Source organism: Bacillota bacterium (assembly GCA_013178125.1).
Lineage (GTDB): Bacteria > Bacillota > SHA-98 > Ch115 > JABLXJ01 > JABLXL01.
This window is the reverse complement of record JABLXJ010000001.1, coordinates 57,672-115,342: the sequence shown is the minus strand read 5'-3', so window position 1 is coordinate 115,342 and position 57,671 is coordinate 57,672. Positions and strand designations below refer to the sequence as shown.

Genomic DNA, 57,671 nt, shown 5'->3' with positions numbered 1-57,671 from the left:
ATGAGTTGGGTGATAATCTGGCTCCTTTCCTTCTTGCCGGCGGATTTGTACTTGGTCGCAAATTCCCGTATTACGGCCTGCTTTTCGCATAAAGCGAGCGGCATATGTTGTTCACCCTTTCCTAACAGGTACTCTAGGGTTCTAGACATTTGTCACTCACTCCTTTCATGCACATTTTTGATATGAGGCAACGAATCGATTTCAAGCACATTTTTGATGAGGCAATTCGAAATCTTGACATTTTGGGCCGGGCAGAGTATTATTATAGTTGCAGTGCGCCCGTAGCTCAGTTGGATTAGAGCACCAGACTACGGATCTGGTTGTCGGGGGTTCGAGTCCCTCCGGGCGCGCCAAAATAAAATCAAGAAATTAGAGAGCCGCTAACACCGCGCGCATACCTTTTCTTTTAATTCCCTTAGTTTGATATGCCATCTCAACTGATCTGCATAGGAAATGCGGTTTAGTCCGCTTGGCGATGGGACAACAAAGATGTGCAAATTCGCGGTACACCCCCATTCCTTCATATCAGGCCATCTTGGGCCTTAACTCCTTGATTACGTTAATAAGGTGCTCTCTCCCTTTCTACCAACACCATTATAAAAAATTCTACGTATCTCTCAAATTGAACAATTCTTTGATTTTACCTTCGATGGCTAAGCAATTGAAAGGTGGGCTCACAAGCCTGATTTGGATTACACCCTGTTTCCGTACCTTAACCAGATAGCGGAGAACTTTGATTCACGAAAGATTAAGTTGATCACCCATCTCGCGCTGTATCAACCCCTGGTTGTTGTAGTAGGTAGCATGTCAACGGTATATGTGATAAAATAAAAAAAAACTGGTTACGAAGGCGATATAGGGACTCGGGCTATCATTTGGAAGCGCGTTCTTCTTTTTAAACCTCAATTAGCTAGACATATAGTATAAATTGTTGAAGCGGTTAGGTTAAGCTTTGTTTAGATTCAAGAGGGAGGCGATTGATGTATGTCTTCCAAGACAGGATCCTATTTGCGTGGTTCGGAACCTCTCCGCAAAGCGGAGATGACCATAAGGTTGTCAGAATTCGAGATCCCACCCATGCAGGACGCCTTACTTGTAGGGAAAAAGGCCCCCATCGGGCCCGAAGCCGTGCGCAGGATGGTAGACGCCCTCTCCCCAGAACAGTATGAAATCATCAGGATCGAGCACCACGTGTTTGAAGCTGCCGTATTGAAAAGATCTCTTTTGAAGTTGTTACCGGCGGAGAAGCTCCTGCCCATCCTCTTGGAGGAATGTGAACGCGTATCTGATGAACAGGCGGTTGTAAAGGCTCAGGTGAATATCGTAATTCAGGTAAACCGGGCGGTGGATTTGTAATGCAGACCGTAGGAGAGATCATGACTAAAGAGCTTGTAACGGTTAAGCCTGAGGATTCAGTGGCACGAGTAGCCAATCTTATGGAGAGGACCAAAATCGGAGGGCTTCCGGTTGTAGAAGGCAGGCGGCTTGTGGGGATTATAACCTCACGCGATATAAGACGTTGTCATCCCAATCGGCTTATAGCGGATGCGATGACTAAGGAAGTGGTGACTATACCCCACACGTGCTCGCTTTGGGAGGCAAAGGAGCTAGTTGAGCGACACTGTATCGAGCGACTCGTGGTGGTGGATGGAGACTATCCGGTTGGGGTAGTGACGAAATCACTCCTTTACGCTGAGCTCGGAAAGTACATAGATGCTCTTACGGGACTGCATAAAGCAGAGTTTATCCAGCGGAAAGCCCTGGAACTTCTGCAGGATGGGAAGGAGATTGCAATTATCTTTTTGGATCTGGACAACTTCGGTGCAGTTGACAAGGAACTGGGGCATGTGGTGGGCGATGAGATCCTGTGCAGGGTGGCGAAGGTTTTGGGTAGCCTAGTTGAAGAGGGCTTCGATTATCTATTTCGGTACGCAGGTGATGAATTTGTAGTTGTAACCGTGAAATCTCTAGAAGAAGCCAGGAAGCTCGCCTTGCGAATGGTAAATGCGATTTCTGAAGAAAAATGGCCCCTTGGAATTAAAGTGGCAGCTTCTGCAGGTGTGGCCGGGGGTCGGCGGGCTTCTCCTCGGCAGGGAGATTTTGAGCCATATACAGTCAGCGATCTGATCAACATGTCAAGCCTGGCTTCGACCAGGGCAAAGAAGGAAGGGAGGCAAGTAGTGATAGCAGGAGAGATAGGGTTGAGAGAGGCGGGCTGCATATAACTTGTCCGAAAACGAACAGGCCCGTTGCTCTTGTATCGAGCTGCGGCCCTACAACCCCATTATGTAGAGGACCAGAGATCGGCTTTCATCGCCAATGCCATGGGAACGAAGCTCTTCCACATGCTCACCTTTTCCCATGAACTCCTGCAAAAGCTATACAATGTTCCAACCCCGCAGATGGACCTAAAGTTCATGGACGTGCCGCGGGAGTCGGTTTTGGGTAAAGTGCTTTTCGAAGCCGATTATGCACTGAAGGCTATCTGCACCAGCCCGGACCGGAGGTCAAGGATCGGGTACAAAAGCATCTAACGCAGCAGGAATTCCTGTACGAGCAGTCAGTGCGGAAAGGTGTAGCTGTGCCAGCTAGTACGGAAGCTGAAGTCAGGCGCTTTCTCATACCAGCCAAAGTTGAAATGCAGGTATCCCCATCATCCACGGTGATCGCGTTCGGGAACGCGCAAATCCGCATAGCAGGGGAACTCCTTAAATCAAGCGGCGCCGGGCGGGGTGCCGAGAACGTCATTCGCGATTTTATCCAGAGGTATTGCGAGTTTCTGACTGGTGAGCACGACAAGTATGCTAAGGTTTTCACCCAACTACACCGGTTGCGGGAGATCACTTTAGACCCTTGGTTATGCGCCTGAAACTGGATCTCCCAGTATTGCTATAATAATTAAGTACCATCACCGCAACTAGAACGGCCCCCCATACAAATTCCTTGAAGAAATTGCTAAAGTGCAACATATTGAAACCGCTTGACAGAAATTGGAGGCAAAGCATTGCTAACACTAACCCTGAAACTGTTCCGAAACCTCCACTCGGATTTACTCCTCCTAACACAACAACGAGTATAGCCTGCAAGACATATGAAGTACCGTAATCGGCTTTAGCAGAATTAGTCCGGGCAATCATAACAATGCCAGCCATGGCAGACAGAAATCCACTCAGGATGTAAGTCCTAATTAACATCTGGGTATTATTAATTCCCGAAAAAACCGCCGCAACCGGATTGCTCCCCATCATGTATAGCTTGCGCCCGAACGTCGTTTTATTTAACATAATCGCAAACAAGGCCGATAATATTACAAAAATGATCAAAGGCATAGGAAAAATCCAAATATTTCCGTTGCCGACAAACGAGAATTGATCGGGAAAACCATAAATGGCGCTTCCCCTTGTAATAACTATAGCAATACCCGTAAAAATCTGCATGCTCCCCAATGTCGCCAGGATCGGCGTGATACCGATCTTTGAAATACATAACCCATTCAGCAAACCACATACTACCCCCATGATAGCAGACACAATAATTGCCAATAATATAATTGTAGCGATAGCACTATTACCGAAGGCTCCGGTAACAGAGTCTGATGTCAAAATCAACGCAGCAATGATACCCGATAGATTTGCTATCCCAACCGCTGAAAGATCAATTCCCCCAGTAAGCATCGTGACCATCATTGCCATTGCTAGAATGCCCAACTCTGGAAACTGAAATGACATTGAAGTGAAGTTCCGTAGGGTAAGAAATAACTTTGGACTAAGAACACTCATCGATATGAAAATGATAACTGTAATTAATAATAGTCGTCTAAGATTACCATCCCTCCTTGTCAAACTGAATATGTTAAACTGCCCAGGCAAACAATTGTCTTTCAAGAGATTTCTCGCTAAATATTTATTCATGGGTAAGCAATCCCCTCTATGATAATAAATAAACTTCAGTGGACTTCTATTCCGAGCCGGCTAGTACTTCTATTAAATTTATAAGCTGGAAGCGCTGTCCCTATAAGAATTAGTAGCCCAATAACTGCCTTCTGCCAATAAGAGGGCACCCCAAGCAGGATCAGACTATTATTGACTAAAACAACTAAAAATACCCCTAATACTGTTCCCAATACCGTACCATGGCCACCCGTGATCTTTGTTCCTCCTAGTACAACAGCAGCTATGACGTTTAGCTCATTCCCTACAAGATCAAAGGGGTTAGCCACTCTTGCAAAAGAAGAATGGATTATTCCCGCTATACCACATAGGAAGCCGACGAAGCCATAGATAAAGAACTCGATCGTCCTTACATTAAATCCCGCCCTTTCCGCGGCGGTACGATCACCTCCAAGAGCGTAAATGCCTCTTCCTAGCATAGTATAATCAAGTAATAACCAGCAGAGGAAAACGATAGATATCAGTAGAATTATAGCGATAGGCAAACCCATAATTCCACCGTTTGGCGTGGTAGCCTTAAGAATGTAGGTTTTAGAAAACCCGATTAATCCGGATGGAAGGTCCTGAATTAAGGTAGTCCCTATAAAGGCTAGCAAGAAACCTCTATATATACTTTGTGTACCAAGGGTGACGATCAGTGTAGGAATCTTATAAAGAGAAATGAATATCGCATTGAATATCCCTAGCAATGTTCCGATACCCGCTGAAATCAAAAAGGCTAATAGGATCGTTCCTTGATAATTTAGCCCAACGAGAACCTTATTAGTGACATATAGGGAAAATACAGCAATGGCAGTAAATGATACATCAATTCCCCCGGAGACGATGACAATAAATACACCAATGGCAAATATACCCATTATAACGCTGTTCTTTAGGAGGTCGAATAAGTTGGCCACCGTGAAAAATGCCCTATTGGATATCCCGATTGCCAATGAAACTCCAATTATTACTAGAGCAACGAGGAATTCATTCTCCATGAAAGCCTTCTTTACCATTATAACTTCCCCCGTGTTTTCACCGCCGCAAACGGCCTCTCATTCACTACTATGTAGTCACATCCTTTTAAGCGTCGAGAAGTTTTTGAGCTAGTTCGTTTTCGTTAACGCTACTTGCCGGGAACTCCTCAATAATGCGGCCCTTCCGCATTAATAGAACACGATTGCAATTCTGCAGAATCTCAGGAATGTCGTCTGAGATTATTAGAATACTTATACCCTGGTCAGCTAGCTGTTTGATAATATTATAGATCGCCTCCTTTGAACCCACATCAACCCCAACTGTTGGGCTGTTTAGAATAAGAATCTGGGGCGTGGTTGCAAGCCATTTGGCTAAAAGTACACGCTGTTGGTTGCCACCAGATAGGGTTTTGACGGGTAGATATGTAGAACGAGTTGAGATCCTTAACTTTTCTATCCATTTATGGATTTCAATATCCACCCTTCTCTCATCAATAAGCTTTAGCCTTGTCATCAGCTTATGAAGAATACAGACAATGATGTTTCTACCAATTGGCTGCTCAAGAAAAAGACCTTGCGTTAGCCGGTCTTCAGGGACATAGGCAATTCCACTGTTTATTGCGTCCTGAACGTTTTTAATTCTCTGGAGTCTACCATTAACATAGATATCCCCGGCATCGGCGGGCTGCAATCCAAATAACGCCATTGCAACCTCTGTGCGCCCGGAACCAAGGAGACCAGTAATTCCGACGATTTCGCCTGGCCACAACTCAAATGAAACATCGGCGAACCGACCTTTACTAGTAAGACCCTGCACCCTCAGTACACTGCCTTCCCTTTCCCGATCTTTTTTATATTCGTATGCAACCTCCCTTATCTGACGCCCGGTCATAAAGTATATAAGCTTAATCCTATCAAAATCCTGAGCCGCTCCATCAGCAACTTTAGTTCCATTTCTCAAGACGCATATTCGATCAGCGATCTCCAACACTTCGTTTAGTTTATGACTAACAAATAACACTGATACACCTGTTGTTTTCAAATTCTTGATAACTCTAAAAAGAGACTCTACCTCCCGTCGGGTTAAAGTGCTTGTAGGTTCATCCATTATGATGAGCTTAGCGTTCTGTGTGAGGGCCCTTGCGATGGCAATTAATTGTTTATCTGCAACCGAGAGATTTTCTACCCTTGCGACTGGATCTAGTTCAACATCTATTCTTTGAATGGCATTTTCTGAGATTCTGTAGACTTCTTTCCAATTGACGAAATGCTTATTTAACTCCAGCTCATGGCTTAATGCGATATTTTCAGCTACTGTGAGGTTGGGGAATAGGGAAAAATCTTGATAGATAACCTGGATGCCTTCTCGAATCGAATCGATAGGACGCAATTGCCTATACGATTTCCCATTAATTATGACTTCTCCATGATCCGGAGTCACCACGCCCGCAATTACTTTAATGAGAGTTGATTTACCAGAACCGTTCTCCCCTATCAAGCATTGAACTTCGCCCCGGTTTATTGTAAGACTGACCCCTTTTAGGGCTTCAACTCCAGAAAATGATTTGCATATGTCTCTAACTAATAAGAATTGTTCACTCATAACTCCCCTTATCCTTCCCCACTTCCCGGGTGCCTCCCTGGAGGGTCGGGGTAGGCAGTTAGGACGCTCTGTTGGTTCTCATCTTAACTACCTACCCGTGACTTATCTAGAAATTATACTCATTCATATTATCTTTAGTCACGTCTATCCAGGCTTGACCGTATATAACCTTCCCGTTCACCTTGACTTTGTTATATCCCGGAATGCCGAGATCATAACCATTAGTTACCTTCTTGCCCTCCAATACCATCACCGCGAGTTTATTCATAGCATAGCCAGCATCCGCTGGATCCCAGAAACTAATTAAATCCACCGCACCGCTTTTCAGATATTGCCTACAAATGGATACTAAGCTCGTTCCGACCACGGTGATCTTATCTTGTAACCCCATCTCCTCTACGGCAAGCCCAGCTCCCGGAGCATCATTTGAAGAACTACCCTGGACACCTCTTAGATTTGGATATGCTTTAATCAGTTCTTTCATCCTCGCATTAGCATTCTGTTGGTCTTCAAATGATTCAACCTTTCCCGTTGCAAGTTTCATTTGAGGGTACATCTTCTTTTGGCGCTCTATTGCGGCGTCGACCCACTCGTTATGCGTTTTCGCAGTTAGCCCCCCTACGAAGACAGCATATTCCCCTTTCTTGCCCATACGTAAGGCTAGCTGATCCATTAGGTGAGCACCATACGCAGCATTATCAAATGCCTCAATATCATAATCGATGTTTTTCAAGTCGGAAGCCTCATGGCTAATAACAACAATCCCATTCTCTCGAGCTTTTTTTAAGACTGGCTCCAAAGCTTCTGTAGAAACAGGAACGACACAGATTGCATCGACGCGTTGAGCAATTAGATCTTCAATTACTTGTACTTGTAAAGCGGCATCTGCCTTTTGCGGGCCGACCTGAAAAGCTCGGTGTCCCGTATCCTTAGCAAATCTTTTAACACCCATTTCCATGCGATCAAACCACTGAACACCGCTAAGCTTAACGACGGTGGCGATGGTATATTTTTTCTCAGCTAATCCGACCTGAACCACAGAAATCGCTAGTAAAGCCACAATGATCAGGATTGAAATCGACTTCTTCATAAATAACACTCCTTTCTGAATCCAACTGTCGTATGGATAGAGATCTTCTCTCCTCTGAAATCGGTCCCTAAACCACCTCACTTCCAGTTGGTTATGGTCTATTAGACCCTAGGAATATGCTCGATCCGTGGCAGCCCAGTGCAACAGGCCTACATGTAAGATTATGTTAAAGAGGTGATCAATAAGGGCTACTTAAGCAGCAGAAGGCCCTATATGGTGGGGCGACGATAGTCACCCAAACTCAACGTAACCGGTTCGTCAAGTTGGACAACAATGCAATCGTTGGAATATGTCCAAGGCGGTAAAATGACTATCCCAACGGCGGGCTCTCTCCCAGCCACAAATGGAGCGTGATGCCATACATGCCGCTTTAGCCGCACCCACCAACCAGTAGGCAATCGAAATGCTCTCAGATCTCTTGCTGATGGCTCTTTCCTATCGGGCGCACCTACGAAGAAATAGACGTCTTGCGCGAAACCCCCGAATACTTCTTCCGTGTTTTCATGAATTTCAGCAAGGGTTATTTCGAAAGGCCTAGGTTCTATAACCAGTGAGCTTATTGCGATATAGTTTGAGGGAACAAACTGCTGAACGATTCTGTCAGGATAAAACTTAATTGGTCCGAGCTGATCTCCAAGGGCTGGACCACAGTCGCCAGGGTTAAAAAATGTACCAAACTCTTCGAACGAACGCTCAGTTAGTTCCTCCACCTTTATCATTTGATTAATCCCCCCTCGTAAAGGTAATTGATAACCCTCACTCTTGTGCGTTTTCCTTGGTCTTCGCCACATACCTTGTTACGCTATGCATTAAGCCTTTTAGCTGTAAATAGGTTTGGACATACTGCTCATAGAAAAACTGATATTCCTCGTGTCTTTGGGCATCGGGATAAACCGTTCGAACGACTGTCACCATTTTGTCGGCAGCTTCAGTTGTACTTGGATATATCCCAGCCGCTACCGCTGCGAGCACAGCAGAACCAAGTGAAGCAGCCTCTTGAACACGGGTCAAGTGAATTGGCACGTTAGCCACATCAGCATGTATCTGCAGCCAGAGTGGACTTTGTGTAGCGCCACCGCAAGCGTAAACCTCTCCAATTTCAAAACCTGCTGTCCTCCACGTAGAGAGAATGTGGTGTGTCCCGTAAGCCACCCCTTCCATGATCGCCCTGTATAGGTTGGCCGGTTTATGCTTCAAGCTTAAACCCCAGAATACCCCTCTGGCCTCAGGATCAACCCATGGGGTACGATTGCCTTGCCAATAATCGAGAACGATTATCCCTTCTGACCCCGGCGGAAGTTGAGCCGCTTGTTCATCGAGCATTCTATATACAGAAATCCCCGCTGCTCGGGCTTCGGCCTCCTGCGCGCCTAGGAAATTCTGACGAAACCACTTTAGGATAGAACCTGACGAAATCTGCCCACCCTCTACTACTGAATAACCCGGAATAGTCGCATCTGGAAAGGCCCCAAAAATACCCTTATGATGCGACTGTTCTCTTGTCAGGCCTAGCTGCATATGTGAAGAGCCAGTGATAAGGGCCAGTCGTCCCGGCTGAACTATGTTAAGGCCCAACGTGGCCACATAGGCATCAGCCCCGCCTTCTGCCACCGGGATACCCGCTTTCAACCCTAGTTCTTCGGCCACTTCAGGAAGCAGCTCACCTACAGGTTCGCCCATATTAAGAATAACTCCAGGGAACCTATCTAAGGCGTCGAGCAGACCAATCTCCTCATAAAAATCCTCAGGCCAGCCTCCTTCCCTCCGGTTATAATACCAGCGAACAGTGGTATTATTGATACTAGCAGTTATTCTGCCGGTCAAGCGATAGATCATCCAGTCAAGGTATTCAAAGATAGTATCAGCTTGTGTATAGATGTCTGGCTCATTCTCCTTGACCCACAGTACCTTACACGGCATCCATTCGGGCGATACACCAGTCCAGCCATTATACTTGAGTGCCTGGTTACCGGTGGCGGCTATCCTTTTTGCTTGCTCGGTTGCTCTGACGTCCATCCAGATTAAAGACGGTCTCAGAACTCTTTTGCGCTTTGAATCCATAAAGACGACGCTACAACAAGTGGTATCAAGACCCAGCGCAGCTATATCTTCAGCTTTTAGCCCGCTCTTGTTTATTGCTCCCCTTACAGCCCAAACCATGGCCCGCCACCAGTCATCTGGGCTTTGCTCTGCCCAGCCAGGCCTAGGGAAATTAACCGGATACTCACTCACATGAAAAATAACAAGCTGTCCGGTTACATCAAATATCGATGCTCGAACACTCTCAGTACCTGCATCAACCGCCAGAACGAAAGGCCTTTCGAAATTATGCAACCTGCTCCCTCCCATAAATCTCCCGAACCAGCATCATCCTCAACCGCTTTCGTCCAGAATCTTAATACCTCTCAACCTGGACCCCATAGGCGTCATATATTTGTATTATAGTGATTTGAGCACTCCCTGAGGGAATCACCTCCTAGCGGTTAACTAATGCCGTAACAGGTAGGTCTAAACAAAAGATATGTATTCCAACACAATAGTAGGAATATCAGTCTTTCCCCAAACGCATTTCCTTGGCTGTCCTATACATAGATACGATATTTTCGGGTGGCGTATCCCCTTGGATATTATTGGCCGGGGCTAATATGTAGCCCCCACCACTTCCTAATGTGTTAATCGTTTCAGCAACAAACCGCCGAAGAACGGAGATGTCGCCCGGTAGAATTCTCTGGATATCAATGCCGCCGTGAAAACAAATACGATTGCCATAGCGTTTCTTTAGGTTGGCATGGTCCATTCCAGCTGCAAACGGTTGTACAGGATTAATGATATCGATTCCGACGTCTATGAAATCATCAATTAGATCAACAATTGAACCACAACTATGTAACAGCACCTTAGACTGGGGGGCCTTACTTTTGATGAAATCAACTACTCGGGCATCGCTCTTCTTGAATACCAGGCGATATAGCTTTGGGGAAATGAGCGGACCATTCTGGGTACCGTAGTCTTGCGACATTTCTACAATATCCACTTGAGGACCTGTCGATGAAAGAAGGATATCATAGAGAGCAATCTGTACCTCTACTACCTTTGAAACTATATATTCAACTATATCAAGATTGATCAACAGATCAATTAGGAATTGTTCGGTTCCCCTTAAGAAACAACCATAATCTAAGGCGCCTCCGGAAATCACATGTTTTGCTACCAGAGCATAATCCGTGTTCTGGCGTATCCAGTCTGCTCGTTCTTTTACACCCTCATCCCTGACATAACCATAGGCATCAGGCCATGGGTGTCTTATGACCTCATCAAAACTCGCATTTCCAAGTACTGCTCTAGCGATAGTTATGAAACCCTTAACATCCCGGCGCCATGGAATTCCCCATTCATCATAAACTGTCCCATCTGGATCGACTTGGGGGATGAAGTTCTTTGGTGAATGAAGCCACACATGACGGAAATCAATATCTAAGTAATCTAAAATTCGCTCATCGTAGTAATTGGCTGTTCTCCCCCGCCGGTATGGTTTAACAGGTTCTCCCAGTTTCAAAAACTCGATCAATCTAAAGTAAGCTGCATCATTAAGTAATGTCACCGAGCCGCCTAAGTCCATAGGTACTCGGTCAGGTCTTTTATGTTCAAGGGCATATAGAACTCTTTCACGGTGTGATAGGCCTTCCATGATTATCTTCCTCCATTCAATGCGGGGTGAAGACCAGCTCCCTCTATGTCTAAAACACTCTGAGCGGTTTGTTCATCAGTAATAAGTACGTCGATGAAACCACCCCGTAGGCCTCCTAGAATTGTCTCGATTTTATCTGGCCCGCCTGCCACGGCAGTCACGCACTTGATCTTTCGCAGATCCTCGAGATCCAATCCGATAATCCGGTCGTTGAGTTCGCTATCAACTGCGTTCCCATGGATATCAAAGTATCGTCCAAGCGTGTCTCCTACCGCACCGCGAGTCCGTAGAATATCTAACTGAAGTGAGTCAATAAACCCAGACTTCACCAGAGGGGACTCATTTGAAACCGTCCCTAACCCGACTAGAGCTACATCGACCGTACGTGCGAGGGCTAGTGTTCTTTGTACAGCACTCTCTTTTAGTAAAACTGCGCGCGTATCCGATGTGTCGGTAAGGAGTGGCGCCTGTAAATAGATACATTGTCCTCCGAGCGCATCGGCAATGTTCTTTGCGATATCGAAGGCATTAATTCCTATACCACTTTTGGCTAGACCCCCTACCATTTGAACTACTCGGAATTCTGGCCATTGCTTTAGCTCTAAATTTATACCTACCTCATATACCGTTGAACCCCAGGTCGTCCCTAAGCTCATATTTGGTTTTAGCAGTTTATCCAAATAAACGGCACCAGCAAGCCCAAGTGCTTTCCTGAGTCCATCACGTTCTTTGGGAGTAGGAACAACCATTACATCTTTCAAATTGAACACTTCTTTGACCTTACCTTCGATGGCTAGGCAATTGAAAAGTGGGCTCACAAGCCTGATTTGGATTACGCCCTGTCTCCGTGCCTTGGCCAGATAGCGGAGAACTTTGATTCGCGAAAGATTGAGTTGATCACCGATCTCCCGCTGTGTCAACCCCTGGTTATAGTACAACCAAGCGATGCGCATCATAAGCATGTCTTCTGTGAGTAAACTCTTCATTAATGTTACCTCATGGACTTTTGATCTTCTTATGAAACTTTAGTTCGACATCGATCCTAATATTCCTCCTTTCTATCCCGTTTTGTCAATTAAAAATTCCGTAGTCTATAGACTTAAGGAATGCATAAAAATAGCTGCTTAGCCGATCTGATGTCCACCCTGTTCACCGTTCTCTCGTCAGTTCTTCAATTCTAACTTTTGTCGCCTTGATGACTCGAAAGTTATTAGCCCATATTCCGCACGAGGAGGTACGCCTTGTGATCTGTAGGAACTTTGAGGAGGATGAATCCGAGGATGAACCGGTAGAAACCGGTAGAGGCACATGGTCCCCGAGGTCTTTCATGAAGCATTTAGGAGCAATTATAAGCAATATTGTGAACGTTGGATCCTTTGTTACATAATCTCCGGAATTGGGTGCTAACCCACTTCCCCCTTTCAGATAAAAGATTCTTGTTAGAGACAAAGATCGGTGAAAATACCTGATTTTTCATATACTAAATCCATCAAAACCTGCAGGAGTCGGATCTTCACCCGTTATAAGCGAGTATATCGTAATCGAGTCTAAAGTAGTCTCAATCTGGCGTTGAAGACGCACCCACGCCGGCCTACTCAGACACCCGCTTTTCCTCTTGCATCGACTCGCAGCGCTCTTTCCTGGAGGAAGGAGGCACCCGACAGGGGCGATGGGGCCGTCTAAGGCACGAATTACCGCGGCCACCGTTATCTCGGTGGGGCTCTTCGCTAACTTGAATCCACCGTTGAGCCCCCTTTCCGCCTCGACGAACCCGGATTTCCTGAGTTTGTGGAATATGAGGTTAAGGTAATCCTTTGATATGTTCTCTTGTTCCGAGAGGCGAGCCAACGAAACAGGGCTGCCGTCTTTGGACATGAGTGCCAGCGCACACAATGCACGGACGCCATATCTTGCCTTCGTAGAGAGTCTCATTATATGGCCTCCATATAATCGTTAGTAATTTGATTATATTTAGTTGCTTACATTATATCGCCAGCAAGGAATTGGAGTCAATGTGCATCTCTTTGGCCAAGGAGTCCCGACGTCCGCCCCTCTCCCCCTCTCCCCCTGGATTTTCTTCCAATTTCTGCGCGGTTTAAATTCCCCTTGGTGCGCATAGGTGGGGTTTGTCTGATCGCAGGTGCGAGATCACAAATAAAACCTCTTCAGCCTCTAGGGCATCCCTCTCCTCAAAGGGACGGATTCTTCCGTTTGCCCATGAAAGGCCGCGCTCTACCGTAACGCCCTTTGTCCTCGCCCAATCGAGAAAATCATTAACGGTAAAAAGATGTATATTGGGGGTATCATACCACTGGTACGGAAGGACCGGCGTTATCGGCATTCGACCGGTGTGCACAAGGGACTCCACGATGTCGCGGTGACCGAAATTGGGAAAACAGACTATACCGGCCCTTCCAACCCGCAGCATCTCCTCGAGGACGAAAAGCGGCTTATGGACCACTTGGAGGGTCTTCTCGAGAACTACATAGTCAAAAAACCCGTCCGGAAATCCCGCTAGGCCCTCATCGAGATCAGCGTGATATACGGGCACCCCCTTGACAACACATTCCATGACGCGCTCAACATCCTTTTCAACGCCTTGACCCTGCACGCCTTTATCATTAATGAGCCTGGAGAGAAGTTCCCCGTCTCCACACCCCAAATCGAGGACCGACGAGCCAGCGTGGATTATCTCGTAAATCACCTGGTGATCCCATCGGGTGCTGGTGCTCATCTTACCGCCTCCCCTCGAGAAAGCGCTGCACTAATGGTTCCAGCTTTTCAACTTCTAGGAGGAAGGCATCATGCCCGTATGATGAGGAGATGTTGACATAGGTTACTGGTTTTCTGTTACGACATAGGGCAAGGGCCAATTCCTTCATTTGTTCAGGGGTATAAAGCCAATCGGAGGAAAAGGATACCAGGAGGAACTTCGAATCTGCTCTACTGCATGCCTTGTCGAGATCCCCATCCCCCCATGTAGCGGCATCATAGTAATCCATGGCCCGGCTTAGATAGAGGTAACTGTTGGCGTCAAATCTCTCGACAAAAGCCTCTCCTTGGTGCTGGAGGTAGCTTTCCACCTCAAAGTCGATCCCCAGGTGGAACCCGGGTGTGTTGTTGCCGTTCCGGTATCGACGTCCGAACTTCTGGTGCATAGACACCTCCGAGAGGTAAGTTATATGGCCCAGCATGCGGGCTATGGCAAGCCCTCGATCTGGAGCTGGCCCTCCGTAATAGTCACCGCCATTGAAACTGGGATCGCTTATGATGGCATGCCGTCCTACCATATTGAAAGCAAGGCCCTGGTCGCTTAACCGTGCAGAGGACGCGAGGATTATGGCCAGTCTCGCCCTTCCAGGATATACGAGAGTCCATTCCAGAGCCTGCTGGCCACCGAGGGAGCCTCCGGCCACAGCAAACAGGCGCTCTATCCCTAGATAGGTAACCAGCCGCTCTTGAAGCCTGACCCAGTCTCCCACAGTAACGACTGGAAATCGGAGCCCATATGGGCGACCGGTCGCCGGATCTATTGAAGAAGGGCCGGTCGTCCCATAGCAGCTCCCCAGGACATTAGAACATATCACGCAATATTTTCGGGTATCAAAAGCCTTGCCAGGGCCGACCATTGAATCCCACCATCCTGGGCGGGTCTTACGCCACAGGCGGCTGTATTCCTCGGCCTTGGCATCCCAGCCTGCCGCATGAGCGTCTCCCGAAAGCGCATGTAGGATGAGTATCACATTATCACGATTCTCGTTCATCTCCCCGTAGATTTCGCATTCAACATCAACTGGGGCAATCGTCTCCCCACAGTCCAGAGGAAGTGGATTACCCTCATCGGCCAACCGAACCCTGAGGGGCTCGGTCCAGCCCACCGAGCGCGGGGAATCGGGGCCATCATACCGCTTAGGTTTCTTGCCGACAAGGGCGTTTAAGGGATCGCTCATTTGGCATCACCTCCGCTTCCTCTTATCTCTTACCCGTCTCTTACCCGTTATCTCTGACTCGCCGCCAAGGCCTGATCCAGGTCTGCGATAATGTCATCCACGCTCTCAAGACCTATAGAAAGCCGCACAAAATCGTCCGTTACCCCGGTAGAGAGCTGTTCCTCGGGGGTAAGCTGCTGGTGTGTTGTGGATGCCGGGTGGATGATGAGGCTCTTGGCGTCTCCTATATTAGCAAGATGGGAGAGGAGCTTGACCGAATTTATCAGTTTGATCCCCGCCTCACGCCCGCCTTTGATGCCAAACCCGATTATGGCGCCTTGACCTTTGGGGAGGTACCGCTTTGCACGCTCATAATCTGGATGGCTCGGAAGCCCAGGATAATTTACCCAGGAAACAGCAGGATGAGATTCAAGCCACTTGGCTACCTCGAGCGCATTTTGGCAATGTTGCTTCATGCGAAGGGGTAATGTCTCAAGGCCCTGGAGGAACAGGAAGGAATTAAATGGTGAAAGAGAAGGTCCGAGATCCCTGAGGAGCTGAACCCTGGCCTTGAGGATATAGGCTATCCCGGGTACGGCCGCCTTATCATGCAACCCAAAGGCGTCCCAATAGCTTAGCCCGTGATATGACGGATCCGGCTCGGTTATCTCCGGGAACTTCCCGTTATTCCAGTTAAATTTGCCTGAATCAACTATGGCCCCGCCTATCGATGTGCCATGACCCCCTATAAACTTGGTGAGGGAGTGCACAATAACGTCTGCTCCGTGTTCAAACGGGCGAAAGAGGCAGGGTGTAGTTACAGTATTATCTACAAAAAAGGGTATGCCGTGGTTATGCGCTATACGAGCTATCTCCTCAAAATCGTCCACGTTATTCTTGGGGTTGCCAACGGATTCGGTGTAGAGGAGACGCGTGTTCTCGTCAACAGCTCTCTCAAAGTTCCCCGGGTTCGATGAATCCACGAATCTGACCTCGATCCCGAGCCTGGCGAAGGTGTAGTGGAACAGGTTATACGTACCTCCGTAAAGATAGCTTGTAGAAACGATATTTTGGCCCGCCCTCGTTATGTTGAGAACAGCGAGAGTAATGGCAGCCTGGCCGGAAGCGACTGCAAGGGCGCCGGTACCGCCTTCAAGCGCGGCGAGCCGCTTCTCCAAGACGTCCGTTGTAGGGTTCATAATTCGCGAGTAAATGTTGCCGAATTCTTTCAACCCAAATAGGTTAGCGGCGTGTTCTACAGAATTGAAGACATATGAAGTTGTCTGGTAGATCGGTACGGCTCTCGCATTCGTGGCAGGATCGGGCACCTGACCTCCATGAAGTGCTATGGTCTCAAAGGCTATCTTCGTGTCTGTGCTCATTTTCTTTGGGGCCTCCTTTCGATATTTCCAATAGATATTACAGATCAGTCGATCACCTGTATACTCACCTATTAACATATAAGACTCGGCGGCACTAGCCTTACAAAAAGCCCTCTTCAGTTAAGAAGAGGGCTTAAACGAACCACCTCTTCTTATCTCTCCGGCGTTCTTGCCGGCAGGAATTGGCACCTTTTGGATCATGGATCCAAAGGTTGCCGAAGGTTCATCAGGCCTGTCCCTCCCCTTCTCTAGATAAGAAGACCTACTCCATTATCCAGCCTCATTTTTAGTCTCCGGCCGAGCCTATCTAAGCCAAGTCGTAATCCTCAGGTATGACCTGGTGAGATCTATTCGCTTTTCGATGATATACCATGCCTCATCCTCCGTGTCAGGCGTTGAATTGCTTGGACACCCTACCTCGCCACCTAGCCCTTGTCGAGAGTCCCAGCACACATCCGGCCCCCACAAATCATTAGCAATTTACTTATGTTTTATTTGAATGAATTCTACCACCCACAGAAGAATGCTGTCAATGCGGTCAAATCCGATTCTATGTGTAAATTCCCCTCTGGTAGCTGTCGCTTCCCAATCTACTGTGCTAAGCTGCTTCTAAGTGCATATCTTCCTCTCTTTTGACCTCTCCCTGTTTTGAAGGGCCTTGTCTTCATGCTCCATATTCGGTTACATCACGATATCGTCAAGGTATCTATCGGTGCCCCGTCGTCCACTCCTCTTCACCACGACCGGGTATTTCTTACCACATGTGTCGCGGCTAGCTCGGGGAAGGCCACCTGGCGAATGAATCCCTCAATGCACTATAAAGCGATGTATATATGTTGTAACATGATTCGTAAACCTCTACATTGCGGGGGATCGGATCCAGAGGTTCGCCCACTCTTACTACTGCTTGAGAGGCCTCATCTAAGGATCTATACATTCCGATCCCCACGCCCGCAAGCAGCGCAGCGCCAAGGGGAGAAGCATCTACGGTCTCAAGGGGAATCACGGGCGATGCGAAAACCTCGGCGAGAATCTGCCTCCAAAGTCTGCTCTTGATCCCGCCCCCTGCGACGCGAACTTGCGAGATGGAGAACCCCACATCCCGGAAAAGCTGTATTGAATCCCTAAGCCCATAAGCTATTCCCTCCATTATCGATCGAACCATCTCAGGCCGTCCGTGGCGAAGCGTGAGTCCAATAAACCCGCCCCGAGCTCTGGAATCAAGATAAGGGGTCCCCGTTCCGGCAAGATAGGGCATAAATATGAGGCCTTCCGATCCAGGTCTCGCTTGTGAGGCCTCTTTTGATAAAAGGTCATAAGCATCGAGGCCTGCAAATTCTGAAACCAGTTTCTCCCCAACCCCAAGGACATCCCTAAACCATCGCAGGCATATACCCCCAGAAAGCAGTGCCCCCAACACGAAGTACTTATCCGGAACGGCATGGCAGAAATGATATACCTTCCCGAAACCCTCTTCGCTGGGCACATCGGAGACCGCCATTATCTGGCCAGCAGTGCCGATAATTAAAGAGACAACGCCTGTATCAATCGCCCCGCTCCCGATCAGACCACACGCGAGATCTCCAGCGCCGACTACAACAGGGGTCCCGGCGGCAAGCCCCGTCTCAGCGGCAGCCCGATCGCTTACCCTGCCGGCAATGTTTAACGATTCCTTAATATCGGGCATATACTCGTATGGGATTCCCAGGGTATCAAGGATGTCGTGTGACCAGCAACGCTTTTGAATGTCAAACAATAGGCTGCCCGAGGCATCTGAATAATCCGTGGCCACATCGCCGGTGAGGTGCAAACGTACATAATCCTTGGAGAAAAGCACCTTATTAATACGCTCGAAGGTTGAATGCCAATTCTTTTTTATCCATAGGAGCTTAGGAGCTGTATATGCTGAGATCACAGGATTGCCAGTTATTCTCACGATATCCTGCCCCATAGTCTTAAGGATAAAATCCGATTCCTTTTCGCTCCTCGTGTCAAGCCATAAAACACAAGGGCACAGAGGCGCTCCTGACTCATCGATCAATGCAGGACCATGCATGTGACCGGAAAGCCCTATAGCTGCAATCGCGCTAGGGTCCTCCCCCGACTCACTTATTATCCCCCTTATAACTTGCACCAGCGCCCGCCACCAATCTTGGGGATCCTGCTCGGCCCAACCAGGATGAGGGGTAACCATACTGAAAGGTGCAAAATTCGAAGCCTTTATACGCCCGGAACCATCTATAAGCAAACCTTTGGCTCCCTGAGTGCCGAGATCTAACCCTAATAGCATTGACATCGAGGTCCCTTCCTTACAAATGCCTCATGCGTAATCTGTATTTCTTGAGAAGCTTCTCGTTGTGCTCATCCCCACCTGGAATATTCCCACTCATAAATATAGGCGGTGTGATCCCGCGAGCCATAAGCTCCTTGACAGCCAGGTACATAATACCATGAAGAATTGCGGCCCCTGTTATCGTTGAAGTTGGACCCACCTTCCCCGGGAAACCATCAATCTCCATAAGAGCGTCTCCGAAGACTCCACAATTATCTAAAATAACATCCGCTAAGTCAAACAACCGCTTACCGCTCGGATGGCTCGGTTCACTTTCGATTGATTGGGCCAGGGATGTTAAAGCTATTACCGTCAAACCCCTCTTTTTGGCCTCTAAAGCCATTTCCACCGGGACGGCATTTTTCCCTGAGTTTGAAACAATAATGATTGTATCTTCGTTTGATATATCATACTTGTCCATAATGATCTTGGCATAACCTTCTAGGCGCTCAATTCTACTACTTTGAAGTGCACCCGTGTGAAGCATGAGGGATTCTTCTAACATTGCATTCACTGGAACGATTCCCCCGGCACGATAGAAACATTCCTCCGCAAGGATGTGAGAGTGACCAGTACCAAAAATATGAACCATACCACCCGCAATAATCGTTTGAGTTATAAGCTCAGCAGCTCTTATCATGTTTTGTTCCTGGGTACGCGCTACCTTTTCTAATACGGCTGCGATTGATTCAAAATATCGGGTAAGTGAGGACACTCCTAATACCTCCAGTCTCTCCCGTGAGTGTGAAAATTGAAATATTGATGACATTGGGATTAGGCTATTTTAGAGAGCCAGCAGTGAGACCCTTAATAAAGTTGCGGCCCACCATAGCAAAGACTATTATAGGAGGAACAGCGGTTGCGATAGCTCCAGCAGTCAAAAGCCCCCAATCGACATTATATTGAGTTATAAATCGTGCCAACCCTACTGGTAGTGTCTTCTTCAGGTCATCAACTATCAGGATATTAGCAAATAGATACTCCGTCCATGAAGTAAGAAATGTATAAATAGCAACCGTCCCGATGCCCGGAGCAGCTAGCGGAAAGAAAATGCTGAACAAGACCCTCAATCTTCCAGCTCCATCAATGGTGGCCGCTTCCTCTATTTCCTGTGGTATCGTTCGAAAAAAGCTGCGAAGAAGCCAGACACTAAAGGGCGCTGTGAAGGTTACGTTTACTATAACGAGGCTTGCAAGGCTATTGACAAGATGAAAACTGGTCATCATCCTGTACAATGGAACTACGAGCAAAGCCCCGGGAAAGACATAGGAGATAAGGAGGCTCATCAAAATTAGATCCCTTCCGCGATACTTGCACCGGTACACGCTATACGCCGCCAGAGAAGCTAGGACAACGGTAATCATCATAGTACCGAGAGCAACATAAGTGCTATTTAGAAGATAACCAATATAATCAGAAGCAGCGAATAGATCCTGATAATGCGATAAGGTAAAAATCTCGGGGATAAATGTAGGCTTCGCCCTAATTAATTCCTCCGTAGGCTTAACTGACGATATAAAAATCCAGTAAAAAGGGGCGATAATCAGAACAAGGATGATTACGACCAGAGCATATTTAATGATCTCCCGGACAATTCGAGTTATATTAACCCCGTTCGCCATTATTTCTCACCTACCACCAAGCAGCTTCTTCTTTTCCCATTTTATTAATTCTGACATATAACAGAGAAAAGACAACAAGAAAGATAAACATTATCGCCGACGCCGTTGCCGCTTCGCCCATTGCGAAGGCTTTAAATCCTTTTTCGTAAATATAAACAGGAAGGGTTGTCGTCACACCCGATGGACCCCCTTGGGTAAGCATCCATATTATATCGAAAACGTTAATAGACCATAAGGTCCCGATCAGGCCCAAAACCGTCAACGTAGGTTTGAGAAATGGAAAGGTTATATAAAGGAATTTTTGAAGCGCTCCTGCACCATCGATGTCTGCGGCCTCATACTGATCTTCCGGAATAGTTTGGAGGGTTGCTAATATTATTATGGATAGAAATGGGAACCATCGCCACGAATTTATACCTATCAAAGTAACCATTGCGTATTTAATAGACCCAAGAAAATTAATAGGATCCGATACAAGACCAAAATTTTCAAGAATATAGTTTAGAACCCCAAAGGTTCCGCTTAAAACCCATCGCCAAATTATTGCAACCACAACGGTTGGAACTATCCACGATAATATAATCCACATCCTCGCAAATCCCTGACCTTTAAACCTCTGATTGAGAATAAGCGCTGTCATAAAGCCGAGGATAGTCTGGAGCAAAGCATTGCTCAGGGTCCAGACAATGCTTCTACTAAATGCAGACCAAAATCTCGTATCTTGAAAAACTCTCGCGTAATTGCGGATCCCTATAAAATCAGCACTAGCGCCTAAGAATCCCAAATTTGTAAAACTTGTATAAATAGCGCTAATAAGAGGGTAGCCTACCGTAGCAATCACCCAGAGGAGAATCGGAAGGACAAGAAGGTAACCGAAGACTGGATCAGAGGTAAGAGTCTTTATAAAGCCACGTCCCGCCATCTTTCTATTTTGGGGCATAAAAGTCACCTCTTCTCTGCAGCATAAAAACGCGAAATACCTATCTTCGCTATATCCAAAACAGCGCTATATCCAACAAAACAGCTAAACTCAAAAGTGCTCCCGTATGATGGACACGGAGGGAGATACCCCGGGGTCTCTCCCTCCGCAGGCTATAGGGTTATCCCATAGCAGTTATCTAGCACTAGCGTCTATTTATTATTGTCCTACTGCCGCCCTCATCTGGTCGGCTCCCCATTTCACCGCTTTATCAGGGCTCATCTTTTCAACTATCACCTTTTGGACTACTTGAGCTAAAATATTCTGCCCCGATATCTTCCCAATATTGGGATCAACTTTGTCACGTGTGAATCCAAATAGCCTCCCATAGCTGGACTGCTCGATCATCAACTTTACAAGCTTAGGGTATTTAGCAACGATCGCGTTCTTCCAGAAGGCTTTGGAGTCACTTGTTGCTTCAGTAACAGGAAGGAAAAGACCGGGTTCCATTCCCGTAAGCCACTCTCCATTGACCTCCGGCTCAAACAAGTAGCTGAGGAAACGCTTCACGGCTTCTACCTTAGCCTTGTTCTTGGTTAGCAGCATTACCCCATTAGAATAGAATATGCTCCCACGTTGTCCGTCGGCTGGCCACGGCACAGGGGCCCCACCTAAATTCTCCCAGGAAACACCGGATTCCTTCTCGAATGGGCCAAGGAATTGCCCCTTCTCTATGGCCATCGCGAGGGTGCCGTTATTGAATGCCAGCTGAGGCTCTGCCCAGCTCCAGCTGGTGCTATCAGGGGGAGAATATGCGGAGAGTTCTTTATAAAACTCGAACGTCTCCACAGTTCTAGGATTATCGAAAATAACCTTCCCATCCGGTCCGAATATATGCTCAGCTTTGTTAGTTATCATAAAGCTATATATAGCCTGATCTGTATACATATGTTTGCTGGCAGGAAGTCCAATGCCGTAAATCTTGCCCTTAGTTAATTTGGCAGCCGCAGCCTTTAAATCGTTCCATGTTTTCGGCGGGGAATTCGGATCAAGACCCGCCTTCTTAAACAGGTCCTTTCGGTACCACAACATATGAACCATTCCATAAGTTGGGACCGCCCAGTAGTGCCCATCATAGTGATAAGGATCCAAGGTTGCCTGGATAAAATGATACTTCTTGTTGAGTTCTTGGATGATATCATCAACGGGTTGAACAGCCCCGGACTGCTTAATAACTGTCGTGAAATCCGGGATAGTGAAAAGCAGCTCCGGTTGATTGCCGGACTGGATCGCTGCCATGGCTTTGGTGTAGGCCTCCATCCAGTCTATTACCTGTTGCCGGACAAAGATATCGGGATTTTCTTTGTTAAATCTGTCGATGGTTGCCTGGAACTGCTTGACCCTATGTGGGGGCTGCTCCATGTGCCAGATGGTGATCTCAACGGGCTTACTGGCGGCAAACCCTAAAGAGCTGGCGGCCCCCAACAGTAACACGCAAGCGACCACAACGGTAATTAGCCTTGTAAGGCTTTTCATTTTAGGCTTACCTCCCCGAATGTTATCTCCTTTTTAAATTAATTTAGTTGCAATAACCGAATTCACCGCCAAATTACCCTCCACTGATGCCATTCTCACCCCGCCTTCAATCCATATATCCCGTGCGGGAGAGCTTTTCTACGCAAAATACCTTTCCAAGAACTCCTTCGCCTCCACAGCTACCCGATCAAAATCCCCGAGGCCGTGCCCGGCCATGTCACCGACGCCTTCGAGCCCTCCTCTGAACCAACCCTCCCACTCTACACAAATATATCCATCATAGCCTATCGCTCTAAACGCATCAGCATATTCCTTAAAGTTGACCATTCCGCCACCAAACCAGCACATATTCCAACGTCCTATGACACCGGTAATATCCTTGGCGTGGACGTGGTTAATGAGCTTCCCGAATTTGGACAAAGCCTCGCGTATCGGCATATGTGGCTTCATCCCCAGCTCAAGCCCGCCAAAATCTATGGTGACTCTGATGTTATCGAGCCCTATCTGATCAATAATCTCAAGCGTAGCATCCGGTGTATTAATAAGGGTCTCCTGGTGCGGCTCAATGCTAAATGTGAGTCCGCGCTCACCTGCATACTCGGCACACTCCTTCACCATTTCCACAAATATGCGCGTCGCTTCTTTACGGGACATAAGCATATAAGTCGGTGGATTATAATACCCTGCTATGTAGGCAACGACGGTCTTTGCTCGAATCGACGCCGCAAGGTCTATGGCCCTTTTCACGGTTTGAATTCGCGGTTTCCTTTCCCATGCACGTGGACTTAAAACCAGATGGTGGGCGCCGATTGACGGGATTTCAAGACCTTTAGATGCCGCGAAATCCCCGAGCGTTTTGGATACCCTGTCGTACTCATCGGGTGGCAGCTCCAGGAACTTATCATAGAAGAAATCGACGCCCTTATAACCATATTCAGCGACCTTTGCGACGCACCATTCTATGGGCTTGTCCCCCCAAGAGTTAATCGGCACCCCCACTATTCCCATCTCAGCGTATGGATCATTGGGCCAAATCTCGAATGATAGCTTCATAAAGTAAACACCTCGCAAGTTGATAGATTAACAGTCTGATATACATTGGACATAAGTCTTCTTTTACGGCTTTACAACCCTGTTCCCCTGACAGTATGATAAGCCTACATGATAAGCCTACTTCATCTATTCGGGATATCCCATTAAATCTCACCTCGTATCTCAATGTTTTTGAGGCAGCCCTTTCAAGTACCCTCCATAATCTAGACTAGAGATAGAGAAAAATAATAACTCCCATAAGTTATTATCTAGACGGGTTCAGTGTCGGCCTTTCTAACATGACGTGGAATCTATATTTATCACCACGGTAGACTGATTTTGCGAATTCTACCCGCCGTCCATCTTTTAAGTAAGTGACACGCTCGATCAATAGCACGGCATCCCCTTTGGAGATTTGTAAAAGGCGGGCTTCCCGGGCCGTGGCGAGACCTGGCTCCAGGAATTGTTCAGCCCTGTAAAGGGTTAAACCGTATTTTTGTTCGAGCAAATTATAAACTGATTGGCTTTGCAAATCCTCGTCCAATAATCCCGGACACAGGTCGTATGGGAAGTATACAGTCTCAAGCGCTAACGGTTCGTTATTCGCAAGTCGGACACGCTCTATGCAAAGCAGCTTTCCACCTTCAAGCACACCGAGGTTTTTTACCAGCTCTGACGTTGCAGGAACTATTTGCTTGCTAAGCAACCGCGCGCCTGCCATCAAACCGCGTTGGGACATATCCTCGGTGAAGCTCGTCAACCTGAGGAGGTCCTGTTGAAATTTTCGACTCGCGACAAAGGTCCCGCGCCCCTGGTGACGGATCACTAGACCTTCGGATGCTAATGCATTTATGGCCTGTTTCACGGTTATGCGGCTTACCCCGTGTTGCTCGCATAAATCCTGCTCTGCAGGGAGTTGATCCCCGGGTTGCAACTCGCCACTCTCAATTCGCCTTTTCCAAAAATCCTTGATTTGAACGTATAACGGAATTGGATTATCCCTGTTTACATGCTGCAAGAATAACACCGCCCTATAGAAGCTCGACTAACTACACGCCTTGTATCTGTGTACATGCTTTACTGGCGACAGCAATCACGTTGATAGTAATTATATAGTTATACTCTGCATATTGATATATCTATATATTCTATATCAGTAGTAAATCTCCTGCCTTAATACTAACGAGTGTCCAAAAAAATTAATAGCGCCTCCCATAAAGTGCCAGGCTCCATTCTTAGTCAGGCACGCCTGTAAGGGTTAGGCCTCTTACGCGAAAAATGTCGTCGGAAATGCCGGAAGAAATGTCAGTAGTGGGAAGAAATAGCCCTGGCATTGAGTTGGGCCGGGGGTTTAGTAGCATCTCCTAGCTTGTCCTGGGGAAATTGGTAGGCGTCCGTTAAAGGACAAGCTCATCTATCACTCGCTCAAGTTAAGTAGGGGAGGACTATGGGCCCTCCCCACATGGGCTGGATCCATACCACCAATAACTGTTCAAAACCATCACAAACCAGGTGTAAGTCCAATGCTGCCAGACATCACTAAATCGAAAGGATTTCCGAGAGAAATTTCTTGGTTCTCTCATGTCGAGGGTGACTAAAGAATTCCTCTGGTGGGGCTTCCTCTAAAACATAACCCCCATCAACAAATACTATCCGGTCTGCCGCTTCCCGCGCAAATCCCATTTCATGAGTGACTACAATCATTGTTCTACCCTCTTCTGCAAGAGAAACCATAATATCCAATACCCCCTTGATCATCTCCGGGTCAAGGGCAGAGGTTGGCTCATCAAATAATATAAGATGTGGGTCCATTGCTAGAGCTCGTGCTATAGCGACACGCTGTTGTTGGCCACCCGATAAGGCCGCTGGGTAACAATTAGCCTTATCACTGAGACCGACTGTTTGCAAAAGCCCGATAGCCTTTTCGATAGCTTTATCTTTAGGCATTCGTAATACATGAACAGGACCCAAGGTAACGTTCTCAAGCGCCGTAAGATGAGGGAAAAGGTTAAAATGCTGGAATACCATACCTATACGTTGCCGGAGCTTATGTATATCTTGGTCTGAGGCGTAGATAGACATCCCCTCAAAAATAATCTCCCCTGAATCTATTCTCTCGATCCTGTTGATACACCTGAGAAGGGTGCTTTTACCGCCTCCGCTTGCTCCGCATATTACTACCGTTTCCCCCTCCTCCACGGTTAAGTTAATCCCTCGGAGCACTTGCAAATTACCGAATTTCTTAGTAACCTCTTTAAGTTCTAATACTGCCATCCTGATTCACACCTCGCGTAATGTCATACCCTGAGTTCCAGGGATAAATGGCCGATAATTGGTATTTCGTTAATTGAGGTTCCCAAAGCCCTTAGACAATAGCCGACGTTCCGCATAACTAGAATAAAGTCCAAGCGGATAACATACAATAAAGTAAAATATCGCAGTTAAAGCTAAAATCCCCAATGGTTGATAGATTGTCTGCATCATTTGCCGCGCAACCCGGGTTACTTCAGTGACCCCTATAAGTGATATAACCGAGGTATCTTTAACAAGAAGAATCAACTGGCCCGCTAGGGGAGGCAACATCACCCTCAACGCTTGCGGAAGGATAACAAGACGTAATCGCTGGTAGCTATTCATTCCAAGTGCCATGGCCGCTTCCCTTTGGCCCTTTGTAATAGACTGGATAGATCGACGGATAATTTCAGTGATATAACCCCCACTATGAAATACTAGACAAATTATAGCCGTCTGGATATTCGAAAGCTGTATCCCAAACGCTGGCAATACAAAATATACGGTAAAAAGAATCATTGGGAACGGCGTGGCCCGGGCTACATATACGTATGAAAACACCACACGTTCTAAAAACGGGACTTTCTCAGCCCTGATGATACCCCCAATTAATCCTACCAGCAAAGCGAATATTAAGGATATTATACTCAGCAAGACGGTATAGACAAAGCCATGACAGAGGGTCCAGCCTATACTCCTTATTAATTCAATCATTTTATCTATTCACCCACCTTATATTCCCGACAAAATGTTCTCCAACCTCCATGTATCCTCAGATTCTCGAGATAAGCATAGACTTCATTATCAATATCAATATCAATATCAATTTCAATTTCAGGTTTCAAAACCGAAACGTCTTTCAAGTCTTTGAAAGATTATGAGCAAAGTGATAATCAAGACCTCATAAAGGAATAAACTTGGTATAAAAGACTCTAGCGGTAAGAAACTAGTCGCCTGAAGGTTCGCAGATACTTGTGTCAATTCAACTAATGAGACTACGCCTAATATACTCGTATCCTTAATAAGATACGAGAATTGACCCACAAGAGGGGGGATAACATTCCGGGCTGCCTGTGGGATGATGACTAGTCGAACTTGCTGGAGTCGGTTCATCCCAAGACTCATAGCCGCCTCCCATTGTCCACGTTGTATCGATTCAATAGCTCCCCTTACAATCTCTGCTATGTATGCTCCGCTATTTAATGTAAGGGCTATAACGCTAGCCCAAAATGGCGTTAATATAATATGTAAAGAAGGAAGTCCATAGAAAATTATATAGAGCTGAACTAGAAGGGGGGTGGATCGAATGAACGCCACGTAACCCCCTGATAAGCTAGATAAGACCGGAATACGAAGAGCACGTACCGTACCTGCAAGTCCGCCTGTCACAAAAGCAAACCCCATACTGACGAGACTCACATATAATGTCACTTTAAGTCCCTCACCGAAATCCGGTAAGTGAGATATAATGAAATGCCAATTCACGCGATCCTCTCCTCTTACACCTGCAAATATAGCAAAGCATCGGGGCAGAGGTATGGCATCTTTACCCCCTGCCCCCAGTTGCTACACTTTAACGGGAATTACCATGGTCTCGGCTCTGGTTTCCAGCTCTCACCCATCCACTTCTTGTAAATAGCTGCATATCGACCATCTGCCTTTATTACATCGAAGAAAAGGTTCAACCATTGCCACATATGAACATCCTCCGGACGCAGAGTAAAGGCATAAAAGTCTGGCTTGATGATCTCGTTGATGAACCGAAGCCCTGGCTCCTTGCCATACGCCACCCCGATGAGCTGATCGGTCATGACTGCCTCTACGCGTTTAGCTTTAAGTGCCGCAAGGAAATCAGCGTCCGTTGGGAAGGTGACCAAGGTAGCCTTAGGTAAAAACTCCTTTACAACAGCGGCCCCCACGGAACCCGCGTTCGCCCCTATTGCAATACCGGGCTTGTTCAGATCGTACCAGTGTTTGTAGGGAGAATCCCTACGAACTACCGCACAAGTTCCCGTATAAAGCCACGGCTGACTAAATGTAACTTTGATGGCCCGTTGTAACGTGGCCGACATCTGAGCTGTGATGATGTCTACCTTGTCCGTAAGCAGAGCAGGTATTAAGCCTTGCCACTCATAGTCCTGGAATTCAATTTTTACGCCTAGTTCCTCAGCTATGAGCTTAGCCAGATCAACGGTAAAACCTGCAGGCGTACCATTAGGTTCCTTAAATGCCACAATTGGAGAAGTCAGTGAGACACCAACGATTAATTTCCCCCGCGTCATGATTTTATCTAGCAGATCTTGGGCCGTTGCCAGACTGCTTAAGCCTAGTATACAGGTCACAAGCAACATAATAACAACTAGGCGACCACGTGCATGAAGATGTTTTCTCATAGTATCTCCCTCCTAGAAATTTCTCCTAAATAATTTGCTTCCCAAAATCCATATTTGAACTTTATTAGGACTCGAGCTGATCACCCAAGAAAAACAGCCTTATAGGATTTCACCTCCCGTGGGGCATATTTGGCTTCCAAGTTGAAGATAACTGGCGATCTCAGTACTAGATAAGTCTCCACCTTACCGCACCGATCGACCGATCAGGATTCACTTGTGCGGTAGTCTTCTATCCCTTGACTCTTATTAACTGACCAATCCCATTTCTTTAAGAGCAACTCTCAGTTCATCAACTTCATCTTCGATCAGCCGGTCCATCGGGTCACGCGGATAACCTCCTGCCAACCCCACAAGATTCATTGCTTGTTTTGTTAAGGCAATGTAGATCGGTTGCTCGACCGGAGTAGTTGCCGGTGACAATATGGTGGGTAGAGGCCCCCGCCGTTTGCCTATCTTGACCATAAGCTCGTTGAATGGCATCAGTCTATCCACCGACTCTCTGAGCTTTTCAATATCCCCGGCTGCTCCCGCCTTGTAAACACTGAGCGCTAGTTCGGGAGAAAAGTTGGAAATCGTGCTACTGATAAAGCCACGGCACCCCCAAATCCACAGAAAGGAGTAATACAGTTCACTCAATCCAGTGACAATTATCATATCCTCGGGGGATACCTTCTTCAGCATGCTATAGAACTGTCCCATGTCAGTAGTGTTTTCCTTACAGGCCACAATGTTATCGATTTTGGATAGCATCTGCATCAAGTCAGGGTCTACCCAGAGTTTGCTGGTGAACGGGTTATCATAGATCATTATCCCGATATCAATGCTCTCCGCTACACGCTTGTAGTGGCGGTAAAGCCCTTCTCGTGAGGGAATATGATAGTATGGCAGAACTATCATTACCCCATCTGCCCCAATTTCCTGAGCGTACTTGCTCATTTCTATGGTAGGTTCCGTGCCCGCTCTGGCGGAACCCACAATTACGGGTAACTCGTGATTTACCTCTTCCACCACTATCTTAGCAACGGTCTTGCACTCTTCATCACTCATAGCATAGAACTCACTTGTGCTTCCAGTAGTTACTATTACTGCGTCTTCTCCCCTGAATCTCTCCACCAGGAACCGGGCATTTTTGCGCAACCCCTCTTTATCCAGACTCCCATCGGCGCTGAACGGGGTGGGCATTATGTTTATAACGCCCTTGATTTTTGATCTCAACTCTGCTGGTTTCATTACTCTTTCTCATCTCCTCAAATTGTGTTGGATTGCGTCCAGATTTATCTCAGCGTGAGTAGGTCTCAGAATTAAATAGCTATGGCGGTGCTGGAGAAAACCTCCTCCAACGCAGTGTAAGATAGATTATGTGCCTCGGCCACGCCCTTATGAACCACTTTACCATTAATCACATTAAGACCCCGAGCTAAAGCCCCGTCCTCTAAAGCTGCCTGTCTAAATCCTTTATTTGCGATATGTAATATGTATGGTAAGGTGGCATTTGTTAACGCATATGTAGACGTGCGGGCAACAGCCCCTGGAATATTTGAAACAGCATAATGAACAACATTGTATTTCATATATGTGGGTTCGCTATGTGTCGTGACCCGATCAATCGTCTCCACACATCCGCCCTGATCAACAGCTACATCAACTATAACCGAACCAGACTTCATAGTTTTCACTATCTCTTCTGAGACAACCCGTGGGGCCCTTGCCCCAGGAATCAGGACGGCACCAATAAGCAAATCGGCATTGGGGACTACCCTTTCGATGTTATATGAGTTTGATACCATGGTGACAACTTTCCCGAGAAAGATGTCATCTAAAAACCGCAACCTCTGAAGATTTTTGTCTAGAATAGTAACGTGTGCCCCCATTCCCAGCGCTATTCTGGCAGCATTAGTTCCAACCATACCACCTCCGATAATGACTACTTCCGCTGGAGGAACCCCTGGGACCCCGCCCAGCAGGACTCCCCGCCCCCCAAAAGCCCTCTCTAGATGATGCGCCCCAATCTGCACAGACATCCGGCCGGCGATCTCACTCATTGGGGTCAAAAGCGGTAGGAATCCGTCCGGCATCTGGATCGTCTCATAGGCGATACCGACGACATTTTCCCTTAAAAGCTTGATAGTCATATCCTTTGAGGCAGCTAAATGAAGATAGGTGAAAAGAATCTGCTCGGACTGGATATATCCATATTCTGAAGGCAAAGGCTCTTTGACTTTTACAATCATGTCCGCACGTTCATATACATCAGCGCCTGTTGCCAATATCTCCGCTCCTGATGCCCGATACTCTTCATCTGGGATACCACTTCCTTCGCCAGCGGACATTTCTATAAGAACCTTATGCCCATGACGTACCAGTTCCCTCACGCCAGCGGGGGTCACAGCTACGCGATCTTCATTATCTTTAATTTCCTTTGGAATCCCAATAACCATGAGGATATATTGCCCCTTTCTATGTCCTCCCTCGATCATTTTCATCTTCTGAGACATCGTGTTAATGATTATAGAGGTCCATATGTATAGACGAACTATCCATAACGGCTTGCGCCTTATATGAACGAACCTGTTTTAACCATTCCTCTATTGCAAATAAAAGAGGTATAACACGATCCGGCGCTGCCCCCCTCGCCATATGCCCTATTCGAATAGCTTTATTCACGTAAGGCCCTAATCCGTTACTTACCAGGATGTTATATCGAGATCTCAAGAATTCCATTAGATCGATTGCACTTAAATCCGGTGGGAGCTTCACTGCGGTAACCAACCCCGAGGCCGCGCTTTCATCTGCCAGGACTTCCAAACCGAGATGGCGGATCCGCGTCCGTACCATTGCACCAATAGCTCTGTGCCTCTCGAAACGTCGCTCAAGGCCTTCCTCCAAAATCTGCTCAACACTTTTTCTCAGAGCGAGAACGTTATTGACCGCCATTGTTATAAAATACGGTTGGACCATCCGTTGATTATCAGCATATTCCCTCCACTTCAAGAGATTTAGGTACCATCCTCTTACTGGAGACCTACGCTTCTGCATTTTTTCCCAGGCGCGTCGGCCTACTGCAACTAACATGAGGCCCGGGGGGGCGGCTAGACATTTCTGCGAGGCGGACACACATATATCTATACCCCATTCATCCATATTGACCTCGAGACCGCCCAGAGAGGATACTGTATCCACGATTAGAAGCACGTCTTTCTTCTGGCAGATCGCCGCAATTTCTCGAATTGGATTTACGACCCCGGTAGAGGTTTCATGATGAACAATTAAGACTGCTTTAATGCCTGTATCATTTATCAGTTCGGATTCAATTTCATCAGTGGAAATAGGCTTCCCCCATTCGATTTCCTTAAGAGAAACCCTAGCCATGTATGAAGCGGCAATCTCAGCCAGTCTGTATCCGAAAAAGCCGTTTACGGGGATAAGTACTTTATCGCCTTCTTCTAAAAGGCTCCCTATGGCTGCGTCTAATCCTGCATGGCCAGAGCCCACGTATATGAAAAGGTCCTCTTGCGTCCCTACAACTTTCTTGCATAACTCTACGGTTTCATTATATATTTTTGCCCAATCCTCGCCGTAATGGCACCTAACGGGGATACTCATCTGAGATAACACTTCGTAATTCACTTCTACTGGACCAGGTATCATTAACTGATATTCGCCCATAACTTTATCTCCTTGTGATGTTTAGATATTAGTATATAGACAGTGTAAGCTGGTCGCATGTAGTTATGTGTCCGACGATGATCCGTGGCGCTGTAGGTCACAACATAGGCGCTAGCGGGAGTTTCCTAGTTACGTCTACAGAAGGCCGGAAACCCTTGATACACCCGGACCTTTTCATGTTATCTAACATGATGTAACCATCGACCAGGCGATGACATCAGTATGCCATGAGGAAATGCCACGAATTATGCATAATTTGACGCGCAAAAGCTGGTGTACCCCTAGACTAACGACTTCAAAAATGCTCCAAGTCCTGTGATCACTGCCAGGCGCCTCAGATCTACCACTGAGGCGCCTAAGAATAACAAAAGCGCCTACTCCGATAGCCTACCAATGTCAGATAGAACACGTTTCAATAGGGATTTTTCAGCGTCAGTGGCACCGAGTGAAGGGAGTCGTGGTTTACCAACATCTATGCCCGAGGAGATTGTAACGGCGTCTTTCAATAAAGGTATCGGATTTACTCGGTCATTCTGATTTAGAGCCTTAAAGAATGGCATCATTCTAAAATATAGTTCTGATGCCATGGTATTTTCTCCATTCTTGTATGATCGAATCATTTGTCTCATCATATCCCCTATAACATGCGATCCCCCACTAACTACTCCTACAGCTCCTTGTGGTAAGGTCTGGAGGACCATAGTATCATCGCCGCAATATATCGTAAAGTCCGGGGGAGCAACAGTTCGGAAATCCGTCGTCTGTATAGGATTTATTCCAGCTTCCTCCTTGATGGCCTTGATGTTAGGTATTTCCACTAACCTGGCTAATGTTTCGGCTTCAATATTCACCCCGGTGAAGAGCGGAATATTATACAGCATAACGGGAAGCCTAGTGGACTCAGCAACTGCTTTAAAATGCTGGTATAATCCCTCTTGAGTAGCCTTCTGGTAGTAAGGCGAGACTACCATAACGCAGTCGTATCCGAGTTCTTCGGCTCTCTTCGTGAGCTCTATCGTCTCGAGTGTATAGGCGGACCCGGTGCCGGCTATGATTGGCACTCTCCCGTTTACTATCTCCTTCACAGCTTTTAACATCTGAATTCTCTCGTCAAAGGTAAGTGCGTAGAACTCTCCTGTGGTTCCAGTGACGATCAGGGAATCCATGTAGTTCTTATCGATAAGGTAATTAATGAGCCTCTCGGTTGCCTCGAGATTCAACTTCCCACTGGAATCGAATGGTGTAACCAAGGGGAGTAATACTTCGCCCAGAACGTCATTTAATTTGGACATCTTTTATCCTCCTAGATATTTTGTATTGTTTTGGTATTGAGACTTTTACATTATACCATATATGGTCGAGAGTTCCTCCGCTACTGTAATCCTTACTTACCTCCCCTTCCTCGCCCCCTCGATTTCGCTATAGCGACAGCATCTACACGCCATGGGCTCCGAGCTCCGCTGATATATCTTTCGTAGTTGACACTACCAGTCTGGCAAGTTCTGGTATACGCTCCTCAGTAATACGAATGCTTGGACCCGAAACACTCAATGAGGCTACAACTTTACCCGTTCGATCCCAAATTGGTGCAGCAATACAACGCACCCCAACCTCATGTTCCATATTATCTACAGCATAGCCGCGGGAACGAATATCATCTAGCTCTTTAGTTAACACCTCTTTATCAATGATCGTATTAGCTGTAAACTTCTGAAACTGAAGACGATCAATTATCTTATTACGTTCATCAGCCGGTAGAAAAGCCAGTAAGGCTTTACCTACACCGGTACAATAAAGGGGCGCTCGTTTTCCCACAATTATTGTTGACTTTAATCCGCTTTGAGTCTCCACGCTCTCGATTGACATGACCTCAACTTCATTCAAAACACCGATATGTACAGTCTCTCCACATTGATTTGACAATTTATGTAAATAAGATACTGCTATATTACGCAAGTCTAAGGTACTAAATACCAGACTCCCCAGCTCAAAAATTCTCAAGCCAAGACTGTAATGGGCCCCTTCAGTGTCTTTACGAACGAAACCATATTCTTGCATTGTGGCCAACAATCGGTGGACTGTGCTTTTTTGCATTCCTAATTCGCGTGCAATTTCGGTAACTCTCCACTTAGGTTTATCTATTCCAAACAATGTTAATATCTGTAGTGCCTTTGCCACTGATTCAATCCGATGTAATGTCAATAGACCCTGTCTCCCCTATCATCCAATTTGTTATCTTTTGATATGTTGCACATTGTGGAACATCGTTCCTCAGGTTGCTACTTTAATAATTCGACATTGATTCCTTAATTCCTCCTAATAGACTTCAAAAATTCTGTATGAACTTAAATCGAAAAAGCTTTCTGGTTCATAGCGGAATTCCGCGAGGGGATAGATTTCCTCAAACTCAAATATGCATAAGGTGAATCTCCATGTTTTCTTAGGCCTTTATGTTAGTCGACGTCGCCTCGCTCTTACGTACGGCAGTTTTGACCGGAGCTTGTGCCTTCAAGTCCATCATTCCTGCCACTTCGATCGACCATCTTGGATCGCCCATATAGCAGGAAAACCCGATCGGTCATCGAAGTCATATCATGTTCATGCGGCACATGTGTCATAGGGAATTGGGGGGATTTTCGATGAGGGCAGTAGTGCTCAAGGAACCGCGCTCTCTCGTGGTTGAAGACATACCGCGTCCCGTGCTGGCCGGGGACGAGGTTTTAATTGAGGTCAAGGCGTGCGGGATATGCGGCAGCGATCTCCGTTACTTCAACGGGGAAAACCCATGGGCCAAGCAGACCCTCGGCTATGATAAACCGAATCCGCCTGACATGATTTTAGGGCATGAGTTCGCCGGGGTCATTGTAGATGCCGGTAGCCCGGCTCTAAAGCCAAGGATCGGGGAGCGGGTGGCGGCCCTGGCTTTCAAGGCCTGCGGCATTGGACGATATTGATGCCACCGCTGGAGGTCCATGGCCAGAAACAGGGGCCAGGGGGGAGTCACCCCTACCCCTCCGTCGGCGCGACCAGCGCGACCCCCCTGCTCGTCCCGATCCGGGTAGCTCCAGCCGCGATGAACCTCAAGGCATCCTCGCGGGTCCTTATGCCGCCGGATGCCTTTATGCCTATTCTATCGCCGGCAATCCGCTTCATCAGGGCCACATCTTCGAGGGTGGCCCCTCCGGGACCAAAGCCCGTAGACGTCTTCACAAAATCTGCACCCGCCCGGATGGCCATATCCACCACGGCGGCCTTTTCCTCATCCGTAAGGTAAAAGGTCTCGAGGATGACCTTGGTTATGTGGCCCCTGCAGGCCTCGACGACCGCCTTGATCTCCCTCTCTACATAATCCAGGTCTCCGGATTTGAGCCTGCCGATATTTATGACGAAGTCCACCTCGGATGCCCCCTTTGCTATGGCATCCCTGGCCTCGAAGACCTTCGCCTCCGTCGTAGCCTGGCCGAGCGGGAATCCAACAGCGGCCGAGATACCAACCCGGCTCCCTGCAAGCCGCCGGGCGCAGAATTCAACCATCGCCGGGTTCACCGCCACTGCAGCAAAACCATACCGGCGGGCCTCCTCGCAGAGCCGATCGACATCCCCCAGGGTGGCCTGGGGGTTGAGGAGCGTGTGGTCTATCATGCCGGCAAGCTCCTCCGGCGAAAACTCAGATGCCCCGGGCCCGGGCCGCTGTTCCGCTCCAGGTCGCTGTTCCCCGGAGCGCTGCCCCAGCGACCGCTCCTCCGATGGTTGCTCCCCCAACCGTTCTCGCATAAACGCCATCGCCTCTTCCCGGGTCGGGAGCCCGGGGATCGCGCCTATCTTGGAGGCTGTAAGCGCCCCAACGGCGTTTGCAAACACCAGAATGTCATCGAGCCTCCTGGCTATGATCTCATCAAGGGTTTCCCCGGCCTCGAGGAAACGCGTCACCTCGCTCAATATAACCGCCACAAACCCATCTCCGGCCCCGGTGGTATCCCGGACCTCCACCTTGAATGCGGGGAAGTAACCCTCCCTCCGCCCGTCGTTGAAGTAGCATCCCCTCTCGCCGAGCGACGCCACAACCAACCTGGGGCCAAGGCCAAGAAGGAATTCCGCCCCCTCCTTGAGATCCCGCGTGCCCGTTATAAACTCCCACTCCTCCTCGCTGACCTTTGCAATATCAGCGAACTTGAAACCGCCGAGTATCTCGGCCCGGGCGCGTTCAGGGGAGTCCCAGAGCATTATTCTGAGATTCGGGTCGTATGAAACGATGAGGCCGCCCGCCCGCGCGAGCTCCAGGGCCTTGAGGGTTGCCTTCTTGCTCTCCCCGGCTATCAGGCTTATGGAGCCGAAATGGAAGATACGCGCCCCGCGGAAATAGGCCTCATCCATATCATCACTCGACAGCATCATGTCGGCCCCGGGGTTGCGGTAAAACATGCAGTCGCGTGTGCCATCGCTCCGCCTTGCCACGAAAGAAAGGGTCGTCCTGGCAAAGGGGTCGTATGTGACCCGGGAGACATCCACGCCGTGGGTCTTAAGCACGCCTGCAAGGAATCTTCCAAACTGGTCATCCCCCACCCTTCCTATGAATCCGGCGGGGGTGCCGAGCTTTTGCACCCCGACCGCCACGTTGGCCGGGGCGCCGCCCGGCGCCTTTGCAAAACCCGAGGTCTCCTCGAGTGAGGCGTCCTTCTCGAGGGCCACGAAATCAATCAAGAGCTCGCCAAGACAGATCACTTTTACTGCGGACATACCTCTTCGCCGCCCGGGAGAACATTCACGCGGGGCGTGGCCCGCGCGTGGTCCACGCGAGTCGACGCATAGTCCTCCCGTGAGGTGGCGGCACAGACCTCCTTTCGATGAGAAGCAAGTAAACAATAAAAATTAGGGGGAAACACAAGTAGACAAGCCCAAATTCAAAAAGACGAATCTCGATCGAAAAATGGATCGGATCAGGCTGAAACCGTTACTGCGCAGGCTGGCTTCGATACGACCACATTCGCGAATATATCGACAAGCTTCGGGTCAAACTGCCCGCCGGCGCATCTTTTAAGCTCCTCCAGAGCCTCCTGCGGGCTCACCGGGGCCTTGTAAGGCCTCTCGTGGGTCATGACGTCATATGCATCGACAATGGCTATTATGCGTGAGAGAAGCGGTATCTCGTCACCCCTGAGTCCCCGGGGATAACCCATTCCATCCCAGCGCTCGTGGTGGGCCAGGATCCCCTCGGCTATATGGGCCAGCTCACAGGAGGATTGTGCGATACGATAGCCTATCTCTGGATGCTTCTGCATGATCCCCCACTCCTCAGGTGACAAAGGCCCCGGTTTCATGAGAATGCTATCAGGTATTGCCACTTTACCTACATCATGCAGCACAGCTAAGAGAACCAGCTCATCCAGTTTGCTGTCCGTCAGTCCCAGGGCATGACCCACCCGCAAGGCCAGGTCCTGCAGGCGCCAAGCATGTTCCTCCGTTTCATGAGTAGTCTCGGCCAGCGTCCGCTGGAGGGACGATATGATGGAGCTGCGTATGCTCTTGCCCTCCATCAGTTTGCTGCGGTACATCCGGTCCTCGGCTTCCTTGAGGACATCCTGAATATCCTCCGCGACCTCCTCCTGGGTCGCAGCCCCCAGGGCGATGCTTGGCTGTATCGGGACCACGCCGGCCTCGTTGCACGCCTTTCTTATCTTCGCAACAACCTCCGTGGCAGCTTTTGCAGTGGTCCGGGGCAAGATGATGGCAAATTCATCCCCACCCCAGCGGGCAATAACATCCCCCTCCCGGCATGAAGCCTTCAATATCTGAGCTATCTTGATCAAAAGCTGATCCCCTTCCCGGTGGCCAAAGATATCATTCACCAGCTTCAGGCCGTTCACATCCCCCATGATGAGGCTCAAGGGCATCTGCCCCTGTTCATGTGATGACCGGTCCAATTCCTCCTCGAAATATGCCCGGTTATAAAGGCCGGTCAACTTATCGTGGAAGCTCAGATATCTGATCTGCTCCTCTGCCTTCCTGCGCTCGGTGATGTCCTCGAACTGGGCGATGAGGTGAACAGGCACCCCCTGTGAGTCTCGCACCACGGACATGCTGAGCATAACGTCGATGATATTGTCATCCTTGCGCGTGAAGCGCTTCTCCAGCTGGTATCTGGGTATTTCCCCCTGAAGGAGGTTTTCACACAAAGAGAGGTCGGCCTCCAAATCGTCGGGGTGGACGATGTCCTGGAGGGTCAGGTCAAGCAATTCGCCAGGCGAATACCCAACCATCTCACATAGCGCGTGATTCACATGAATAAAGCGACCATTGGTCATCACTATGGCCATGCCGATCGGCGCATTATCAATAGTCAGCCGGAAGCGCTCTTCATACATCTTGCTGAGCATGAGCTTCTCCTGGTTATTCCTGAGCTCCATGAGCATGCGCCCGCGCATTATTACCACTAGGAAGAAACAGGCTGTTAATAGGCTAAGACATACTGCATATATCAAGGAATCAGGTATAATGCTTACCAAGGATGTAATACCAGGGAATCGAAAAAGAAGCATATTTAGGAATGCCAGAGCAGCAACTGCGATCCCGGCAATTAACGCAAATTCAATAGGCGGGTCATAGATGTTCCTCTTAGGTGCTTCATTGTCCATGATTATCAGCACCCCTCAGTTGCTCCGACTCCGGGACCCGAATCAACGTAGTCTTTCTCAGAGTTACAAGCATCGCAGCCACAAAGAGTATGGCATCACCGAGCCAACCAAATCCTATGTGGAGCCAGACGCTGCGCAGGGCATCCTCAAATGACAAGCCTAGCACCTTGAGGACAGGTGATATAATTAACACTTGCCCCAGGTTGATAAGGAAGGAAGAAATAAAGCATGCTATGATGGCTGTCTTAGCCGATACTTTCAGGATTAGGCCCACAGAAACGCAATAGGATAATAATACCAGAGGAACATGATACCCACCGGGCAAGAGGGACCTAAAAATCACCGTGGCTGTGCCGACGATCAACCCTACCGCAATAGCCCGTCTAAGAGAACGCCTTACACCCAGGAACCCCAGGCCAGCTATAACCATAAGCAGACCTTCTGGAACTGCAAAGAGCGCCCATAATAGCACTCCCTCAACCAATTCGCAACACCCCCGTGAAAAGGGGACACCAGGTTGGCTACAATATCCCGGAATAGGAATCCGCCCTACTTCCTCAGGCAGGCGGGAGTCTTGGGTTGATATCCGAATAGGAAGCAAGCACCCGCAGCTGAAGCGAACCCTATAACGGTCAGACCCGTCATTATGGCGCCGAGAATGAGCCTTCTCATCACCTATTCCTCCTTCTCCCAAATGACATTTCTAGAGCGTCAAAAACACCATCAACCCTGGATAGGATACTGTAGCCAACCGGTGTCACGCTTAGCATTTGCCACGTTAAACCCAGACAGCTGGCTATGACTAAAGTCATGCCCCCTCCGGTATAAAAAAAGCTCATGATTACCATGATTGCTGCCCACGCAAGCAAAGTAAGATAGGCCCAGGTCCGGATCCTGGCCCGCTGGCCCGGGGAAATAGGCTTGTTCTCGGTCTCCGCAGGCGCGTAAAGCCGTATGATCACAAATGATAGAACAAACAGGATGATTACCAGGCCAAGCAGCATAGCTCCCTGGCTCGAGCCGGCCATATATGCTCCCATGAGTTTTGCTCCCATAAGCCCCCAGAGCCCCCGTGATATACGTGATATATATGCCATAATTAACGGAATCGAGATAGAGATGATCATACACCTGTAAGGCTTGTGGAGATGAGCTCCCCCTGTGCTCCACCGGAAAACCGCGCCCGTTACAAGAGCCATCACCGCTTCCGGCAGCACCCCGGCCAGGCTCCCTATTACTAATACCCCCAGCGCAGTCCCGGATGTGATCAACATGTTATACAGGGCGTACTCCGCAATCTCCCGCTGGTCCTGGCTCAACGAGAGATTTCTATCAAGATAAAGGACAATATCTCTAATCAGCTTTTCCATAGAGCACCATTTATATATAGACTTATAGGCCCTACAAAACCTGCTGAATGGGGACTCACGATAGACCTCCATGCCGCGATGCGGCACCGCAGAGGATGAAAATGTCTCTAGATTCGGGTATGATGCCTTTTTGAGGAAATTCGACGTAATTCTCTTCATTCCTGCTAAGCCACGGGAAATTATGATGGCAGGGAGCTTTCCCTGGTGCAGGGGGCTTACCCTGGTGGGGAGCTCTCCCCGGGGGGATGCAAGGGAAGACCTCTGTCTTGTCTCTAATCTCGCCCCTCTGCATAACGGTTTTCATAGTCCCTACCCGCTAGGAATATGCTCGGAAACTCTATCGAAGGGTCTACATCCAACAATATACTGGGATAATTACTAAGGATGGCTACAACATATGGAGGTTGTTAGGGTTTCCGAGTATATTCCTAGACATCTACTAATATACTAATTTAATTCGGCGTGATGCAGCCAATTCTTGACAGGGAGTTAAAGCCTCGGACGCAAGTTTGATGCATTTTTTATGGCTATGGCCGGGCCGGATTCCCATGTTGCGGAGCAAGGTAGCTGGATGGGGTGATGAAGCTCCAGCCACATTCCATAAGCTTAAAGAGGTGCTTCCATGAGATACGACCTGTGGCAAGGTTTTTAACGAGATGCCCTGCACTCTTGAGAATATACTCAGGCCGCCGGTAAGCGGAAATGTAGAGCCGGGCAAGCTCCCTATAAAAATCATCGAGTTTCAGGCGCGTGGGCAAGACAGCATGCATGAAATCATAGAACTCAAGGTTGGCCGTTGTGAGCTTCTCTTTCATCCTGGTGTAGAGCTCGGTCCCCGGAAGCGGTGTCAACACCGAAAAGGAGGGGGTATATATTCTCTTGTCCCTTATGTACTGCCGCAACCTGGCAAAATCCTTCTGATCATACTGAGGATCGACGATAAAGGACGCCACCACACCGATATTATGCTTATTCAGAATCTCCAGGGCTCTCTCGTTGTTTGCGACGCTATTCCGCTTCTCTACGGACTTGAGCTCCTCCTCGCTTGCCTTTTCGAAACCGATAAAGACCTTAAATAATCCGGCCTCCTTCCAGAGGGGGATGAGATCCGGGTGCTTCACAATCGTGTCGCTGCGGGCCTGGAATGTAATCTTCTTCTTTATCCGGGCGCCCTTCAGCCCCCTGGCCACCTCCTCAGCCCTCTCCACATCCATCAGGAAGTTATCGTCGGTTACGAGCACATACTCCTCTTTAACCTCCGAAAGCTCCTCCACGACGCGCCCGGCGCTCTTAGCGCGGCACCTCCCCCTGTAGAACCTCCACACGCTGCAGAAGTTGCATCTATAGGGACACCCCCGCGCCGTCTCCAGAGCCGCCGTCGGCTTCTGGAAACCGAGGAAATAGGCATTTCTGTAATCGCGCGTGAGTTCGCGCGCCGGCCTGGGTAGCTTGTCCATGTCGGTAATGCTTGCCCTGTCTCCGGTGGATACCTGGCACCCATCTTTGTTGACCACGAGGCCTTTGACCCCTGTGATATCCTCACCCCGCTCCAGGCACCTCAAGGCCTCGGCCGTCGTGGCCTCGCCCTCACCCACTACGACGAAATCAATGGAGGGGTCAAGGAAATCAAAGGGGTTGAGGGAGGCGTGATGCCCCCCCACAAAAACGCTCACTTGTTTGAGGGTATCCTTTATAGCACGCGCGATGGATATGGTCTGGTAGACATCGATGGTGAATGAGCAGCTTATCCCGCAAGCATCTGGCGAGAACTCCCTGACTACTGGCATAAGCTCTCCCCTGTCGAAGAGATCCAGTATTCTCACTTCATGCTCGGGCTCGAGCGCCCCCGCAATCATCTCGAGCCCCAGGGGCTCAATGACGGACATGCTCTTGAACCCGACTCCAGCTCCCTGTCTCGGCTGGATAAGTAAGACTTTCATAGCTTGTCGATCACCTTCCGAATTAGGAATTTACGCGCACAGATCCATCCACACAGACTCATCTAGCTCATCTAGCGCTGGGCAGCAACTCCCTCCCGCTCCTGCAAGCCCTGCCGCCTCGCCACCCGCTGCTCCCAGATGGGATCGGAAACCTCCTTCCAGCGCCCGGCCCGCTCATCGAGGGCTTTCGCCACATTCTCATCAAACACCCCGTCGGCGCCAGGGTGGGTGGGACGAGCGCCGGTCTTGTTGACGATCTCCCGCAAAGCCCTGGGCTCATCGATTAGAGGACATGGCCGGAGCAGGTTATCGCTCACAGGCTGATGCCGCTGGTAAGACTTGAATAACGGGGACAGGAGGATATCCTTCAGGCTCTTATCCTTTATATTATCCACAGCAAAATGCACAAACGCGCACGGCTCAACGTCGCCTCTTGCCGTTATATGGAAATAGCGCCTGCCGCCCGCTATGCACCCGCCGGTCAGTTCGCCGTCATTCCAGAAATCCGCAACCTGGATGGGCCTGGTCCGCCGGATATATGGGACACGCTCAGCAAGGTATGCCCGCTGTTCGGGGGTGACCATCATCGTGAGGTCAGGATCTCTGCCGATAGGTATGTAATGAAACGACCAGCCATATAGGGCTCCCTTTTGAATCATAAGGTCTATGAATTCATCGCTAAAGGCCTCATAGGCATTCTCGCTCGTGATCGTTATGCTGAATCCGAATATGGCGCCATGGCGCTTCAAGCTATCCATAGCGCTCATAATCCGGTCAAAAGTCCCCGCTCCCCGGCGAGCGTCAGTCCGCTCGCGATCCCCCTCAATGCTTATTGCGGGAGAGATGTTGCCGAGCTCGACCATTCTGGCAGCTATTTTGTCGTCAATCAGCGTGCCATTGGTATAAAGCATAAACGCAACATCCCTGTGTTTCTCAGCGATTTCAAACAAATACGGGTAGAGTAGCGGCTCGCCGCCTGACATCACAATATAATAGATGCCCATCTCCTTGGCTTCGGATATTATACGGTCCAGGAGATCAAAGCTCATGGTATCATGCTTGAAGTACTCCCCTGCCCAGCACCCCTTGCATTTCAAGTTGCATGCGCTGGTCGGGTCGATGAGAATAGTCCATGGCACCTGGACCCCGAGCTCACTGGCCAACTGTCTCTGCCTGGGGATCCCGAAGAGGATCGCATTGACAAAATAGTTCACCAGGAGGCGCCTTATAACATTGGGGTGGGTCTCGGCAAAGACCCGTCCTACGTATTCCTTCAGAGCGGGGTTTAGCTGAATAGCACGCTTGAGTTCTGCAATCTGACGCCTGTGTACCGGGCTTGGGGCGAACTTCCTACCAAGATCAAATAGCCACATCAAATTCCTTTCCGGTGAACGTCCCACGTATTCAACGATATGTTGCAATAGCATCTCGGCAGCGTAACGTTTGACACTGTTAACATTGCCAAGCACAACTCTCACCTCGCTAGAGAAATTCTATGCAACATCATGCGTCACCCGTATTCGTCACCCGTTATATCGATATCCCGCCGTACGAAAGATATGACACGATATCATGACATATGGGAGATTTGAACCTCTCCACGACTAAAATCGCGAGATTTCGGAACCCCGGACTTCGTCACTTTAGCAACGAAACCAGACATTTCCATGCAACTTTAGGCATTTCGATATAGCTTTTCGATGCAGCTATAGTAGTAATCCCCATTTTCCCCCCGCATCATACCAGCTAACACTAACAGCTCATATCCGGCCCCCTCTTTATGCGGATTTTGAAAATCCTGGAGTTCTACGATCCTATTACCATTTTACAACTAACCTGGTAGAAAGACAAGAAACAGGTCCTGGACTCAGGGTCAAAACAGCTCCGAGGCCCCATCCTCCGCTAATGTTACATATATCTTCAGCCTCCCGGCCCTCTCCTCCCCTGCGACACGGGCATACCCTTCCAGCATGGCCGCGCAAAAACCATCCACGGCATCCTCCCCAACCAGGTTTACAGTGCACCCGCCGAACCCCGCGCCCGTCATGCGCGCACCCAGGACGCCCCTCAGCCCGCGCGCGATATCCACCAGGGCATCGAGCTCAGGGCAGCTGACCTCATAGAGGTCGCGCAGGCTTTCATGAGATTCATACATCAGCCTCCCGAAAGCGCCGACATCGCCGGACCTGAGCGCCTCGACGCTCCTCTCGACCCTGGCATTTTCATATACCACATGGGCGCACCTCTTCCTCACCACCGGCGGCAACCCCCCGCCATATCTCTCAAACTCCTCAACGGACACGTCGCGCAGGGCCGCAATGCCCGGCAGGAACCTTTCAAGATGTGCCACACCGGCCTCGCACTCCCGCCTCCTATTATTATACTCCGAATCAACCAGGCCCCGGCGCACGCCGCTGTCGCAGATAACAATCTTCACGCCCCGTGCCGGGATCGGGACCTGTTCCCAGGCGCGCGTGCGGCAATCCAGGAAAAGGGCGTGTCCCTTCCGGGCCAGGCGGGAGGCGAACTGGTCCATGATTCCGCAATTCACCCCGACAAATTCATTCTCCGCCCGCTGGCAGAGCAAGGCCATTTCAATAGCATCCATCGGGAAACCGCTGACCAGCTGGGCAGCATAGCAGCTTGCCACCTCAAAGGCGGCTGAGGAGCTCAAACCGGCACCCTGGGGGACGTCCCCGGCAACGAGGGCATTCATCCCCTTCAACTGGATTCCGCGGTCCTCCAGCATCTTCAGGACCCCACGGAAGTAGTTGCTCCACCTGTTTTCCGAATCATACTCGATCCGGTCCAGGCCGAACTCAACCTGGACATCGTAGTCAAGCGAATAAAGCCTTATGAGCCTGTCAGGCCGGGGCTTGGCGGCAACAACGATCTGGCGGTCTATTGCGACCGGGAGCACATACCCATCATTATAGTCCGTGTGCTCCCCGATGAGGTTTACGCGGCCAGGCGCCCTTGCGATTCGCACGCCGACCGCATCGCCGTAAACGCGCGAGAAAACAGCACGTAAAGATTCGGCTGCGACTGGCATCTTACGGTCTCTCCTCTCCATGCCATCAATACCCATATCATATCAAAGTCCATATCCATCAATACCCATATTAAACAATTGAATATGCATATTAAAGAATACCCATATTAAAATGTAGCTTGTAAATCTCATAAATAATGTGGTTTGCTTCGCCTGAGCTCCTCCGCCTTCTCCTCCGGCAGGGTATCGTTTATGAACGTGCCTGCACCGGACTCGCACCCCGCCAGGTATTTGAGCTTCGTGGCGGTCCTGTAGGGCGGGTAGAATTCCACGTGGAAGTGGTAGTGAGCGTAATCCCCACCGTCGGTCGGCGCCTGGTGCATTATCATCATGTAAGGGAAGGAGAACCCAAATAGATTGTCGTAGGCCATCATTACCGTTTTTAACATCCGTGCAAATGTCCGTCTCTCAGGCTCCTCGAATTCCAGGAGGCTGCTCCTGTGGCGCCTCGGGAATATGTGGACCTCATATGGGTAACGCGCAAAAAACGGAATAAATGCGACAAAATCCTCGTTTCCCTCCACGAGGCGCCTCCCATCCTTCAATTCCTCGCCTATCATGTCGCAGAAAAGACAGCGGCCCGTCTCTTTTATGTGCCTGCCCGACGACTCGAGCTCCTTCGCCGGGCGCGGGGGAATAAATGGGAAGGCATATATCTGACCGTGCGGGTGATGCAGGGTAACCCCGATTACATCCCCCTTGTTTTCAAAAATCATAACGTATTTGACATATTCCAGGCTTCCGAGCTCCCGGTAACGATCGGTCCACACCTCCACCAGGTCGGTGATTTTCTCTATGCTCTGATCCGTCAGGGTGGTGCTATGCTCAGGCGTGTAAAGCACGACCTCGCACACCCCCTGCGCGGGGGCGACTTTGTAAAGCCCGGTGGGCTCAACCGCGGGGATAGGAGGGCTGGGCTTAAACGAAGGGAACCTGTTTTCAAAGACCACTATATCGTAGTCCGATGCCGGGACCTCGGTCGGGATGGCCGGGTCCTTCGTCGGGCAAAGTGGACAAAAGTCTGCCGGCGGCTTATAGGTCCGCTCCTGGCGGTGCGTTGCTGTAACTACCCATTCCTCGAGTATAGGATTCCATCTGAGTTCTGACATAGCTATCTTCGGACCTCTCTGTTCTGTTTTGTTCTCTCTGTTCTATTTATTACAGTCTCTGGTCGCTCACCTGTCGGCTCCCCGGAACCATGATCATGGCCATGGCCATGACCATGAGCGGGATCGGGACCGGGACCAGGGACTCCGGAGACTCCGGGAGTCCAGCGTCGAGCTCCGGGAGACCCGCATCGAGGAAACTCGTAATATATCAGATAACGCCCATCCTCCTTGAGAATCCTTTTCTTCTCCATCCCCTTCATCACCTTCTTCGCACATTCTTCACACCCTCTTCATTTGTCGCACCCGCACCATACCCGCGGTGCTAGAAATGGATATTCCTCGCCCACATCCCAAATTCCTGCATATAACGTAAGATAAGCCTCGCCCTGATGGTGCCACAGCAGGCGCCATAGGGGTCAACCAGGCGCATAGGGGTCAACCATAATTGGATGTATGATCCCCCCAGGCGTATGATCTCCCCACATAAAGGAAATCATAATGCCAAAGACCAAGGAACAGCTGCCCAAAGAACACAGTTGCAAAGAATAGATGTTAACCAGCGGGGGGTAGGTGTGTGAGATGTCACCCAAGAAGGACAATGACGAGCTTCGTACAAAAAAATCCCTTGATAAGCTGAAGTGGGAGACCACCGAGCAGCTCGGCCTGAGCGACGACCTCAAAGACCCGGATGAGCTGAGCGTCCGCGAGGCGGGGAAGATTGGTGGCAAAATGGTTCGCAAACTGGTAAAAACAGGTGAGGAGGCGCTGGCCCGGGAGAGCGCCCGAAAAACTGAGAAAAATTTAAAATCTGAATAGACCTCCATGCCGCCCAGGCGGCGCCACTATGATGACCATGATGTATGATGAATAAAAACCTCCCGGACGGATGTCTCCATAGAACGGGAGTGAGGATAAAGGCGGCACGAGAATAGGGCGAGACCGGGACTCACAGGCCAGATCCATGGTAGAGCCGATTTTCGGGTTAACTGTCTTTCGGGTCAACTGTCTGATAATCTCGCAGCAGCAACATAGCCTGTATCCCGGCCTTCAGAGTGACCGCCCTCGAGGGATGAGAAAACCATCCCCGTAAAGATCAATATGGCCGAGATCACTATCCTCCAGGTGAACTCGTCCTCGCCAACGCCAACCGCAATAGCCGCTGCGAGCACCGGCTCGGCCGAGAGACAGATTGCGGTCTCGGTGGAGCTTACTCGTTGCTGCGCTCGGGTCTGAAAAAGGAAGGCTAGCGCTCCGGCGGGAATACCGCAATAGAGTATGGCAGCCATCAGGGAAGGTGATGATATAATCGCCTCTATATGAGGCCCTATTCTCCCGTGCCCCTCCACGATCAAAGAAATTAGCCCCGAAACGCAGGCAATCACCGCAAACTCGATTCCAGTGAGCACCGCTGCGCTCTTGCCACTGGCCAGCCTCTCGGTGGCTACTATGTGAAGGGCAAAGAATATCGCACACACCAGCGTCAGGCCGTCGCCCCAGGACATGGTGGGCATTCCCTTCCAGGTCACCAGAAACAGGCCCGCCGTAGCGCTTGCCACGCCGAGCCCTGTCAAGCGGCCCGGCAGTTTTCTGGCCGTCGCCGATATTAGAATCGCAACGAATACAACGTTCATCCCGGTTATGAGGCCGGAAGATGAAGCGCTCGTGTGTTCCAAGCCAAGAGTCTGAAAGATGAACCCCGCCCCGAGAAGTATGCCGAGGATTATCCCGCTTGCGAGGTGGCCCTTCCACAGCCGCCGTATCTCTCCCCACCTCAGTAGCAGGAGGAAGGCAAAGGATACCACGAATCTCGCGCTCACGAAGGCAAACGGGTCAAATGTCGACACCGCGCCCTTTACGATAACGAAGGTCCCGCCCCAAAAGAAGGCTGTAAGCAGGAGCAGGAATATTGCAGTGACTCTTCTCATTGATTCCCCTCAACGTCTCCGTCTCCGACCATGGAGGTTCGCATCAACAGTTTAGAGGATCTTGCTTAGAAATGACTTCGTCCGCTCATTCTTCGGATTCGAGAATATCTCCGCGGGGCGGCCCTCTTCCACGATGACGCCATCATCCATGAAGATCACCCGGTCACCGACTTCCCTGGCAAAGCCCATCTCGTGCGTGACCACGATCATCGTCATGCCCTCTGTGGCCAGGTTCTTCATAACATCGAGAACCTCCTGGATCATTTCGGGATCGAGGGCGGAAGTCGGCTCGTCAAACAGCATGACCTTGGGCTCCATAGCCAGGGCCCTTGCGATGGCGACGCGCTGCTGCTGCCCGCCGGATAGCTGCTCGGGGTAGGCATGCGCCTTGGAGGTAAGGCCCACCCGCTCGAGGAGGGCCATGGCCTTATCATAAGCCTCCTCTCTCGGCAGCTTGCGCACGTGAATAGGGGCCATCGCGATGTTATCTATGACCTTCCTGTGAGGGAAAAGGTGAAAATGTTGGAATACCATTCCTATGTCCCGTCGCACCTCGTTGACATTGATCAAGTGGTCGGTTATCTCCCGGCCACCTATGAATATCTGCCCGGCGCTCGGCCTCTCGAGGAGGTTTATACACCTCAGGAGGGTGGATTTACCTGAACCGCTCGGCCCGATCACGCATACAACCTCACCCTGGTCTACGCTGGCTGAAATGCCCCGGAGCACGTGAAGATGGCCGAATCTCTTGTGGATATTCTCAAGCCTGATCACCGGTTCTCAATCTCCTCTCCAAATAGGCAACCAGCCGGGTGAAGGGGAGGGTCATGAACAGGAACACCAATCCCACAGTAAACCATGTGTCCTCGGGCCTGTAAGATCTGGTGACAATGATCTGGCCCTTTCTCACGAGCTCCTCCATCCCGATTATGGACACCAGTGACGAGTCTTTAAGCATGGCGATGAACTCGTTTCCGAGAGGCGGTATGATCCTCTTCATGGCCTGCGGCAATATCACGAGGCGCATCGCCTGTCCATAGGTCATGCCGAGGGAGCGAGCCGCCTCCATCTGGCCCTTATCTATGGACTGGATCCCCGCCCTAACTATCTCCGCAACATAGGCGCCGCTGTTGATACTGAGGGCGACTATCGCAGAAAGAAACGGGTCCAGCGGCACAGGCTCGGCTCGATGCAGCAGGCGCCCGAGGACGGGCGGCAGGCCGAAATGTATCATGAATATCTGGACGAGGAGTGGGGTACCGCGGAAGAAATCGACGTAGGCACCACAGATCGTCCTCAAAATCCGGTTATGAATTACCCGGCCTATGCCCACAAGTGTTCCAATTATGATTCCATCGCCCACGGCTATTACAGTGAGCAGCAAGGTCATGGCTGCCCCTGCCAGCAGGGCCGGTATGATTCCCCAGATAAAGATGTGAGAACGAATGGCAGGGTAGAATGTTATAGATCTATCATCCCCGGGAGCCAGGCTTACTGAGCGTATCTCAGGCCTGTAATCCCTCATCCTGACCTCGATCCTATAATCGCCAGGACGTACGCTCTCAAATGTGTGAGGGGTTTTAAATCCTGTATTTTCCCCGTTGATCCAGACCTCTGCCCCTTCAGGTGTAGATACCACTGAGAGGCGGGCAGAACCCTTCCCGGCCGCGCTGCTCAACGACGAACCCGGGAATAGACTAGGGAGTAGACCAAAGAGTAGAGTAAAGAGTAGACCGAGGCATAAGACTGCAACAATCCGCAACAGGATTGAGCGAATTCTCATCATGCGACCCTGACCTGCAGTCACACAGGGGGGCATATGTAGCGTAGCCATGCGCAGCGTAGCCATGCACCCAGCGCGGCTACGCTGCATATCCACCCCCTATGCCGGACTTCCAATTGATTTTTCATTTACCCTTGCCGAAGTAACTATCATAAAGTGCATCGAGCTTTCCGTTCTTCTTAAGCGTGGCCAGGGCTTTGTTGATCATCTCCAGGAGCTTGTCATTGCCCTTCCTGACACCTATCCCGTAATACTCAGCGGTGAAGGGCTCATCGCTGACAAGCTTCAAATCCGGGTTCCTCTGGGCAGCGCGCCGGGCAACGAAGTCATCCATGACCGCGGCATCCGCTCCACCATTCTTGAGCTCCAGGATAGCCTCGGGGTTTGTTCCAAACCGCTTCACCCTGGTCGCCTTGATCTTTGAGACCTCCAGGTCAGCGGTGGTCCCATTTTGGACAGCTACGGCCTTCCCGGCCAGGTCCTTCTCGCTCTTGATGGTGGTATTTGATTTTCTCACCAAGATGAGCTGGCCGGCCCTGAAGTAAGGATCGGAGAAATTGATCATGGCCTGCCTTTCTTTAGTGATGGTCATTGCGGATATCAGGCAATCATAATTCCCGTTCTGCAGGCCGGGGATTATACCATCCCACGATACCGCCTGGAACTGGATCTCCATGTCCAGCTCCTCGCCTATCATTTTCATTAGATCGATATCAAAACCGTAGAAATTCCCCTTGTCATCCTTGTTTTCAAAAGGCTCATAGGTCGGGTCGGTCCCCACCTTGAGGACTGGTTTTGCATAGCCTGTCCCGGCCACCAGCAACACCAACAACGCCACGGCCACCAGTTTAAAGACTCTCATCCCCATTTCCATTGCCCCCTTCGCATGCTAGTCCAGGAAGTAAATATAAACACCTCCATTATATAGTAGAATTCCTTCAAACGCAACGAATTTATTACGTTCTTGGCGCTTTTGTCAGGGCATTTCATCCCCTGGGCATTATGGAGCGGGCAGGCATGTCCTTTGGGTATAAATATTCCTCGATTCTTCAGCGATTTCAAGTTGCCCGGCGCCCTTAATCATCCTGATGCACCCGATGGCATGGCGCAGGGTAGCGGCATCGCGCAGGTTATGTGAGGGCAAGGGCCTGGTAAAAATCCCTGGATAAAAATAAATCCCTGAGTGAACGCTCAGGAATTGAATTACAAATGACATCTTCCAATATCTCTGAAGATATCCTGGCGGAGAGGGGGGGATTCGAACCCCCGCACGGGTGTTAACCGTCTAACGGTTTAGCAAACCGTCCCCTTCAGCCAGCTTGGGTACCTCTCCGCTGCGGAACTGATTAACCATTGCTATGCCTGAATTATAGCATTCTCTTGACGCCGTGTCAATCTATCTATTTGCAAGCTACGCAAGGCTATTTGCAAAGCTATTCAGGGGACGGTCTGGAGGACCGTATATATCGTCACATCAGATTCCCGGGATAATAATTATTATTTTATTCCCACCCGCTCTTCTGCATTCAGGTCGCGTCTAGCAGGCGAGGGAGAAGGGACGGCAGGCCAGGGGGTCTGCCACCTGCCTGCCTCTCCTGCCTGCCTGTCAATACCTATTTATTCCCGGCCGCAAGCCGGGCCCTGGTTTCGAGCTCGGCCCGAATCTCTGCCGCAGTGCGGCCCCCGGCTATACCTTCAAGAGCGACCTGCTCTGCAGTCGCAACATCTACCCCCGAGAGGACGGCGCCCTGCACCCCCGCTGCTATCTTTGCAGCATCCTCCGCGGAATAGTCCGCCCGCATCGCTGCCCTTATACACGCCTCAATGTTAGCCTGCGTTCTGGCCCGGGCATTTACAGGAGTGAGAGATTCATGGGCTCCATATATCGCCCTCAATTCCTCTCGAAGCTGCGCTTCCAGCCTGGTCCGCACCTGCGCAGATATTTCTTTCATAGCGCGAATCCTCGTACAGAACGCTTCCACTTGCTTATTAATATCTGTATCTGTCGCCAAGGATTGAACATTGATTTCCATTGAAGCTCCTGCGCCCGTCCCTACCCCTGACTCGTTATTTATTGAAACGCCCTCATTACCCTCACTATTGATGGCCTCTTTATTTATCGCTGCTTCATTTGTCGCTGCTTCGTTCTCCTTATTTTCCTCAACCTCCGTCCCTGGGTTATCCTCATCAACTTCAACCTTCACATCCACTTCCGCCTTTGCCGAAGCCTCCCCAGCGGTGGTTGCTCCAGACCCCCCGCTTCCCGTCACTATCCCTCCACTGGACTCTCCGCTGATCTTGGCTCCTCCGCTACCTCCACCTCCAATTTTAACCCCGAAGCCACCTGCATATGCTGCTTGTCCGCACAGCACCGTTAGACCCAGCAAAGTCAATGCTGTTAACACCACCAAGGTTTTGAACCAGTTGATGCTCCCTTCAGTCCATTCTACCTTCATTGACCTCCGACCTCCTCAATATAATTTTCGGCGCCCCGCCTTTTTCGACTTTGGGACCTTTACCTTGGTTGCCTTAACTCTTTATTTCATTATAGGTCTCAAAGGGAGCTGAGTTTGTGGGCCCGGTCACAGAAGATTTGTGTTTTTCATCACAGGATCGGAAGGGGCGGAGGGTAAAGGGGCGCAGGATCATAAAAGGCCTGGGGGCATAGGAGGTTAAAGAATCAGAAAGAGATCAAGCAACGAAGACCCTTCTCGCTTGAGATGAGGATGTTCCTTCCTTGGATCCGGATTAAACCATCTTCTTCAAATTCCGATAAGATACGGCTTGCTGTTTCCCTAGTAACTCCGGAGAGATTGGCAAGTTCCTGATGCGTAAGCCTGATATCAATCGTGTACCCATCGGGCCCGAGCTTCGCATGTTTCTGAAAGAGGTCGAGAAGGATGGACGCCACCCTGCCCCTTGCATCCCCGAAAGCGAGATATTCAATTTGCTGGTCCGCCTCGCGAAGACGCGCTGTCAGGACTCGGATGATCTTCAGGGCGATCTGCGGGTTTGACGTAAGGAGCTTAAGGAAATCCTCCCTAGGTAGAATGAGAAGCTTTGAATCTTCGAGCGCCTGCGCAGCGGCAGAACGGGGAAGCCCGTCGAGAAGGGACATTTCGCCGAAGCAACCCCCTCTGGAGATTATCGCCAAAGTTTTCTCCTTCCCATCAATGGAGAGTCTATATACCTTGACAGCACCTTCCTTTATTATGAACATCGCCTCGCCCGGATCCCCTTCAAAAAATATGGGGCTCCCCTTCCTATAAACTCGTTCCTGGATTATCGCGGCGGCCCGGGCCACTTCCTCGTAAGGTAGGTTTAAAAAAAGGGAAATCTGGCTCAGGAATTTGGCATTGTCCATCGTATCCATCTTATCCACCTTTTGTGGATTCGCCGGCTTCTTCATGGAGTTTCTGCTCCCATCTTTGACATCAAATCCTTATCCCCAACCTTATTTATTTGGCCATTTACCTTATTTGCTTGTTCTTTAATCCCTTCTTTACTCTGACTCTGTTCCACTCCTTTACCAGCTTCAAGGCCCGCGTTCCCATCCTGAGGATTCCCATTTTCGTTGGGCTTACCGCCCGGAAACAGAACAGGCCATTCAATCTCGCCTTCGATTGTGGCACACTCATCTTCGATCTCCTCCAACCATTTCTCAGGGCCCTGCCACTGTTTTCTCTCCTCAGGAGACATGAGGCCGGGCAACTCGGGTGGCATTCCTGGACGGACTATAGTTGCCTGCCCAGGCTTGAGAAAAATAGATTTACCTTGAGCGGCTACCTCGACTAACCCTTCCCGCACGGAGACACCCGTTATCCCTGAAGGCGATACGCAAACTGAAAACAGCGTCCCCCTCACTCCAACTGTGGCCGCATCAGTAACTACTTCGAATTCAATGGCTGGGCTGAGGGTAGGCGCGAATGGTCGAAGAATTTTTATATATATCCTCCCAAGAAGCAGTCTCATCCTGAGAGTGACCTGCGATTTGTAGGATTCGTGCGATTCGAAGGCAACTTGCGATGCCGTGAAGGAGGTTGCTGCAAAGAGAAACTCCGTCTCGGGCTCAAGCCTGATCCAGCCTCTCGGTGCCGACCCGCACAACAGTTTGATCACAGCCCACGAATTTTTCCCTGTGCGCACCCTGTCACCCTGTCTCAGCGAAAATCCACTTCCGACCATGTGCCAGAGCTTCTCCTGCGAAAAGGATACTTCCACTATTCCTTTTGCCTCCGTTATAATGGCGGATGTAACTGGCGAAGAAACTATGGGCTGGCGTGAGGCTTCGGTCAAGCTAGGGTGCCCTGAGGCCGGGCTGGCATTATGTAACGATAAGAGAATAAGGGTGCTGGAGACGAGTACCAAACAAAGCGCTGACAATGAAACACGATATTGCATTTTCCCTCACCTTTATATCCTTTTTCCCCTTCTTCTTTTTTCTCTTCCTCTTTTTCTTCTCCTTCTTTTTCCCTTTTTCCCTCTTCTTTCTTTTCTTCCACATATAGGGATCTTCCTAAAGCTGGTCTCGAGCCATCTCTACCTGTGATTCTCCATACCTCCAGGGGCTTGGTCCGGCCCCTCAACGCTATATGCCCGAGACTCTCCCATGTTATGAACATGTAGCCGGGATCTCCTCTTCCCGCGTGGCTCTCATGGCCCTTTATCATAGAATATGTCGCTCCGTCCACAAGGATTTGTCGGGGCCCTGCCAGCTCTTCAAGCCGGCTTGCCAGGTTCACCACGCTCCCGATAGCCGTGTAGTCCATGCGCCTTCCGGTCCCTATGTTCCCCACCACGGCCTCGCCGGTAGCCATGCCGATCCCGACCTGGAGACCATACCCGAGCCTTTCCACGTTATCCAGGATCGCGAGCGCGGCCTTCACTGCCCGGAAGGCATGGTCTTTCATCACTACCGGCGCGCCGAAGACTGCCATCACCCCATCGCCTGTGAACTTATCCAGGGCCCCGCCCTCACGCAGCACGGCCTCCCCCATCGCGCTGAGGTATCGATTTAGGATGCCTACGATCTCTTCGGGGTCTCTATCTTCGGCAAACGCCGTAAAGCCTCTTATATCGGCGAAAAGAATGGTTACCGCCCTGCGCGACCCGCCAAGCGCATATCCTCCCGGGGTGGCCAGGATCTCCCGGACAGCTTCCGGGGTTACGTATCTTTCAAAAGTCCTCCTCACCTCATTGCGCTTCCTCTCCTCCGCGGCCAGCGCCTGGATCAGGTTTACAACATAGGAGGCCAGCATGGCCGCAATGGGCGCCGCCATATCGAACCAGAGGCCGTACCGCGCAAAGGCGAGGAATCCAGAGATGACTGCAAGCGCAATTAAAATGAAGAGCCTGGCGAGCAAGGTGGAGCCGGCGGCTGCCAGGCCCCCCACCACGATTATCATCACCGTAACGAATGGATTCACCCTTCTAATAAAATCCCCGGACAGGATAGTCTCGAGAGCCAGGGCGTTTATGCGGAGCCCCGGAGTCACCTCACCACGGGTCGAGAGGGGTGTTGGATAGAAATCCCGCAGGCCCTGCGCCTCTACACCTATGATGACGGCCTTCCCATCAAACTCCCTTGCCGGCACCTGGCCCGCGAGCACCTGGTAATAAGGGAAGGTCCGGTAGCCCCCCGCCTTGTAGCCATAATTCTTGTAGCCATAGTTTATGAGCATGTTGCTGGTCGGGTCCAGCGGCACCCGGATGCGACGGCCCCGGATCCGGACCCGGGCCCGGGGGCGATGGTCCCAGTTCGATTCCAATTCATCAAAGCCGGGAGGCTGGTCCAATCGCGAGCCGCCATCCGGCTCAAGGTCCCGCATCTCAAGGTAGCGCCCCGGGATAAGCCTCATCGAATCGCCGCTAATACCCAGGTAAATCCTGGCCAGCTCCAGAGGGAAGCAAAAATAAAGACCCTGCTGTCCCCTCACCGCGACCGGCAACCTCCGGAGCACCCCATCCCCATCCGGGAGCGCAACTATATGTCCTACCGCGGCAGCAGCCTCGTGGAGCGGGCTTACAGGGAAGATCCCACCCTCACCCTGGAAGAGCCTCGACCCGGGGATGATAAACTTGGTCGAGAAGGACCCTGCATATACAACATTGCCTGCGGCGCCGCTCGCGCTGGCAAGCATCTCATCCCCCTTTACATTCTTCGAATCCGGCTCGGAAAAGATTATGTCAAAACCTATAACCCTTGCGCCCGCCCGAGAAAGAACATTGACGAGCTTCGCGTGGGTCGAACGAGGCCATGGCCACTGGCCCAGCCTCTCAAGGGATGCGTTATCGATCGTTATCAGCACTACGGGGGAATCCTTTTCCTTTGCCTGGAGGGAATCTCCTTCTCTATCTGGGGCCATTCTGGTGAACGGAAAAATATAGGGGAAGGAAAGGGCTCGCGAGAGGCGAACCCTCGCGTCATACGACATGAGCTCCAGCGGCTCAAACAAACCCCCAAGGAAGAGGAGGATTATGAACAGGGAGGATATGAGCCCTGTTTTCAGTCTCGAAGCATTCATACTGTATCATACTTCAGCCCGGCTTCAGCCCTGCGCGGTCAGTGCTCTATGCCGGCTATCCCGGTTAGCGCTCTATACGCTCCAGCCCTCCCATGTAGGGCCGCAGGGCCTCCGGGATCACGATGCTCCCATCCTTCTCCTGGTAGTTCTCGAGAATGGCTGCAAGCGTCCTCCCCACAGCAAGCCCCGAGCCGTTCAGGGTGTGGACGTATTCCGGCCTTGCTCCAGGCTCAGGCCGGTACTTTATATCCGCCCGCCTCGCCTGAAACGCCTCGAAATTGCTGCACGACGAGATCTCCACATACCTGCCGTAGCTGGGCATCCACACCTCCGGATCGTACTTCTTGGCTGCCGCGAACCCCACGTCCCCGGTGCACATCATAACGACCCGATACGGCAGCCCGAGGCGTCTCAGCACGTCCTCCGCATCCGCCACGAGCTTCTCGAGCTCCTCGTAAGACGTCTCGGGCCTGACGAACTTCACCAGCTCTACCTTGTCAAACTCGTGCTGCCTGATGAGGCCCCGCGTATCCCTGCCCGCGGCTCCAGCCTCCGCCCTGAAGCACGCAGTGTAGGCAACATGGTAGATCGGGAGCTGGCCGGCATCCAGGATCTCGCCCCTGTAGAGGTTTGTGACGGGCACCTCCGCGGTGGGTACAAGGTAGAAATCTGTGCCCTCGCAGTGGAACATGTCCGCAGCGAATTTCGGGAGCTGGCCCGTGCCAACCATGCTGTCCCTGTTGACGAGGAAGGGCGGATAGACCTCTGTGTAGCCGTGCTCCCGGGTATGAAGGTCTATCATGAAGCTGATCAGTGCCCTCACGAGCCTCGCACCTGCCCCCTTGAAGACCGTGAACCTCGACCCTGTTATCTTTCGCGCCCGCTCGAAATCGAGGATATCCAGGCCGGTCCCGATATCCCAGTGGGCCCTGGGCTCGAAATC

At 50.0% G+C, this 57,671-nt stretch carries 54 protein-coding genes, 2 tRNA genes and 1 riboswitch (2 of these 57 cut by a window edge); of the genes, 7 read left to right on the top strand and 49 right to left on the bottom strand.

Annotated features, from left to right (window positions below):
• Positions 1-104, bottom strand: partial view of a transposase family protein gene (locus tag HPY71_00560; GenBank protein NPV52000.1) — the beginning only. 1,132 nt of this gene lie to the left of the window's left edge; the window shows 104 of its 1,236 coding nt (coding positions 1-104); the start codon lies at positions 102-104; its stop codon lies beyond the left edge, outside the window.
• A 171-nt stretch (positions 105-275) separates the two neighbouring features.
• Between HPY71_00560 and HPY71_00555 the strand changes: the two genes are divergently transcribed.
• The 5 genes from HPY71_00555 (at position 276) to HPY71_00535 (ending at position 2,869) form a co-directional block, all read left to right on the top strand.
• Positions 276-353, top strand: a tRNA-Arg gene (locus HPY71_00555).
• A gap of 631 nt (positions 354-984) precedes the next feature.
• Positions 985-1,356 (top strand): hypothetical protein, encoded by a 372-nt coding sequence (locus HPY71_00550; GenBank protein NPV51999.1) that lies wholly within the window; start codon positions 985-987, stop codon positions 1,354-1,356.
• Complete coding sequence (locus HPY71_00545) at positions 1,356-2,225, top strand: CBS domain-containing protein (GenBank protein ID NPV51998.1); 870 nt, start codon at positions 1,356-1,358, stop codon at positions 2,223-2,225. The genes HPY71_00550 and HPY71_00545 overlap by 1 nt, the downstream gene beginning before the upstream one ends.
• Before the next feature lie 24 nt (positions 2,226-2,249).
• Entirely contained in the window at positions 2,250-2,534 is a 285-nt protein-coding gene (locus HPY71_00540) for a hypothetical protein (GenBank protein NPV51997.1), read from the top strand.
• Between the two features lie 29 nt (positions 2,535-2,563).
• Positions 2,564-2,869: a hypothetical protein gene (locus HPY71_00535; GenBank protein NPV51996.1), complete on the top strand. Its 306-nt coding sequence runs from the start codon at positions 2,564-2,566 to the stop codon at positions 2,867-2,869.
• Here the strand turns inward: HPY71_00535 and HPY71_00530 are convergent.
• The 29 genes from HPY71_00530 to HPY71_00390 all read right to left on the bottom strand — a co-directional run bounded on the left by HPY71_00530 (position 2,841) and on the right by HPY71_00390 (position 34,595).
• Positions 2,841-3,911 carry an ABC transporter permease gene (locus HPY71_00530; protein NPV51995.1) on the bottom strand — a complete coding sequence of 357 codons (1,071 nt, stop codon included), beginning with the start codon at positions 3,909-3,911 and terminating at the stop codon, positions 2,841-2,843. The two genes, HPY71_00535 and HPY71_00530, sit on opposite strands and share 29 nt — an antisense overlap.
• Positions 3,912-3,946: 35 nt before the next feature.
• A complete protein-coding gene (locus tag HPY71_00525; GenBank protein NPV51994.1) occupies positions 3,947-4,948 on the bottom strand; it encodes an ABC transporter permease in 1,002 nt (333 codons plus the stop codon).
• 67 nt (positions 4,949-5,015) lie between these two features.
• Positions 5,016-6,512 (bottom strand): sugar ABC transporter ATP-binding protein, encoded by a 1,497-nt coding sequence (locus HPY71_00520; GenBank protein ID NPV51993.1) that lies wholly within the window; start codon positions 6,510-6,512, stop codon positions 5,016-5,018.
• A 106-nt stretch (positions 6,513-6,618) separates the two neighbouring features.
• Positions 6,619-7,602, bottom strand: a complete 984-nt coding sequence (locus HPY71_00515) for an autoinducer 2 ABC transporter substrate-binding protein (protein NPV51992.1) — start codon at positions 7,600-7,602, stop codon at positions 6,619-6,621.
• Between the two features lie 209 nt (positions 7,603-7,811).
• A complete protein-coding gene (locus HPY71_00510) occupies positions 7,812-8,321 on the bottom strand; it encodes a hypothetical protein (GenBank protein ID NPV51991.1) in 510 nt (169 codons plus the stop codon).
• A 37-nt stretch (positions 8,322-8,358) separates the two neighbouring features.
• Complete coding sequence (locus HPY71_00505) at positions 8,359-9,951, bottom strand: xylulose kinase (protein NPV51990.1); 1,593 nt, start codon at positions 9,949-9,951, stop codon at positions 8,359-8,361.
• A 199-nt stretch (positions 9,952-10,150) separates the two neighbouring features.
• Positions 10,151-11,290 carry a uroporphyrinogen decarboxylase gene (locus tag HPY71_00500; protein ID NPV51989.1) on the bottom strand — a complete coding sequence of 380 codons (1,140 nt, stop codon included), beginning with the start codon at positions 11,288-11,290 and terminating at the stop codon, positions 10,151-10,153.
• 2 nt (positions 11,291-11,292) lie between these two features.
• The gene (locus tag HPY71_00495; GenBank protein NPV51988.1) at positions 11,293-12,276 is read right to left on the bottom strand and encodes a sugar-binding transcriptional regulator; all 984 of its coding nucleotides are present in this window, start codon (positions 12,274-12,276) and stop codon (positions 11,293-11,295) included.
• Between the two features lie 487 nt (positions 12,277-12,763).
• A complete protein-coding gene (locus HPY71_00490; protein NPV51987.1) occupies positions 12,764-13,222 on the bottom strand; it encodes an Rrf2 family transcriptional regulator in 459 nt (152 codons plus the stop codon).
• 163 nt (positions 13,223-13,385) lie between these two features.
• Positions 13,386-14,024: a methionine biosynthesis protein MetW gene (gene metW / locus HPY71_00485; GenBank protein NPV51986.1), complete on the bottom strand. Its 639-nt coding sequence runs from the start codon at positions 14,022-14,024 to the stop codon at positions 13,386-13,388.
• A gap of 1 nt (position 14,025) precedes the next feature.
• Positions 14,026-15,240 (bottom strand): homoserine O-acetyltransferase, encoded by a 1,215-nt coding sequence (locus tag HPY71_00480; protein ID NPV51985.1) that lies wholly within the window; start codon positions 15,238-15,240, stop codon positions 14,026-14,028.
• 47 nt (positions 15,241-15,287) lie between these two features.
• Positions 15,288-16,601 carry an O-acetylhomoserine aminocarboxypropyltransferase/cysteine synthase gene (locus HPY71_00475; GenBank protein ID NPV51984.1) on the bottom strand — a complete coding sequence of 438 codons (1,314 nt, stop codon included), beginning with the start codon at positions 16,599-16,601 and terminating at the stop codon, positions 15,288-15,290.
• A 149-nt stretch (positions 16,602-16,750) separates the two neighbouring features.
• Positions 16,751-16,860, bottom strand: a riboswitch (SAM riboswitch).
• 513 nt (positions 16,861-17,373) lie between these two features.
• Complete coding sequence (xylB, locus tag HPY71_00470) at positions 17,374-18,897, bottom strand: xylulokinase (protein ID NPV51983.1); 1,524 nt, start codon at positions 18,895-18,897, stop codon at positions 17,374-17,376.
• A gap of 13 nt (positions 18,898-18,910) precedes the next feature.
• Positions 18,911-19,648 carry an SIS domain-containing protein gene (locus HPY71_00465; protein ID NPV51982.1) on the bottom strand — a complete coding sequence of 246 codons (738 nt, stop codon included), beginning with the start codon at positions 19,646-19,648 and terminating at the stop codon, positions 18,911-18,913.
• A 64-nt stretch (positions 19,649-19,712) separates the two neighbouring features.
• Positions 19,713-20,555 carry a carbohydrate ABC transporter permease gene (locus HPY71_00460; GenBank protein NPV51981.1) on the bottom strand — a complete coding sequence of 281 codons (843 nt, stop codon included), beginning with the start codon at positions 20,553-20,555 and terminating at the stop codon, positions 19,713-19,715.
• A gap of 10 nt (positions 20,556-20,565) precedes the next feature.
• Positions 20,566-21,495, bottom strand: coding sequence for a sugar ABC transporter permease (locus HPY71_00455; GenBank protein ID NPV51980.1), 930 nt, complete (start codon positions 21,493-21,495; stop codon positions 20,566-20,568).
• Between the two features lie 198 nt (positions 21,496-21,693).
• Positions 21,694-22,896 (bottom strand): extracellular solute-binding protein, encoded by a 1,203-nt coding sequence (locus HPY71_00450; protein NPV51979.1) that lies wholly within the window; start codon positions 22,894-22,896, stop codon positions 21,694-21,696.
• Positions 22,897-23,148: 252 nt separating this feature from the next.
• Positions 23,149-24,063, bottom strand: coding sequence for a sugar phosphate isomerase/epimerase (locus HPY71_00445; protein ID NPV51978.1), 915 nt, complete (start codon positions 24,061-24,063; stop codon positions 23,149-23,151).
• Between the two features lie 244 nt (positions 24,064-24,307).
• Positions 24,308-25,060, bottom strand: a complete 753-nt coding sequence (locus HPY71_00440; protein NPV51977.1) for a GntR family transcriptional regulator — start codon at positions 25,058-25,060, stop codon at positions 24,308-24,310.
• Between the two features lie 521 nt (positions 25,061-25,581).
• Positions 25,582-26,316 (bottom strand): amino acid ABC transporter ATP-binding protein, encoded by a 735-nt coding sequence (locus HPY71_00435; protein ID NPV51976.1) that lies wholly within the window; start codon positions 26,314-26,316, stop codon positions 25,582-25,584.
• 69 nt (positions 26,317-26,385) lie between these two features.
• Positions 26,386-27,048: an amino acid ABC transporter permease gene (locus tag HPY71_00430; GenBank protein NPV51975.1), complete on the bottom strand. Its 663-nt coding sequence runs from the start codon at positions 27,046-27,048 to the stop codon at positions 26,386-26,388.
• Between the two features lie 5 nt (positions 27,049-27,053).
• Positions 27,054-27,197, bottom strand: coding sequence for a hypothetical protein (locus HPY71_00425; protein NPV51974.1), 144 nt, complete (start codon positions 27,195-27,197; stop codon positions 27,054-27,056).
• Entirely contained in the window at positions 27,169-27,819 is a 651-nt protein-coding gene (locus HPY71_00420) for an amino acid ABC transporter permease (GenBank protein ID NPV51973.1), read from the bottom strand. The genes HPY71_00425 and HPY71_00420 overlap by 29 nt, the downstream gene beginning before the upstream one ends.
• A 98-nt stretch (positions 27,820-27,917) precedes the next feature.
• Complete coding sequence (locus tag HPY71_00415; protein ID NPV51972.1) at positions 27,918-28,727, bottom strand: amino acid ABC transporter substrate-binding protein; 810 nt, start codon at positions 28,725-28,727, stop codon at positions 27,918-27,920.
• A gap of 246 nt (positions 28,728-28,973) precedes the next feature.
• Entirely contained in the window at positions 28,974-29,957 is a 984-nt protein-coding gene (locus tag HPY71_00410; protein ID NPV51971.1) for a dihydrodipicolinate synthase family protein, read from the bottom strand.
• 71 nt (positions 29,958-30,028) lie between these two features.
• A complete protein-coding gene (gene ald / locus HPY71_00405) occupies positions 30,029-31,165 on the bottom strand; it encodes an alanine dehydrogenase (protein NPV51970.1) in 1,137 nt (378 codons plus the stop codon).
• Positions 31,166-31,226: 61 nt separating this feature from the next.
• Complete coding sequence (locus tag HPY71_00400) at positions 31,227-32,393, bottom strand: alanine--glyoxylate aminotransferase family protein (GenBank protein NPV51969.1); 1,167 nt, start codon at positions 32,391-32,393, stop codon at positions 31,227-31,229.
• A gap of 374 nt (positions 32,394-32,767) precedes the next feature.
• On the bottom strand, positions 32,768-33,685 hold the full coding sequence (dapA, locus tag HPY71_00395; protein NPV51968.1) for a 4-hydroxy-tetrahydrodipicolinate synthase: 918 nt from the start codon (positions 33,683-33,685) through the stop codon (positions 32,768-32,770).
• Positions 33,686-33,827: 142 nt separating this feature from the next.
• Positions 33,828-34,595 (bottom strand): IclR family transcriptional regulator, encoded by a 768-nt coding sequence (locus HPY71_00390; protein ID NPV51967.1) that lies wholly within the window; start codon positions 34,593-34,595, stop codon positions 33,828-33,830.
• Positions 34,596-35,032: 437 nt separating this feature from the next.
• On the opposite strand from HPY71_00390, the gene HPY71_00385 reads away from it, so the two are divergent.
• Positions 35,033-35,347, top strand: a complete 315-nt coding sequence (locus HPY71_00385; protein ID NPV51966.1) for an alcohol dehydrogenase catalytic domain-containing protein — start codon at positions 35,033-35,035, stop codon at positions 35,345-35,347.
• A gap of 52 nt (positions 35,348-35,399) precedes the next feature.
• Here the strand turns inward: HPY71_00385 and deoC are convergent, their stop codons facing one another.
• The 9 genes from deoC to galT all read right to left on the bottom strand — a co-directional run bounded on the left by deoC (position 35,400) and on the right by galT (position 46,496).
• Positions 35,400-37,130, bottom strand: a complete 1,731-nt coding sequence (gene deoC / locus HPY71_00380) for a deoxyribose-phosphate aldolase (protein ID NPV51965.1) — start codon at positions 37,128-37,130, stop codon at positions 35,400-35,402.
• A 200-nt stretch (positions 37,131-37,330) separates the two neighbouring features.
• Positions 37,331-38,824, bottom strand: coding sequence for a diguanylate cyclase (locus HPY71_00375; GenBank protein ID NPV51964.1), 1,494 nt, complete (start codon positions 38,822-38,824; stop codon positions 37,331-37,333).
• 190 nt (positions 38,825-39,014) lie between these two features.
• The gene (locus HPY71_00370) at positions 39,015-39,455 is read right to left on the bottom strand and encodes a hypothetical protein (protein ID NPV51963.1); all 441 of its coding nucleotides are present in this window, start codon (positions 39,453-39,455) and stop codon (positions 39,015-39,017) included.
• A gap of 119 nt (positions 39,456-39,574) precedes the next feature.
• Positions 39,575-39,697 (bottom strand): cyclic lactone autoinducer peptide, encoded by a 123-nt coding sequence (locus HPY71_00365; protein ID NPV51962.1) that lies wholly within the window; start codon positions 39,695-39,697, stop codon positions 39,575-39,577.
• Positions 39,697-40,395 carry an accessory gene regulator B family protein gene (locus HPY71_00360; protein NPV51961.1) on the bottom strand — a complete coding sequence of 233 codons (699 nt, stop codon included), beginning with the start codon at positions 40,393-40,395 and terminating at the stop codon, positions 39,697-39,699. The genes HPY71_00365 and HPY71_00360 overlap by 1 nt, the downstream gene beginning before the upstream one ends.
• A 527-nt stretch (positions 40,396-40,922) precedes the next feature.
• Positions 40,923-42,335, bottom strand: a complete 1,413-nt coding sequence (locus HPY71_00355) for a radical SAM protein (GenBank protein ID NPV51960.1) — start codon at positions 42,333-42,335, stop codon at positions 40,923-40,925.
• Between the two features lie 71 nt (positions 42,336-42,406).
• Positions 42,407-43,762: a radical SAM protein gene (locus HPY71_00350; protein NPV51959.1), complete on the bottom strand. Its 1,356-nt coding sequence runs from the start codon at positions 43,760-43,762 to the stop codon at positions 42,407-42,409.
• Between the two features lie 446 nt (positions 43,763-44,208).
• Entirely contained in the window at positions 44,209-45,387 is a 1,179-nt protein-coding gene (locus HPY71_00345; GenBank protein NPV51958.1) for a galactokinase, read from the bottom strand.
• Between the two features lie 128 nt (positions 45,388-45,515).
• Positions 45,516-46,496, bottom strand: a complete 981-nt coding sequence (gene galT / locus HPY71_00340) for a galactose-1-phosphate uridylyltransferase (protein NPV51957.1) — start codon at positions 46,494-46,496, stop codon at positions 45,516-45,518.
• A 579-nt stretch (positions 46,497-47,075) separates the two neighbouring features.
• On the opposite strand from galT, the gene HPY71_00335 reads away from it, so the two are divergent.
• Complete coding sequence (locus HPY71_00335; protein NPV51956.1) at positions 47,076-47,312, top strand: small, acid-soluble spore protein, alpha/beta type; 237 nt, start codon at positions 47,076-47,078, stop codon at positions 47,310-47,312.
• Positions 47,313-47,494: 182 nt separating this feature from the next.
• Here HPY71_00335 and HPY71_00330 read toward each other — a convergent pair whose 3' ends face one another.
• The 10 genes from HPY71_00330 to serS all read right to left on the bottom strand — a co-directional run.
• A complete protein-coding gene (locus tag HPY71_00330; protein NPV51955.1) occupies positions 47,495-48,421 on the bottom strand; it encodes a DMT family transporter in 927 nt (308 codons plus the stop codon).
• A gap of 51 nt (positions 48,422-48,472) precedes the next feature.
• A complete protein-coding gene (locus HPY71_00325) occupies positions 48,473-49,195 on the bottom strand; it encodes an amino acid ABC transporter ATP-binding protein (GenBank protein NPV51954.1) in 723 nt (240 codons plus the stop codon).
• Positions 49,182-49,946: an amino acid ABC transporter permease gene (locus tag HPY71_00320; protein NPV51953.1), complete on the bottom strand. Its 765-nt coding sequence runs from the start codon at positions 49,944-49,946 to the stop codon at positions 49,182-49,184. Before HPY71_00320 ends, HPY71_00325 begins: the two co-directional genes overlap by 14 nt.
• A 382-nt stretch (positions 49,947-50,328) precedes the next feature.
• Positions 50,329-51,072: a basic amino acid ABC transporter substrate-binding protein gene (locus HPY71_00315; GenBank protein NPV51952.1), complete on the bottom strand. Its 744-nt coding sequence runs from the start codon at positions 51,070-51,072 to the stop codon at positions 50,329-50,331.
• A gap of 372 nt (positions 51,073-51,444) precedes the next feature.
• Positions 51,445-51,537 (bottom strand) — tRNA-Ser (locus HPY71_00310).
• A 280-nt stretch (positions 51,538-51,817) separates the two neighbouring features.
• Positions 51,818-52,660, bottom strand: a complete 843-nt coding sequence (locus tag HPY71_00305; GenBank protein NPV51951.1) for a hypothetical protein — start codon at positions 52,658-52,660, stop codon at positions 51,818-51,820.
• 224 nt (positions 52,661-52,884) lie between these two features.
• Positions 52,885-53,613 (bottom strand): Crp/Fnr family transcriptional regulator, encoded by a 729-nt coding sequence (locus tag HPY71_00300; protein ID NPV51950.1) that lies wholly within the window; start codon positions 53,611-53,613, stop codon positions 52,885-52,887.
• The gene (locus HPY71_00295) at positions 53,610-54,425 is read right to left on the bottom strand and encodes a FecR domain-containing protein (protein NPV51949.1); all 816 of its coding nucleotides are present in this window, start codon (positions 54,423-54,425) and stop codon (positions 53,610-53,612) included. The genes HPY71_00300 and HPY71_00295 overlap by 4 nt, the downstream gene beginning before the upstream one ends.
• Before the next feature lie 71 nt (positions 54,426-54,496).
• Positions 54,497-56,728 (bottom strand): adenylate/guanylate cyclase domain-containing protein, encoded by a 2,232-nt coding sequence (locus HPY71_00290; protein NPV51948.1) that lies wholly within the window; start codon positions 56,726-56,728, stop codon positions 54,497-54,499.
• 64 nt (positions 56,729-56,792) lie between these two features.
• Positions 56,793-57,671 carry the 3' portion of a serine--tRNA ligase gene (serS, locus tag HPY71_00285; GenBank protein ID NPV51947.1) on the bottom strand. 396 nt of this gene lie beyond the right edge of the window, so only the last 879 of its 1,275 coding nucleotides appear in the window; its start codon lies beyond the right edge, outside the window; it ends in the stop codon at positions 56,793-56,795.

Coding starts and splice junctions, on each gene's coding strand:
- HPY71_00550 (NPV51999.1), top strand. CDS start 985: ATGTCTTCCAAGACAGGATCCTATTTGCGTGGTTCGGAACCTCTCCGC.
- HPY71_00545 (NPV51998.1), top strand. CDS start 1,356: ATGCAGACCGTAGGAGAGATCATGACTAAAGAGCTTGTAACGGTTAAG.
- HPY71_00530 (NPV51995.1), bottom strand. CDS start 3,911: ATGAATAAATATTTAGCGAGAAATCTCTTGAAAGACAATTGTTTGCCT.
- HPY71_00525 (NPV51994.1), bottom strand. CDS start 4,948: ATGGTAAAGAAGGCTTTCATGGAGAATGAATTCCTCGTTGCTCTAGTA.
- HPY71_00520 (NPV51993.1), bottom strand. CDS start 6,512: ATGAGTGAACAATTCTTATTAGTTAGAGACATATGCAAATCATTTTCT.
- HPY71_00515 (NPV51992.1), bottom strand. CDS start 7,602: ATGAAGAAGTCGATTTCAATCCTGATCATTGTGGCTTTACTAGCGATT.
- HPY71_00510 (NPV51991.1), bottom strand. CDS start 8,321: ATGATAAAGGTGGAGGAACTAACTGAGCGTTCGTTCGAAGAGTTTGGT.
- HPY71_00505 (NPV51990.1), bottom strand. CDS start 9,951: ATGGGAGGGAGCAGGTTGCATAATTTCGAAAGGCCTTTCGTTCTGGCG.
- HPY71_00500 (NPV51989.1), bottom strand. CDS start 11,290: ATGGAAGGCCTATCACACCGTGAAAGAGTTCTATATGCCCTTGAACAT.
- HPY71_00495 (NPV51988.1), bottom strand. CDS start 12,276: ATGAAGAGTTTACTCACAGAAGACATGCTTATGATGCGCATCGCTTGG.
- HPY71_00490 (NPV51987.1), bottom strand. CDS start 13,222: ATGAGACTCTCTACGAAGGCAAGATATGGCGTCCGTGCATTGTGTGCG.
- metW (NPV51986.1), bottom strand. CDS start 14,024: ATGAGCACCAGCACCCGATGGGATCACCAGGTGATTTACGAGATAATC.
- HPY71_00480 (NPV51985.1), bottom strand. CDS start 15,240: ATGAGCGATCCCTTAAACGCCCTTGTCGGCAAGAAACCTAAGCGGTAT.
- HPY71_00475 (NPV51984.1), bottom strand. CDS start 16,601: ATGAGCACAGACACGAAGATAGCCTTTGAGACCATAGCACTTCATGGA.
- xylB (NPV51983.1), bottom strand. CDS start 18,897: ATGTCAATGCTATTAGGGTTAGATCTCGGCACTCAGGGAGCCAAAGGT.
- HPY71_00460 (NPV51981.1), bottom strand. CDS start 20,555: ATGGCGAACGGGGTTAATATAACTCGAATTGTCCGGGAGATCATTAAA.
- HPY71_00455 (NPV51980.1), bottom strand. CDS start 21,495: ATGCCCCAAAATAGAAAGATGGCGGGACGTGGCTTTATAAAGACTCTT.
- HPY71_00450 (NPV51979.1), bottom strand. CDS start 22,896: ATGGAGCAGCCCCCACATAGGGTCAAGCAGTTCCAGGCAACCATCGAC.
- HPY71_00445 (NPV51978.1), bottom strand. CDS start 24,063: ATGAAGCTATCATTCGAGATTTGGCCCAATGATCCATACGCTGAGATG.
- HPY71_00435 (NPV51976.1), bottom strand. CDS start 26,316: ATGGCAGTATTAGAACTTAAAGAGGTTACTAAGAAATTCGGTAATTTG.
- HPY71_00430 (NPV51975.1), bottom strand. CDS start 27,048: ATGATTGAATTAATAAGGAGTATAGGCTGGACCCTCTGTCATGGCTTT.
- HPY71_00415 (NPV51972.1), bottom strand. CDS start 28,727: ATGAGAAAACATCTTCATGCACGTGGTCGCCTAGTTGTTATTATGTTG.
- HPY71_00410 (NPV51971.1), bottom strand. CDS start 29,957: ATGAAACCAGCAGAGTTGAGATCAAAAATCAAGGGCGTTATAAACATA.
- ald (NPV51970.1), bottom strand. CDS start 31,165: ATGGTTATTGGGATTCCAAAGGAAATTAAAGATAATGAAGATCGCGTA.
- HPY71_00400 (NPV51969.1), bottom strand. CDS start 32,393: ATGGGCGAATATCAGTTAATGATACCTGGTCCAGTAGAAGTGAATTAC.
- dapA (NPV51968.1), bottom strand. CDS start 33,685: ATGTCCAAATTAAATGACGTTCTGGGCGAAGTATTACTCCCCTTGGTT.
- HPY71_00385 (NPV51966.1), top strand. CDS start 35,033: ATGAGGGCAGTAGTGCTCAAGGAACCGCGCTCTCTCGTGGTTGAAGAC.
- deoC (NPV51965.1), bottom strand. CDS start 37,130: ATGTCCGCAGTAAAAGTGATCTGTCTTGGCGAGCTCTTGATTGATTTC.
- HPY71_00370 (NPV51963.1), bottom strand. CDS start 39,455: ATGGTTATAGCTGGCCTGGGGTTCCTGGGTGTAAGGCGTTCTCTTAGA.
- HPY71_00365 (NPV51962.1), bottom strand. CDS start 39,697: ATGAGAAGGCTCATTCTCGGCGCCATAATGACGGGTCTGACCGTTATA.
- HPY71_00360 (NPV51961.1), bottom strand. CDS start 40,395: ATGGAAAAGCTGATTAGAGATATTGTCCTTTATCTTGATAGAAATCTC.
- HPY71_00355 (NPV51960.1), bottom strand. CDS start 42,335: ATGAAAGTCTTACTTATCCAGCCGAGACAGGGAGCTGGAGTCGGGTTC.
- HPY71_00350 (NPV51959.1), bottom strand. CDS start 43,762: ATGCTATTGCAACATATCGTTGAATACGTGGGACGTTCACCGGAAAGG.
- HPY71_00345 (NPV51958.1), bottom strand. CDS start 45,387: ATGCCAGTCGCAGCCGAATCTTTACGTGCTGTTTTCTCGCGCGTTTAC.
- galT (NPV51957.1), bottom strand. CDS start 46,496: ATGTCAGAACTCAGATGGAATCCTATACTCGAGGAATGGGTAGTTACA.
- HPY71_00335 (NPV51956.1), top strand. CDS start 47,076: ATGTCACCCAAGAAGGACAATGACGAGCTTCGTACAAAAAAATCCCTT.
- HPY71_00330 (NPV51955.1), bottom strand. CDS start 48,421: ATGAGAAGAGTCACTGCAATATTCCTGCTCCTGCTTACAGCCTTCTTT.
- HPY71_00320 (NPV51953.1), bottom strand. CDS start 49,946: ATGAGGGATTACAGGCCTGAGATACGCTCAGTAAGCCTGGCTCCCGGG.
- HPY71_00315 (NPV51952.1), bottom strand. CDS start 51,072: ATGGGGATGAGAGTCTTTAAACTGGTGGCCGTGGCGTTGTTGGTGTTG.
- HPY71_00305 (NPV51951.1), bottom strand. CDS start 52,660: ATGAAGGTAGAATGGACTGAAGGGAGCATCAACTGGTTCAAAACCTTG.
- HPY71_00300 (NPV51950.1), bottom strand. CDS start 53,613: ATGAAGAAGCCGGCGAATCCACAAAAGGTGGATAAGATGGATACGATG.
- HPY71_00290 (NPV51948.1), bottom strand. CDS start 56,728: ATGAATGCTTCGAGACTGAAAACAGGGCTCATATCCTCCCTGTTCATA.